Origin of the sequence: Natrinema salaciae, assembly GCF_900110865.1 — an archaeon.
Lineage (GTDB): Archaea > Halobacteriota > Halobacteria > Halobacteriales > Natrialbaceae > Natrinema > Natrinema salaciae.
On record NZ_FOFD01000004.1, the window covers coordinates 509,378 to 566,218 of the forward strand.

The window sequence follows — 56,841 nt, forward strand, 5'->3', positions numbered from 1 at the left end:
GCGGCCGCGGAAGAGCAGACGTCCGCCCTCTCGGAGGTCTCCGAGAGCGCGAGTTCGCTCGCGGATCAGGCGGCTCACCTGAGCGAGACGCTCGACCACTTCGAGACCGAGGCGAGAGACGACGCGGACGACGACGCTGACGAGGGCACGCTCGAGCAAACCGACGAGAGTGCCGTCGTCGAGTTCGGTGATGACGGAGACGAACAGGGCGACGCGGACGCGTCGGCGTCCGACGCCGAGACGGTAGACGAGGAATCAACGGACAACGGGTTCACCTTCAGTCAGTTCGACGACGAGTAGGGCGGTGAACTGGGACGGACGTTTTGTTTTGTCCCGTTCTGTGCGCGTGTGATCGATGAACGAGAACGCGCGAGATAAACTGGAGATGTCGCGTAGCGAGTCAGTGGTCCTCGCCGCGACAATCGTTCAAAGCAGTACACATGTATTTTCAATTACTATTGGAACACGCTGGCTATGTCATATTACAAATTAAAATAGCAGTCCAAAAATTGTGATTTCCGGAAGCCATCACTACTGTCGGCTCTTTCGGGTATGATTCCACGAAGTATAGTAGAGAAATCTGTTAGATCGCACCCATATGTCAGATCAGAATATGATACCGAAAAGACTTGTTGTTGTAATTGAACAGTGAAGTTATGTGGTATGAGTTGAATGCGAAGGTATGCCTGTACGATCGAACCGTCGGAAATTCATTACCGGTCTCGGCGCCGCTGGTCTCGGCGGGCTCGCCGGTTGTCTCGGCTCGGTTCCCGGACTCGGATCGAGCGACGTCGAGGACGGGAGCGACGTAGGTGGTACCGACAGAACGCTCAAGCTCGGCGTTATGCAGCCGCTGAGCGGCGATCTCGGCTCGGTTGGCAAACCGATCCGGGACGCGGCGCTCCTCCCAGTCCAACAAGTCCAAGACAGCGTCTCGCTCGAGATCGAGTACGACGTCGTGGACACGGAGACATCGCCGTCCGCGGGCGTGCAGGGTGCCGCCGACCTCGTCGCGGCCGAGTACCCGATGGTCAACGGGCCGGCCGCGTCCGACGTCACGTTACAGGCGACCCAGCAGGTTCTCATCCCGTACCGGACCGTCTCTTGCTCACCGAGTGCGACCTCGCCGACGATCACGTCGCTCAACGACGCCGGACTCGTCTTTCGGACCGCACTTTCGGACTCGTTGCAGGCCGTCGTCCTGGCTGACAGGGCGGTGACCGATCTCGGCCACGATCGCGCAGCGACCCTCTACGTGAACAACGACTACGGCTGGCAGTTGAGCCAGGCGTTCAGCCGATCGTTTCAGGCCCGCCACGGGGGCACGGTCACGGCTCAGGTTCCGCTCAAGGAGGGCCGAAGCTCCTACGACGACGCCATCGAGCGCGTTCGAACCGACGATCCGGAGCTGCTCGTCATAATCGGCTACCCCAAGACGGGGAGCCAGGTGTTCACCGATCTGGGCGCGGACGCCGAGGAGGACATTCTCGTCACCGACGGCTTGCAGGACGGCGAACTACAACAGGAGGTCGACTACTCGCTCGACGGCATCCGCGGAACGGCACCGCTGGTCGGCGGGCCCGGCAACGTGACGTTTACGGAGCTGTACGAGGACGAGTACGACGCCGAACCCAGCATCTTCACGTCCCACGCGTACGATGCGACCGCCGTCCTGTTGCTCGCGAACGCCTACGCCGGCCAGAACGACGGTACCGCGATCAGAAACGCAATGCAGGCGGTCACCACCGGTAACGGACAGTCCGTCGATCCGTCGTCCCTCGCCGACGGGCTCGAGCTGGCGGCCGAAGGTGAGCCGGTCACGTACGAGGGGGCCTCGAGTTCGGTCGGGTTCGACGAGAACGGCGACGTGGTCGACGCGACCTTCGAGTACTGGGAGTTCGATCAGAGTGCTGACGGCGGAATCGCCGAAATAGACCGGGTGAACGCGTGATGTCGTCGCTCGCGAAACTCGTTCCGTCGTTCGTCAGGCGGCGCTACCTCGTGAAGTTCGTGATTTCGATCCTGGTCGTCGTGCTGGTGATCGGCTCCGTCGGCTTCGTCAGCTACGCCCAGATCGACCAGACGGTCCGCGCGGACTCGAACGAGCAACTCGAGTCGACCGCCGAAATGCAGGCCGACGCGATCAGCAACTGGGTCGAGTCGATGCGGGTGCAGACGCGAACGGCGTCCGCATCGCCGACCCTCCAGGACGGTGATCCGCAAGAAGTCCAGGCGCACCTCGTCGAAGAGCAAGCCCGGATGGACGTCGACGTGCGGGCGATCCACTACGTCGATACCGAGAACGACGAGATCATCACGAGTACGAACGCGGACTACCGCGGGGAGTCGTTCTCGTCGCTCGAGGAGCCCTGGGCGGACGGCGAGTTCACCGACGAGTTCGTCCTCGACGAGTCGGTCTGGAACTCGCCGGAGGCCTACGAGTCGCCCACGCTCGACGACCAAGTGATGGCCTTCGCCAGCCCGGTCACCGAGCGAGACGATCGCGCCGTCATCATCATCGGCACGCTCGAGTACCAGGTCGGGCAGTTACAGGACGAGAACGCGTCCACGTCGACGATCATCCTCGACGAGAACGGATCGGCCATCTTCCAGGCCGAATCGGCGACGATCGACGCCGACGCCGTCGACGACGACGCGATGGAAGCCGCCCTCGGCGGGCGACTGACGCGCGTTCAGGACGGCGACATCGTGCGGGCGTACGTCCCGGTCGGCAACACGCAGTGGGTCGCGGTCACCAGCGTTCCGACCGAGCAGGCATACGGCGTCGCGAGCGACGTCGGGACCAACGTCATCACGATGTTGCTCACGAGCCTCGTCACACTTGGGATCGTCGGCGTCGTCCTCGGACGGCAGACCGTCGTCCCGCTCGCCCGCCTGCGCGACCGGACGACGGAGATGGAAGAGGGGAACCTCGACGTCGATCTCGAGACGGACCGCGTCGACGAGATCGGCCGGCTCTACGACGGGTTCGACAGCATGCGCAACTCGCTGCGAAACCAGATCCAGGCCGCCGAGGACGCGCGCGAGGAGGCCGAAGCGGCCCGCGCCGAGACCGAGTCGATGAACCGGCATCTCGAGGCCAAAGCCGAGGAGTTCAGTGCGGTCATGGACGAGTGTGCCGACGGCGACCTGACGCGGCGGCTCGATCCCGAGAGCGAGAGCGACGCAATGAGCGATATCGCGGTCGCGTTCAACGAAATGGTCGAGGAACTCGAGGGGACGACCGCCGACGTCAAGTCCTTCGCCAACGAGGTCGCGGCGGCCAGCGAACAGGTGACAGCCAGCTCCGAGGAGGTCCGGTCGGCATCCCAACAGGTCTCCGAGTCGATCCAGTCGATTTCGGACGGCGCTGACCAGCAGAACCAGAACCTGCAGTCGGTCAACCAGGAGATGAGCGGCCTCTCGACGACGACCGAGGAGATCGCGGCCTCCTCGAACAACGTCGCCGACATCGCCGAGCGGACGGCCGAAACCGGTCGCCTCGGTCGCGAGGCGGCACAGGAGGCCATCGACGGGATGCACGAGATCGAAGCGGAATCGATGGAAGCGGTCGACGCGATCGAAGAACTCGAGAGGGAGATGGAGCAGGTCGACGAACTGGTCGAGTTCATCTCCGAGGTCGCCCGCGAGACGAACATGCTCGCGCTCAACGCCAACATCGAGGCATCCCGGGGAGCCAGCGGCGAGGACGGCTCCGGCTTCGGCGCGGTCGCGAAACAGGTCAAAGAGCTGGCTGCGGACACGAAATCGACCGCCGAAGACATCGAACAGCGGTTAGAGCGAGTCAACGAACAGACGAGCGAGACGACGATCGAGGTCCAGCGGACGGCGGATCGGATCGCGGAGCACGTCGACTCCGTCGAGAACGCCGCCGAGGCGCTCGACGAGATCGCCGATTACGCCGAGCAGACCAACGACGGCGTCCAGGAGATTTCGGCGGCGACCGAGGAGCAGGCGGCCTCGACCCAGGAGGTCGTCGCGATGGTCTCGACGGCGACCAACATTTCCGAATCGACGGCGGCTGAATCCCAGCGCGTCGCGGCGGCCGCGGAAGAGCAGACGTCCGCCCTCTCGGAGGTCTCCGAGAGCGCGAGTTCGCTCGCGGATCAGGCGGCTCACCTGAGCGAGACGCTCGACCACTTCGAGACCGAGGCGAACGACGACGAGGACGGCGACCGCGAGACGTCGCTGACGTTCGACGGGGTGAACGTCGACGGCAGCGAGGACGGACGCGAGCGAACGGACGGCGCGGACGCGACCGATGAAACTGACGACGCACCGTTCCGACCTGACTCGGACGCGACCGATGAAACTGACGACGCACCGTCCCGACCTGACTCGGACGCGAACGACGACGAGGACGGCGGGCAGTTCGACGACTCGTTCACGTTCAACCAGCTCGACGGCGAGTAGGCGGATCGCCGATCGCCCGTCCCCGCAACCAACGGCCGCTTCTCGTGGCGGTATTCTGACAAACTATCAGTAAAATCCAAGTGGTTTCGGGTTAATTATGCTGAAGATGTTAATCGGAACCGACGGGGAGTTACCGATATTCGCCGTGGATGGGGGTGGCAGCGATGGGCTGCGGGCGGTCGTCGCGGGTCCGTCGGGGACGACGACCACCGCGACCGGGAGCTCGCCCAGGGACGACAAGTGGGGATGCGACCGGTCGCGACCGGACGGCGGCACCGCGGCGACGAGCGCCACTGGTTCGCGACGGGTGATGACCGACGGGGGAACCGTCTCGGACGCCGTGGAGGACCGCCGGACCGGAGACCGGATCGACGACCTCGAAGCCGAGATCGCGAGGATCGAGCAGACGCTCGAATCGCTCGAGAATCGGGTCTCCGAACGGGCGAAGCGGGAGTACGTCGACGCCCAGTTGGACGCGCTCACGGCCGTGATCGACGACGTCGATCGCTCGGTCGCGGAGCTCGAGACGGTGATCGAGGAGACCGACGAAGCGGCGGCCGGCGTCGACGCCGCGACCGTCGAGTCGCTCGAAGCCGACGTCGAGTCGCTATCGGCGGAGCTCGAATCGTTCGCGGCCGATTCGGCGGGGAGAGCGGCCCGGGAACCGTCGGCCGACGACGAACTGGGCCGCCTCGAGGAACGCCTCGAGACGCTGGCCGACTCGGTCGAGCGGCTCGAAGATCGGGTCGCCGAACGAGCGACGCGGGAGTCGGTCCACACCGCGCTCGACGGGCTGACGGCAGAGATCGACGCGGTCGAGGGCTCCGTCGACGAACTCGAGACCGAACTCCGATCGCTCTCCGCGACCGTGTCGGCGATCGAGGCGTCGTCGGGCCCGCCGACCGCCGAGGGCGGACCGTCCCTCACCGACCTCGAACACGACCTCGAGTCGCTGGCGAGCGACGTCGAATCGCTATCGGACGAACTCGGCTCAGTCTCCGAGACAGCGATCGACGAATCGGACCTGGATGCGGCGACGGAAGGGCTGGCCGACGCGGACCGACTTCGGGAGCTCGAAGAGGCCGTCCCGATGATCACCAAGACGGTCGACAACCTCGAAACGGCAGTTACCGACCGCCTCGAGCGACTCGATGCGTACGACGAGCGGGCGTCGGACGAGACCCTCGTCGCGCTCGAAAACCGCGTCCAGACGCACCTCGGTGAGATCCACGCCGAGCTGTCGACGCTCGGCGCGGCGCTGGAAGAGGTTCACGGAACCGTCCCCGAGCTGGAGCGGGCGGTCGAATCGACGGACGAGACCGTCGAAACCGTGCGGACGGAGCTCCGGGAGGAAGTCGGGGCGGTCCACGACGAGTTCGAGGCGGTGCGGGACCGGATCGACGCGGTCGAAACGCAGGTCACCGAGGATCCCGACGACGCGGCGGACTCGGATCGACTGGACGACCTCGAAGCGACGATCACCGAACTCGAGACGGCTCTCGAAACGCTCGAAGGGGAGACCGTCACCGCGGAGGCGGTGACGCAGTTGCAGGCGGAGCTGGCCCGGACTCGCCGACAGGTCGACGCCGTCGAAGCGACGGTCGAGGATATCGAAGCCGCCGCCGAAGACGCCGCAGCGACGGTCGACACGCTGGAGCCGACCGTCACCGAACTCCGGACGGACGTCGACGCCAACCACGGGCGGTTGGAAACGCTCTCGACGGATCTCGAGACGCTCGAGGCGTCGGTCGAGTCGGACACCGACCTCGAGTCGGCCGTCGACGACGTCGAATCGAGCGTCGACGAGATGGAAGCGCGAGTCGACGCGATCAACGGGAAACTCGAGTCGGACCTCAAGACCCTCCACCTGGAGCTCGCGGAGGTCCGCGAGCGGGTCGATACCGACGAGCGGAGCCTCCTCGAGCGGATGGTGAAAGACGACGTTTTCGGACTGGTGACGGTCTCGTTCGTCGCGATCAGTGCGATCGGCGCGTCGATGGCGTTCTTCGACGGCCAGCACGCCGTTGCCGCCGTGTTCGCCGCCGTCCCGATCGTGACCGTGGTGGGCGCTCACCTGCTCTCCCAGCAATCGTAAACCAGGTTCGGGTGCGATCGAAACGGGCCGTCTCGGGCCGTCGAATACGGCCCGTCGCGCCGTCCTTTCTCGGCCGTGTTCGATCCGTTACGTACTTTTCGCCCCTCTCCTAAACGTCCCCAATGGAACTGCTGGAGCGTCGACGGGCGCTGATCGAGCAACGTCTCGTCGAAGTCGTCGATGGGGTCGAACCTGAGACGCTCAGCGAAGAGGTTCGCCACGTCGCGCTCTCGGGGGGGAAGCGCGTCCGCCCGATGGTAACGCTGTTGGCCTGCGAGACGGTCGGCGGACGGGCTGAGGATGCGGTCGAGTTCGGCGTCGGCATCGAACTCGTTCACAGCGCTTCCCTGGTCGTCGACGACATCATCGACCGCTCGGAACTGCGACGCGGGACGACCAGCGCGTGGGCCGAGTTCGGCCACGGCCCGGCGATCATCACCAGCGACGGCCTGCTGGGCGAGGCCTTCGCCCTCTTTTCGGCCGATCCGAACGCGACTCGAGTCGTCGCCGAGGCGATGGTCGAGCTCGGCATCGGCGAGGCGACCGAACTCTCGGCCGAGCCCACGAACGAAGCCGAGTACATGACCCTGGCACGCCGCAAGACCGGCGCGCTGTTCCGAGCCGCAGCCGAACTCGGCGCTATCGCCGCCGACTCGGACCCCGTCACCGTCGAGGCCCTCGGCGAGTACGCCGAACGGGTCGGCGTCGCCTTCCAGATCAGGGACGACGTGCTAGACGCCGTCGCCGACCCCGAGGCACTCGGTAAACCGACTGGCCACGACGCCGCCCTCGAGCGCCCGTCGGTCGTCCAGGTGACCGAACTCACGCCCGACGAAGCGAACGCCCACGCCCGGCGAGAAGCCGACCGTGCGATCGACGCGCTGGATCGGGTCGACGTCGTGGACGCCGAGGCGCGGCAGTACCTGCTCGAGTTGGCGGAGTTCGTCGTCGAACGCGAACGATAAGCGAAGCGGCGATCGCGGACGGTGGCCGGTCAGACCCGCTCCGCCTGCCGGGTCCCCTCCTCCCGATCCGAATCGGCGAACCGCGATTCCGCGACGGCGAAGGTGAGCGTGCTCACGATTCCCAGTAGCGTGCCCGCCGTCAGCGCGGCCGCGAGGTAGGTGATCCCGACTTCGCCGAGGAAAAAGGCACTCCCGGCCTCGCCGAGGAAAAATGCGCTCACGGCGTGGAGGACGATTGCGATCGAGAGCACGTAGAACGGCGCGTTGAGGTAGCGCCACTCGAGCGTGCCGGCGATGTACTCGTCGGTGATCTGCCCGAGACTCGTCGTCAGTCCCGCGGCGGCAAACCAGAGGATCGAGCCGTTGACGAGCGCGGCGAGCATGACCGGCGCCTCGACGGGACCGGCGGTCGATTGCTGGACGGCCTCGAGCCGCTCGCTCCCACTGACGCCGCCGAGGACGAACAGCGCGGCGGCGACGACGTACGCCAGCAGGGTCGTCCGCCCGGCGTACAGCGATCGGCGGGCGCGTTCGACGGCGACGTCGAGCCGATCGCCCAGCCGCAGTCCGCGGGAGATGAGATAGAAGCCGAGGAGCGCCGACGTCATCCCCAGGACGAATCCCGGCATGTCCAGGGCGGTCCCGATCAGGGCGAGCGGATAGATCAACAGGAGAATGCCGAGCGGGATCAGCACGGTCCCGCGCGTCTCGGGGTCGTCCAGCACTTGCTTGATCGTGTAGTACATCGACTCGAGGTCCTGTGCCTGCCGAACGACGACCCGCCGGACGCCGTCGATGGGGACGCGTGAGCGGATGATCGGAATGACGGATTCGTCCTGTGCCCCGTCCGTCACGACGAGAACGGTGACGTCTTCCGCAGTCGAGAGGCTCGCGAGGACGGTATCGACTTCGTCGCCGACTTCGCGATTGGCGCTGACGTCGCCCTGGTCGTTCCCGGTGACGACGGCGACTTCGACGCTCTCGTCGCGCTCGTCGAGGTCGTCGTAGACGTGCAGCCCCTGAAAGATGACGTTCACGTCCGAATCCTCCGGGTCCGCGGTCGCGAGGGCGACGGCCGCCTCCTCGACGGGGTCGCGACCGATGACCGGCGTCGAGAAGCCGGTCTTCCGGCCGAGATCGTCGTCGAGATCGACGCACAGGACCAACAGCATCGCTCGAACGTTCGACCGCGAGGTATTTGCATCTTCTGGGGTCGACAGCCGGCCTCGAGCGCGCTCGAAGACGGCATGAGACGGAGCCGCCGCTCGGCACGTCGCCGACGGACCGCTCGTCTCACGCCGACCGCAGCGAGTTGGACGAATCGGCGGGAACGGTTACGTTCCGGATCTCGAATCGAGCACCGCCCTCGTCACCGTCGCGTGCGGTGACGGTCCAGTTCCAGTCGTGGGCCTCGGCGATCTGTTCGACGATCGCCAGCCCGAACCCGGTGCCGTCCGCGGCAGTCGTGTATCCGAGTTCGAACAGCGATTCGCGGTCGGCCGGCAGTCCTGGCCCCGTATCCGCGACATAAAAGCCGTCCGAACGAACCACGTCTCCGGTCGATCGGTGGTCCTAGTCCTGCGCTCGGTCGAGCGAGCCGACGGTGACGACCAGCTGCCCGAGCCGTCTCGTACTGCGAGCATTCGCGCTCCTCGTCTCACGTCCGCTCCCGAACGACGCCGGCCGAGCCCGCGAACTCGCCGTCGCCGGTACGTAGCGGTGCGACGGTCGTCTGACTGACCCGGCGGCGACCGTCGCTCGCTTCGAACGTCCATTCGAAACACGCAGGTGCCGGCGTCTCCGCTTCGGTCATCCGTCGCAGCGCGTCGGTCGCGCACTCGACCGTGTCGTCGGTGAGAACGGTCTCGATGGCCGACCCGACGAGGCGGTCTCGGTCGTACCCGATCCAGTCGACCATCGCGTCGTTCACCATCGTGACCGTCCCGTTCTCGTCGAGCGTGTACATCGGATCGGCGGCGTTCTCGACCAGTACTCGGTAGCGCTCGAGCTGCCGGTCGATTTCGTCTCGGGCGCGTTCTAGGCGACGTTTCTCGACGGCGTGTTCGATCCGGTTCGCGAGTACCGTACACTGGGCCGTCCCGGTGACCGCTCCCTTTCGCAGATAGTCCGTAACGCCGGCGTCGATGGCCTCGCTCGCGATTTCCGACGGGCGAGTACCGGTGACCAGGAGAAACGGCACGTCCGGATCGCGATCCCGGACCGCGTCGAAGAACTCGAGCCCGTCCAGTTCGAGCATCTGGTAGTCGCTGACGATACAGTCGACACCGAGACCGTCGTCGAGAAGTGCCAGCCCCTCGCGACCGGACCCGGCGGTCGTCACGTCGAACTCGTCGCTCGTTCGCTCGAGGACGGTCGCCGATAACTCGCGGATGTCCGGGTCGTCGTCGACGTACAGGACGTGGATCCCGGGTGACATCAGATACCCTACCTTTCGACTCCACCGTATAATAGTATGCGACTTCAGCACGGACGACTGCTATCACCACACATCCCGTATCGGTTCCGGACGGCTTTTGAGGCTCGGGTGGGTACGTACCTTCGAATGATCTCGAAGGGCTGTGAGCAGTGCGCGAAAGGCGGCAAGATGGTGCTGTTCGTCTACGGTTACTGCGACCAGCGCGACTGCTTTTACTGCCCGCTCGGCGAGAACCGCAAGAACGTCACCGACGTCTACGCCAACGAGCGCCTCGTCGAAAGCGACGACGACGTCCTCACGGAAGCCCACCGGATGGACGCCCTCGGCACGTCGATCACCGGCGGCGAACCCCAGGAGGCGTTGGGTCGAACCTGTCACTACCTCGAGCTCCTGAAAGCGGAGTTCGGCGAGGACCACCACACCCACCTCTACACCGGTATCACCGGCGGCCGCGAGAACATGCGCCGCCTCTCGGCGGCCGGCCTCGACGAGATTCGATTCCATCCGCCATACGAACAGTGGGGCGATCTCCACGGCACCGAGTGGGAGGACATCCTCTACGTCGCCCGCGAGGAAGGCCTCACTCCCGCGTTCGAGATTCCCGGCATCCGCGCCGAACCGGAGTTCCTCGAGTTCCTCGACGAAGGTGCAGCGGAGTTCTGCAACGTCAACGAGTTCGAGATGTCACAGGGCAACTACCGCCGGATGCAAGCCGAAGGGTTCGAACTCAAGGAAGATCACATGAGCGCCGTCGACGGCTCCCGCGAGGACATCCTCGAGACGATGGGCGACCACGAGAAGGTCTACTTCTGTACGTCCGTCTTCAAAGACGCAGCCCAGCACCGCCGCCGCCTGAAGCGCATGGCTCGTAACGTCCGCCGCGAGTTCGACGACATCACCGACGACGGGACGCTCGTCTACGGCAAGACGTACGCCGATCCCGAGCGGTTCGAGGCCCTCGGCGTCCCCGACGAGTTCTACACCGTCAAAAGCGATCACGTCGAGGTCGCCTGGTGGCTCCTCGAGGAGATGATCGAGGACGGCGACCTCGAGAAGGGCGAAATCGTCGAGCAGTATCCGACCTACGACGGACAGGTCGTCGAGCGAACGCCGCTGGCGTGAGTCCCGCGACGGACGGGAGTGAGCGGATCGGTAGCGACAGGCGAGACGCTTCGCGTCTCACGGTGCAGTCGGACGCGGAGCGTTCGCGCGACAACGTGTTCCAGGTGAGTGGCGACGCGGTCATCGCATGCTGGTCGGAGCGGACTGCGAGAAGCGAGCAGTTGCGCGATCTTGGATACTATTAACAATCGTTTTGCGACGGCCAACACTGCGGAAACGCCGTCCTCGGGCGCTTTCGTCCGGTCTATCGACGAACGGACCGCAGGCGGTTTATCGAGATTGTAATAATGGGGTCTGGCTCGGTAGGAGCGGATACGATGCAGGCCAGAACACTCGCTGTCGTTGCAGTTGCACTGCTCGTGGCCTTCTCGGGCTGCAGTGCTCTCGGAGGATCGCAAGCGGATACACCGTCGGACGAGACGGACGAGAACGATACCGGCGGACAGACGGAAGATCTCGGGGACGGCGACGATCCGAACGGAACCGAGGACGGGTCGGACACGGAACCCGGAAACGAAACGGACGGCGGGGACGGGACGACGGACAACACGGCTGACGCGGAGTGGTATCCGCCCGAAGAGCCGAACCGACCCCTGGAACGCAAAGACGAAGAGCGAATCGAGAACGTGAGCTTCGTCGACAAAGAACTCGCCGAGAACGGCGAGGGGTATTCGAACTTCAACCTCGAGGTGGTCGCCAACACCAGCATGGAGAACGTCGATCCGCCGGAACACGGTGACGTGATCGGCGAACCGTACTTCTTCGTCAAGATCAACGAGGGGCCGGGCGAGCGAAAGATCGTCGAGCGGACGCGAGAAGTCCGCATGGAAGAAAACGGGACGTTCCACATCGACGTTCGACCCGCCGGGATCGAGGAGTTCGGTTCCGGGCCGCTGACCGTCGAGGTGTTCTTGATGGACGAGGACAAAGACTGGGACGACGTCTACGATGCCGTCGGACAAACGATCGAGTTCAATCCGGAGACGGGCGAAGATACCAACGACTCGGAGACGGACGGAGATACCAACGACTCGGAGACGGGCGAAGATACCGACGACCCGGAGACGGGCGATACCGGAGCCGAAAACAAGTCGGAGACCGGCGAGACCAACGAATCGGACTCGATCGAGAACTGAGCGCCACGCGGATCGGCTAACGGCCCGTGACGATTAGTCGAGTTCGGTCGGATCGACGCCCGGCAGCGTAATGAGATTCTCCCGGCCGATTCGGAGCTTTTCTATCTCGTCGTCGTCGTCCATCTTCGAGAGCAGCTGCGATACTTTGGCGTTCGACCAGCCTGTCTCCGAGACGATCGACGCCTGTTTCATCCGGCCGCCGTTTCGTTTGAGCAGGCGAAGGACGCGTTCCTCGTCACTCAGTAACTCGGGATCGACGCCGTCGTACCCGGGCTCCTCGAACTCGAGTTGAGTTCCTGATTTCGTCTCGGATGATACGGACGGATCAGTCGTCGTGGTCGGAACTGGTTCGGAGTTACTGTTCCCGTTCACTGCAACGGGTCCGCGATCGTCCTCGGTACTTCCGTGGCGCTCGAGCAGTTCGGACGCCCGAAGCGACTCACTGATCGAGAGCGATTGGAGTCGATCCAAGGAGATCGATGGGAGCGAGTCCCGTTGCGCGAGAATGTACCCAGCAGAACCGGCAACGATTACGAGTCCGACGAGTGCGATGAGTACGACGAGCTGCCAACTCAGTCCTGAGACGGACGGGCCATTCGGCCCCGCTCCCCGGAGGATCGTGATCTGTAGGTCGTTCGGGCCGAACTCGTGAGGGCCGTCCCAAATGAGAGCACCGTCCACCGTACTCGTCGGCGTGTTAACAAAACCGTAGTTATCCGGTGATTCAATAACAAGGCGCTGCCCGTCGTTCAGTTGGCGGAAGAGGGGCGTCGCCTCGAACGTGTCACCCACGTGGATTCGATCACCGTCGACGGTGGCGAAGTTCGTCCAGGTAAACGAGTAGGTGATAATACCGACCCGAACGTTTTCATTGGTCTCCCCGTCGGTCTCGAGTTTTTCGATTCGATAGCCGGCCCATCCCGCGTTCTCGATGGACATCTCGCGGCCGGTCGACTCACTCGCACGATCGGCGTACTCTTGAAATGTTTGCCGATCGTAGGGTTCGTCTTCTCGGTCAGTGACGACCGTTTCGGCGTAGTTCCGGAAGGATTCGGCCTCGCTCTCGTTGGTCACGAGAAATCGGCTTTCGATCATCCACTGTGTATCACCAGTATCGGTAACACGAAGCCGAATTACCTGTCTCGTCTCAGGGTCTTCGAGCGCTGGTTCAGTGATCAATTCGGACGAGACGGATTGCGACTGTGCGAAAGCCGGCGAGATGGGGGACGCTGCAGGAGATCGATCAGCAGTCGTTGATTCAGGAACAGACGGTGTAGCGGCCACCGCCCCCAACGTCGAAGTTATTAGGAGGATTGTGAGGGCGAATGTGGCGGCAGTGGGAATCCGCATGCGTACCAACAGGTGGTTTCTCGGGGGAAAAAACCCTTTCCATCGGAAAATAAAATATTACTGGCGGCTGTGAACGGTCTAATAAGATGTGAAGCCGCCTATAACAGTCTGTTTATTCCCTCATCAGCAGCCGACCGGTTTTTGTATCAGGAGCCGGTACGTTAGTGTAATGAAGAGATCGACATCAGTCTTCCTTGCGGTCCTTCTTGTCTTCTCCCTGCCCACAACAACCGGTATTGCAGCGAATCCGAGCGGTGGAATAGACGGCGAATCCGACGCGATTCAGCAACGGCAATTCCAACCCCAGGTAACGGCACCAACAGAGCTCGAGAACACGACGAATCGCCTCACGGTCACCGGCGATGTCAGAAACGGATACAGCAAATACAAGCCGGATCTGGCGGTGGAACTCGCGAGCGGCGACGATGAGCTACGGATCGACCACGACCAGTACGCGATCGTCGACAGCAAGTTCGAAAGCGCAACGACCGAGGAGCAACGGGAGATGATTCGGGCGGCATACGACCGGCTGCAGAACCGGACCGACGCGCTCGAACAACGCGAGCGGAAGGCCGTTCGTGCGCACGCCGCTGGCGAGCTCTCGTCGGAAGCCCTCCTCCAGACGTTGTTGCGAAACCACAACGCTGCAGGGGAGCTCAGCGAGAGCCTCCGGCAGTTAGAAGCCCAAGCAAAGGGAGTCCCGGGAGCGCTGTCGAGTACGCGCGCCGATTACAAAACGTTCGACTACCATCGAACACCGCTCCGAGCGAGCCTCGAGCGGATGGCGGCGAACCCGGACAACGATTATCACAACGTGGTCGTCACGACATCACAGAACGGGTACAATATATCCGTGATGGACGGTAACAGATACATTCTCGAGACGGCTCGATTCGACAACCGTGACACGACACAAGTGGATCAGTTCGAAGAGGGAGAAGCATATGATTACTCGAAGGAACTCTATCCGTGGGCGAGCGATCGGCCGTACTTCCAGGATAACAGTCCGGACCACTACTGGGCAGAAATGGATCACGAACAGGGACGACTCGAGTTTTACTTCGACAGCGGAACTGGTGACGTTTACCGCGAAGTACAGGAAATCTCTGCACCGTCACTTCCCTCGACGGAACTCGGTCCCTGGAACGGCGACGGCCTGAACATGACTATGAACAGAACGCCAACGAACGGACCCGTCAAGGTAACCATCACCGATCAGGAGACAGGCGAGCCAGTGAGTGCAACCGTCACGTACGATGGTTTCGAAGTCGGTGAGACCGGTGAAGACGGAACGCTATGGGTGGTTCCGATGCTCGGAACGAACGTTCTCGAGGCAAAAACGGAAACTGGCGTCGTCAACGGGACAGTCACGCGGTAAGAGAGGTTCAGGTCGATTTCGAAGGAGAGGGAGTGCGATACGAGACAGCTGACGGGTTTTGCGTCACGGATCATCTCTCATTTTATACGGAAAAAAGCGGGCAGTACGGTTATGACCTCGGAGGGCTACGTCCAGCAACGGAACACCCGTCTACAGGAAGCGCGAGCTATCAGTTCGATCGTTGGCGTCCTCGTTCTACTTGTCCTCACCGTCTGTTTGACAACCGTCGTTGCCATCGCCCTCGGTACGTGGTCGCTCGGAGCACCGCAGCCGACGGCGAGGTTCGAACTCGCGGCCGACAGTGCGGACTCCTCGATTACGATCGAACATACGGCCGGCGACGCGATCGACGTCGAGACGCTGTCGGTGACGATCACGGTGAACGGGACACCGCTATCGGACCAACCGCCGGTCCCGTTCGTCGGCGCGAGCGGGTTCGAAGGGACTCCGGACGGGCCGTTCAACGCGAGAGCCGATCCGAAGTGGACGGCCGGAGAGCAAGCCGGCGTGTCCGTCGCCGAGACGAATACGCCGGCGCTTGCAGCGGGCGACGCCGTCTCCGTAACGCTCGCCGTCGACGGCCAGCGGGTGGCCGAACTCGAGACGACGGCGGTTTAGTCGGGTGGGCCCGCTCAGTCTCGGCCCAACGGGGACCACCGGCCTCTTGCAACGAGTCTCCACTCGAATTTCCCGTCCATTTCTACGATCATAGAAACATATTGACAGTCGAGCTCGCTCATTTCCATTGTCAATCACACCTGCGTACAAGAGGCCGCGGTAGCGTCGTTCGCTGAATGTCGGCTAGCGACTCGTGGTCCAGAAAGGAACAGCCCATGCCCCGGAAAACAGCTGTTACTTGGGTGCGCGTCCGATCGTCGTGATCGCAACGTCTGGATCGTACGAGGGACCCATGAACGCGTGTTTCACATCGTCGAACCCGGCGGTTTTGAACATCTTGTCGGCCTCGTACTCGTCGTAAAAGAGCATGATCGAGTCGGCCAGGAGTTGACTGACGACGTTGTCGGGATAGTTCGGACCGACGACGAGCACCTGTCCGCCGGGTTTGAGAACGCGGCGAAACTCCCGGAGCGCGAGGATCGGCTCGGGCCAGTACTCGATCGATCCGGACGACCAGACGACGTCGAACGTGTCCGTCGCGAACGGGAGGCGTTCGGCATCGCCACGGTGGAAGTGGACCGGTGGTGCACGTTTGCCGAACTTCTCGTACGCCTGTTCGAGCTGGTGTTCGCTCTGGTCGAGGGCGTAGACCTCGTCGACGTGCTCGAGCAGTCCCTCGGTCGCGAAACCGGTGCCACAGCCGACGTCCAGCACCGTCATCTCCGCCTCGAAGTCGAGCAGGGAGAGCGCTTCGGTGCGCATTTCCTCGGTCCAGATGAAGGGGTTTACCTGGTCGTAGACCCGTGAGAGGTACTTGTAGAACAGTCGAGCACGGGCTTTGTTCTCGAGAAGTCCCATTGGCGAAGAGTTTCGGACCGACCGGCATATGTCTGCCGTTCCCGGCGCTATGAAAGCGAAGTAACAGCGAATTACTGACGCTTGGACACCGCTCGCGCTGAGCCACTTTCGCAACTACCATATACGCGCTCTGGCAAACGTCCGACTGCTTAGAGTATGCCGAGGCCAGAGGTTCTCGAACGAATTAAGTCGGCGGAGGACGAGGCCGACGAGATCGTCGCATTGGCAGAGAACGACCGCGACGAGCGAATAGCCGAGGCCCGGAAACGTGCCGAGGAGATTCGCACGGAAGCGGAACAGGAGGCGCAGGAGGTCAGAGAGCGCCGTCTGGAGGAAGCTCGCGAAGCGGTCGATGCGGAGTGTGAGCAGGTCCTCGAAGAAGGAGAACAGGAGCGCGAGGAACTCGCCGAGCGCGCCCGAGATCGGGTCGACGAAGTGACCGCGCACGTCGTCGAACTGTTCCAGGAGGACGTCCATGCTCAGACCTGAGAAGATGAGCAAGGTCTCGGTGACCGGTTCCAGGGGCGTCATGCCCACGGTCATCGAGACGGTTCACGAACTGAGTCTGGTACACCTCTCGGACTACGACGGCTCCTGGGAGGGGTTCGACAACGGCGACCCGATGGCGGGTGCCGACCACGCTTCCGAGCGGCTGGTGACCGTCCGCGCCCTCGAGAGTGCCCTCGAGCTGTCCGAGACCGACGTCGAGCCCGAATCGGGACGGCTCGGCGACGACTGGGAAGACCGTCTCGAGGAGATCCAGGCCCGCGTCAACGAACTCGACGACCGTCGCAGCGAGGTCACCGACGAACTCCGGCAGGTCAAGGAGCGAATCGACCGCGTGGCCCCCTTCGCCGAACTGGGGATCGACCTCGATCTTCTGGCGGGGTACGAGACGGTCGACGTCGTCGTCGGCGAGGGGCCGGTTGACGATATCGAGGCGGCCGTCGCCGCGTCCGACGATATCCGGGCCTTCGAGACGTTTACCGGTGGCGACGTCGTGGCCGTCGTGGCCGCGCCCACCGAGGACGCCGACGAGGACCCGCTCGACGACGCGCTCGTCGGCGTCGAGTTCACCCGTCACGAGGTACCCGACACCGACAAGAGTCCGAGCGCGTACGTCACCGACCTCGAGGAGCGCGAGGAGGAACTCGAGGACGAGCGTGAGGAGATCGACACCGAACTCGAGGAGATCGCCCACGAGGACGGCGGCTTCCTGCTGAAGGTCGAGCGGGAGCTGACCGTCGAGGTTCAGCGAGCGGAGGCACCCCTGCAGTTCGCGACGAGCGAGCACGCGTTCATCGCGGAGGGGTGGATTCCGGTTACCGAGTACGAGCGGCTCGTCGCCGCGCTGAACGACGCCGTCGGCGACAGCGTCGAGATCGAACAGCTCGAGGTGGCGGACTACGACGAACACGAACACGGCGCGGAAGCCCACACCGGCTCCGGCGGTGACGGCCACGGTGGTGACGACCGCGAGGACGAACCCGCAGACGCGGAGCCGGCACAGGCCAAGCAACAGCGGACCGCCACGGACGGCGGGACGACGGCCGGCCACGGCGGCGGTGCCGTCACGATGGACGAGCAGCCACCGGTCATTCTCGACAACATCACGCCCGCGAAGCCGTTCGAGTTGCTGGTGAAGATGGTCGGCCAGCCCAAGTACAGCGAGCTCGATCCGACGGTACTCGTCTTCCTCACCTACCCGTTCGCGTTCGGGTACATGATCGGCGACATCGGCTACGGGCTACTGTACATGCTGATGGGGTACGGCGCCTGGCGGGCGTTCGACTCCGACGCCGGGAAGGCGGTCGGAACCATCGGCATCTGGGCCGGTGCGTTCACGATGATCTTCGGCTGGCTGTACGACGAGATGTTCGGCGTTCACATCGAGTACTGGATGCCCGAGGGGATCCACCACGCTTTGTCGTCGTATCTGTTCATGGATTCGCTCGACAAGGGGCTGCAGTCGACCGACTGGGCGATGCTGTGGATCGTCTTCAGCCTCGTCTTCGGCCTGATTCACCTGAATCTGGGACTTATCCTCGGATTCATCAACGAGCTGAAACACGGGCTCAAGACCGCGGTCTACGAACGGCTCTCGTGGATCCTCACGATGAACGGACTGTTCGTCTGGATCTTCAGCGGCCACGTGGTCTCCCGGAAGCCAGGGTTCATCGCCGACTACGCTGTGGTTCCGGAGGTCGTCGGGCTCGTCGCGATCGCGGCCTTCTTCGTCGGCGCCGTAATGGTCGGCATCGGTGAGGGAGTCGCGGGCGTCTTCGAGATTCCGGCGTGGGCGTTCGGCCACGTCCTCTCGTATCTTCGATTGGTCGCCGTCCTGCTTGCGAAGGCCGGGATGGCGTTCGCGGTGAACCTGCTCGTGTTCGGGGGCTACACCGACCACGGCCACACCGTATTCAACCTGCCAACCTACGACGTCGCCGGCTACGAGCAGAACTTCGTCGGCTTGCTCTGGATGGATCCAGTCTGGATCGGGATTCCGCTCGCGATCCTCGTCTTCGTCTTCGGGCACGTCCTGGTGCTCCTGCTGGGGATCACCGCGGCAGGGATCCAGATGCTCCGCCTCGAGTACGTGGAGTTCTTCCAGAAGTTCTACGAGGGCGGCGGCGAGGAGTACGAGCCGTTCGGACACGGGGACACCGGCGCGCAGCCCGCCGACTGACCCGCTCGTCTGCCGACTGATCGTTCGATCCGCCGCGTGTGGCTCGCGGTGGTCTCGTTTCTCCTGCTGGTCACGGACACGATAGCGACGCCGACGGGACACCGCCGGTCGTGACTGTGTCGCCTCGGGCTCGTCGACGTCGGATTCGTACAGTCCTGTAGCCCCAGCAACTATTTACAAACAGTTGATGTATAAGGTTGTTTTATTGACTAGGCTGGAAAAGTACCGCCGTGCAGGCTACTATCGTTTATCCATACCGGAGTTTTTTCGAGAGTTTTATGGGGAGGGCAGGGCCAGATACGTCTGTTCGGAGCAATCGAACTCACAACACAACACGTCTTAACCATGATCGAAGCTCTACCAGAAGTGGCCGACGTTGTACTGCAGAACGGACAAACCGTCGAAGAATCGCCCTTCCTTACGGACATCGGTGCTGCTGCGCTGGCGGTCGGTCTTTCCGCTCTCGCCGCAGGATATGCTGAGCGGGGTATCGGTGCCGCGGCAGTCGGCGCGATCGCCGAAGACGATGACATGTTCGTTCCGGGTATCGTTATGACAGTCCTCCCGGAAACGCTCGTCATTTTCGCGATCGTCGCCATTTTCCTGGTCCAATAAGCGACCACCCCTTTCTCTCACAATGAGTTTGGACACAGTCGTAGAAGACATTCGAGAAGAGGCCCACGCGCGTGCGGAGGACACCCGCACCGAGGGCGAAGCGCGCGCCGACGAGATCGAATCGGCCGCCGAGGAGGACGCCGACGAGATCCTCGAGAACGCCGAGCGGGACGTCGAGCGCGAGATCGAGCAGCTTCGCGAACAGCGCCTCTCCAGTGCGAAACTGGAGGCGAAACAGAAGCGCCTGGAGGCCCGTCGCGACGTGCTCGGTGAGGTCCGCGAGCAGGTCGAGGACGAACTCGCCGCCCTCGAGGGCGACACCCGCGAGGAACTCACCCGCGACCTGCTCGAGGCCGCGAGCGGCGAGTTCGACGAAGGAGACGACGTCAACGTCTACGGCCGCGCGGGCGACGAGGAACTGATCGAGTCGATCCTCGCCGACTACGACGGCTACGAGTACGCCGGCGAGCACGACTGTCTCGGCGGCGTCGTCGTCGAGAGCGACCAGTCTCGGGTTCGGGTCAACAACACGTTCGACTCGGTGCTCGAGGACGTCTGGGAAGACAACCTCCGGGAGATCAGCAACCGACTCTTCGAGCAATGAGCGCAGGCGCCTCGAATCCGGAATACGTGAACGCTCGCGTGCGGTCGCGCCGAGCCTCGCTGTTCTCGGACGAAGACTATCGCAAGCTGATCCGGATGGGGCCGAGCGAGATCGCGCGGTTCATGGAGGAGACGGAGTACGAACGCGAGATCAACGCGCTCGGTACGCGGTTCTCGGGCGTCGACCTGATCGAGTACGCCTTAAACCGCAACCTCGCCAAACACTTCCAGGACCTGCTCGACTGGTCGAAGGGACGCCTCTACGACCTCATCGCCCGGTATCTCCGGAAGTTCGACGTCTGGAACCTGAAGACGATCTTCCGAGGGATCTACACCGATTCCAGTCCCGAGGAGATCCGGACCGACCTGATCCAGGCCGGCGAACTCGACGACGCGACGATCGAACGTCTGTTCGAGGTCGATACCATCGACGATGCGATCGAGGTCCTGCGCCGGACAGTCTACTACGAGCCACTGACCGAGGCCTACGAGGAGTTCGAGGAGACGGGCGCGCTCGTCCCCCTCGAGAACGCCCTCGACCGGGAATTCTACGAGAACCTGCTCGCGGACGTCTCGAGGGGCCCGGGCGACGAACCCCAGGAGGGTCCGGAGGCGAAGTACATCGAGTTCCTCCAGGCCGAGATCGACTTCCGGAACGCCCGGAACGCGCTGCGACTCGCTCGCAGCGGGGCGGACCTCGATCCCGCCAGCTACTACATCGAGGGTGGCGTCCTGTTCGATCGGTCGGAGCTGAGCCGTCTCGTCGCCGACTACGACGCGCTCGTCGATCACATCGCCGACAACAAACGCTACGGCGACCGACTCTCGGGGGCGATGGACCGGCTGCGCGATGCTGACAGCCTTATCCAGTTCGAGCACGCACTAGATGCTGCGTTGCTCGAGTACGCGGACACGCTCTCGAGCATCTACCCGACCTCCGTTTCGGCCGTGCTGTCGTACATCCTCGCGAAGGAGCGCGAGATCGAGAACATCCGTGCGATCGCGCGCGGCCGCGAGGTCGGCCTCGACGAGAACGAGATCGAAGAGGAGCTGGTGATCCTATGAGCCAGGAAATCGCAGTCGTCGGCAGTCCGGAGTTTACGACCGGCTTCCGCCTCGCAGGCGTCAGTCGCTTCGAGAACGTCCCGGACGACGAAAAGGACGACCGGTTAGACGACGCGGCGACGACGGCCCTCGAGGACGAGGGCGTCGGGATCGTCATCATGCACGACGACGATCTCGAGTACCTGTCGCGCAACGTTCGGCAGGAAGTCGAGACGAGCGTCGAGCCGGTCGTCGTCACGATCGGCAGCGGCACCGGTGGCGGCGGGCTGCGCGACCAGATCAAACGCGCGATCGGTATCGACCTGATGGACGAGGACGAAGACAGCTAAACTATGAGCCAGGCAGAAGACATCGAATCCGTCGACGAAGACGGTGTAATCGAAAGCGTGAGCGGTCCCGTCGTGACCGCCACGGACCTCGACGCCCGGATGAACGACGTCGTCTACGTCGGCGACGAAGGGCTGATGGGCGAGGTCATCGAAATCGAAGGGAACCTGACCACCATTCAGGTGTACGAGGAAACCTCCGGCGTCGGCCCGGGCGAACCCGTCCAGAACACGGGCGAACCCCTGAGCGTCGACCTCGGACCCGGTATGCTGGACTCCATCTACGACGGCGTCCAGCGGCCGCTCGACGTCTTGGAGGAGAAGATGGGGACGGCGTTCCTCGACCGCGGGGTCGACGCCCCCGGGATCGACCTCGAGAAGCAGTGGGAGTTCGTCCCCGAGGTCGAGACGGGCGATACGGTCGAACCCGGCGACGTCGTCGGGACGGTCGAGGAGACCGTCACCATCGACCACAAGGTCATGGTGCCGCCGGACTACGAGGGCGGCGAGGTCACCAGCGTCGGGAGCGGCGAGTTCACCGTCGAAGAGACCGTCGTCGAACTCGACAACGGCGAAGCGATTCAGATGCACCAGGAGTGGCCGGTCCGCGAAGCCCGGCCCGCCGGTGACAAGGAGACGCCGACCGAACCGCTGGTGACGGGCCAGCGCGTTCAGGACGGCCTGTTCCCGCTCGCGAAGGGCGGGACGGCGGCGATTCCCGGCCCGTTCGGCTCCGGGAAGACCGTCACCCAGCAGCAACTCGCCAAGTGGTCCGACGCGGACATCGTCGTCTACATCGGCTGTGGCGAGCGCGGCAACGAGATGACCGAGGTCATCGAGGACTTCCCGGAACTGCCCGACCCGCAGACCGGGAACCCGCTGATGGCCCGGACGTGCCTCATCGCCAACACGTCGAACATGCCCGTCGCGGCCCGCGAATCCTGTATCTACACGGGGATTACGATCGCGGAGTACTACCGCGACATGGGGTACGACGTGGCGCTGATGGCCGACTCCACCTCGCGGTGGGCCGAGGCCATGCGGGAGATTTCGAGCCGACTCGAGGAGATGCCCGGCGAAGAGGGCTACCCCGCGTATCTGGCGGCCGCGCTCTCGGAGTTCTACGAGCGCGCCGGCAAGTTCCAGCTGATCAACGGCGGCGAAGGATCGATCTCGGTCGTCGGGGCGGTCTCGCCGCCGGGCGGTGACTTCTCCGAACCCGTGACTCAGAACACCCTGCGTATCGTCAAGACGTTCTGGGCACTGGACGCCGACCTCGCGGAACGGCGGCACTTCCCCTCGATCAACTGGAACGAGTCCTACTCGCTGTACAAGGACCAGCTCGACCCGTGGTGGGAGAGCAACGTCGCCGGCGACTGGGCGGAGACTCGACAGTGGGCGGTCGACGTGTTAGACGAGGAGGACGAACTGCAGGAGATCGTCCAGCTCGTCGGCAAGGACGCGCTGCCGGAGGACCAGCAGCTCACGCTCGAGGTCGCACGCTACCTGCGTGAGGCGTGGCTCCAGCAGAACGCCCTGCACGACGTCGACACCTACTGCGAACCGGAGAAGACCTACCGGATGCTAACGGCGATCAAGACGTTCAACGACGAGGCCTTCGAGGCACTCGACGCCGGTGTGCCACCCGAAGAGATCACCGACGTCGACGCTGCGCCACAGCTCAACCGGATGGGCACGGCCGAGGAGTGGGAGGAGTTCATCGACGAGATCGAGAACGACCTCAAAGAGCAACTACGAGCACTGTACTAACGATGAAAGAGTACCAGACTATCACGGAAATCAGCGGTCCGCTGGTGTTCGCCGAGGTCGACGAGCCGGTCGGTTACGACGAGATCGTCGAGATCGAGACCGAGGACGGGCGGACGCTGCGCGGCCAGGTGCTGGAATCGAGCGAGGGTATCGTCTCGATCCAGGTGTTCGAGGGGACGGGCGGAATCGACCGCAACGCGTCCGTTCGATTCCTGGGCGAGACGATGAAGATGCCCGTCACCGAGGACCTCCTCGGGCGGGTGCTGGACGGTTCCGGAAACCCGATCGACGGCGGCCCGGAGATCGTCCCCGAGGAACGGCACAACATCGTCGGCGAAGCGATCAACCCCTACTCTCGAGAGTACCCCGAGGAGTTCATTCAGACCGGCATTTCCGCCATCGACGGCATGAACACGCTGGTCCGGGGCCAGAAGCTTCCGATCTTCTCCGGATCGGGGCTGCCCCACAACGAACTCGCGCTGCAGATCGCCCGCCAAGCGACGGTGCCGGAGGAAGAGGAAGGCGAAGACGACGACGGCTCCGAGTTCGCCGTCATCTTCGGTGCGATGGGGATCACCGCCGAAGAGGCAAACGAGTTCATGGACGACTTCGAGCGCACCGGCGCGCTCGAGCGCTCGGTCGTCTTCATGAACCTCGCGGACGACCCCGCGGTCGAACGGCAGGTCACGCCGCGACTCGCGCTCACCACGGCCGAGTACCTCGCCTTCGAGAAGGGGTACCACGTGCTGGTCATCCTGACGGACATGACCAACTACTGTGAGGCGCTGCGCGAGATCGGTGCCGCACGCGAGGAGGTCCCGGGTCGACGTGGCTACCCCGGGTACATGTACACCGACCTAGCACAGCTCTACGAGCGTGCGGGTCGAATCGAAGGACAGGAGGGATCGGTCACGCAGATTCCGATCCTGACGATGCCCGGCGACGACGACACGCACCCGATTCCGGACCTGACCGGCTACATTACCGAGGGCCAGATCATGATGGATCGGGACCTCAACAGTCAGGGGATCGAGCCGCCGGTCAACGTCCTGCCGAGCCTCTCGCGGCTGATGGACGACGGGATCGGCGAGGGGCTCACTCGCGAGGACCACGGCGACGTCTCCGACCAGATGTACGCCGCCTACGCGGAGGGTGAGGACCTGCGCGACCTCGTGAACATCGTCGGTCGCGAAGCGCTCTCCGAGCGGGACAACAAGTTCCTCGACTTCGCCGACCGCTTCGAGGCGGAGTTCGTCCAGCAGGGGTACGACACCAACCGCTCGATCGACGAAACGCTCGAGGTCGGCTGGGATCTCCTGTCGGACCTGCCGAAGGAGGCGCTCAACCGTATCGACGAGGACCTCATCGAAGAGCACTACCGCGAAGACGAGTCCGAAGCCGCCGAAGTTACGGCCGACGACTAACTCGACTCCTGCTTTCGTTCGTCACGCGTTTCTCGATCGGCTATCGGCCAGCATGCGATCTCTCGGGTCACGTCGAGCGAGCCGTCTTCGGCCGTCGAGTTCGCGCCGAGAACTATCAGCAAATACGACAAATCGAAACAACCGTATGCTCCGCCAGTGAACCGCGGTATGCATGCACAAACCACTACTCGTGCCGGAGTTCCTCGACCGGGCGCGAACGCACTACGGCGACGACGAGGCGGTCGTCGCCACCACGGGGGAGCGGTTCACGTACGACGAACTGGGCGAGCGAGCCGACCGATTTTCCGCGGCACTGCAAGCGCGCGGGATCGAGAAGGGGGACCGCGTCGCCGTCCTCGACCCGAACACCCACTACCACCTCGAGGCGGCCTACGGGACCATGCAGATCGGGGCGATCCACACGCCGCTGAATTACCGGCTCACGCCCGACGACTTCGAGTACATCCTGTCGGACGCGGGCGTCGACGCAATCTACGCCGACTACGACTTCGCCGACAAGATCGAGGCGATCCGCGACGAGGTGCCGACGGAGACGTTCGTGACGAACGACGCGGACGCCGTCGATGGTGACTGGGAGGAGTTCGACGCGGTGCTCGAGGAGGCGGGCACCGAGTACGATCGCCCCGAGATGAGCGAGGACGAACTCATCACGATCAACTACACGTCGGGGACGACGGGCGATCCGAAGGGTGTCTGTCGCACCCATCGCTGCGAGACGATCCACGCGTACCTGCTGGTCGCCCATCAGGAGATCACCGACGACGACGTCTACCTGTGGACGCTGCCGATGTTCCACGCGAACGGCTGGGGACACATCTTCGCGATCACGGGGATCGGCGCGAAACACGTCTGTACGCGCGGGGTCGACGCCGGGGACATCTTCGAGGCCGTGCGATCGGAGGACGTGTCGTACATGTGCGGCGCGCCGACGGTGCTGAACATGCTGGTCGGTTACTACGAGGAGACCGACCCCGAAACGACCGGCGAGAGGGACGTTCGGCTCGCGACCGCGGGCAGCGCACCGCCGGAGGCGACCATCCGGACCGTGGAAGACGAGTTCGGCTGGTACCTGAAACACGTCTACGGCGCGACCGAGACGGGGCCACTGATCACGACCTCCGACGCCCGCCGACACTTCGACGAGGACAGCGACGACCGGTTCCGGATCAAGAAACGGCAGGGGCTGGCCTACCTCGGGACCGAGATCCGGGTCGTCGACGAGCACGGCGAGGACGTCCCACGGGACGACGAGACCCTCGGCGAGGTCGTCGTCCGCGGCAACCAGATCATGGAGAAGTACTGGCAGAAACCCGAGGCGACCGCGGACGCGTTCACCGACCGCGTCGAGGGCTACTACCACACCGGCGACCTCGCGACGATCGACGAACACGGGATGATCGCGATTCAGGACCGGAAGAAGGACATCATCATTTCGGGCGGCGAGAACATCTCGAGCATCGAACTCGAGGACACCCTGTTCGATCACCCGGAAGTGTCGGACGTCGCCGTGATTCCGTCACCGAGCGACGAGTGGGGCGAGACGCCGAAGGCGTTCGTCGTCCCCGCGAGCGACGATCCCGACGACCCCGGCGTGACGGCGGACGACCTCGAGACCTTTACTCGAGAGCACCTCGCGGGCTACAAGACCGTCCACCGGATCGAGTTCGTCGAAGAGCTCCCGACGACGGCGACGGGGAAGGTCCAGAAGTACGAACTCCGACAGGAGGAGTGGGGCGACGAAGATCGAATGGTCGGGCGGGGGTGAGTCGGCGACCGCCGGGCCGCTCGAGCGTTACGCGCGTCGATCCCCCCACTCGTCGTCCCGATCGGTGTCTTCGCGTCGATTCCGACGGCCGACGGCCGCGTGATCGTCGCTGGCGGCGGCCCGATCCGGGCCGTCCGTCGAGCGCGAGCGGTTGCGACCGCCGTGCGCTTTGGCGATTCGTTCCGCTTCCGCGCGGTCGACCACGGTCGGGTCCGCCGTCTCCTGACTGATCGCCAGCCAGAGAAGCAGCGGAATCGCGAGGGAGACTACCAGGAGGATACCGAGCACGACGGACATGGCTCGGCGGATACTCGAGCGGCCGAACACAAAAGTTTTGTGTGGTGACAGGAAGTTTCGTGCATGAAAGACGCCGATCGCGGCTGTCCGAAGTGCGACCACACGGAGACGGAGATCGACGAAATTTCGACGACCGGAAGCGGTCTGTCGAAGATGTTCGATATTCAGAATCGGAGCTTCATGGTAGTGAGCTGTCGAAACTGCGGCTACTCGGAACTCTATAAGGGCCAGTCGTCGGGTGACATGGTCGATCTGTTCCTCGGCTAGGTCGCGGCGGGGGCGAACCGACGGCGTCGATTCGCCTCGAATCGGGCGCGTGGGGAGCGCGGAAACTGTAAACAGTTATCCGACTGGGGGCGCTATCCACCCACAAGATGGCCAACGACGTCAAGCCCACCCGCAAGAACTTGATGGCGATCGAGGATCGCATCGAGCTCTCCGAGCGGGGGCACGGCACGCTCGAAAAGAAACGCGACGGGCTGATCATGGAGTTCATGGACATTCTGGACAAGGCCCAGGACGTCCGCGGCGACCTCGCCGACGACTACGAGGCCGCCCAGAAGAAGATCAACATGGCCCGCGCGATGGAGGGTGACGTCGCGGTCCGCGGTGCCGCAGCGGCGCTGCAGGAACACCCCGAGATCACCACCGAATCGAAGAACATCATGGGCGTCGTCGTCCCGCAGATCGAGTCCTCCCGGGTCTCCAAGAGCCTCGATCAGCGCGGCTACGGGATCATGGGCACCTCCGCCCGCATCGACGAGGCCGCCGAAGCCTACGAGGACCTGCTGGAGAGCATCATCCTCGCCGCCGAGGTCGAGACGGCGATGAAGAAGATGCTCCGGGAAATCGAGACCACGAAGCGCCGCGTCAACGCACTCGAGTTCAAGCTCCTGCCGGAACTCTACGAGAACCAGGAGTACATCGAGCAGAAGCTCGAGGAACAGGAGCGCGAGGAGACGTTCCGGCTGAAGAAGATCAAGGAGAAGAAGGAGGCCGAAGAGAAGGCAGAGCGGGAGGCCGAGAAAGCGGCCGAAGCCGAGGAAGCGGAAGCGAAACAGGACGAACTCGACGACGTCCAGCCGGATACCGCCGCACAGTCCCCCGCGGCCAACCAGTAAGACGCGGCCCCGCTCGCTGCGGGACGCGACTCGACGGCGACGCACGACATTCCGATGGCCTGTTCCGAATGCGGCTCGTCCCCGATCTCGTTTTCCGTCCCGGAGGAGTACCGCTCGGACGCGCCGGCGGAGGCCGCGGTCGTCTCCCTCTGCCCGCACTGTTTGACCGTCGAGCCGGTGACGGACGAGCAGCACCGGGCCGATACGGCCCCCGATTTCTCGCGAGTCGGCGACGGGTTCCCGACGCGGCCCGAGCGGGCGGTTCCGCTCGCGCTGGCGCTCGGCCTGTGCTCGTCGCTCGCGACGAACCGTACTGCGATCGAGTTGCTGCTCAGAGAGGTCGAGCGAACCGGTGCCGACCCCCTCCTGATCCTCGAGCGACTCGGTACCGATCCGTCGGTCGATCCGGTGATCGACCTCGAACGGCGACGACATCAGCTGGAGCAACTGCTCTACTGACGCGGTCGGGCTCGCGAGATCGGCGACGAGTACGGCGTCGCGAGGAGTGGCCGCCAGTCGCGCGACCGACGGAACGGAAGCACTGTCAGATCGGACGGCAGCGGGTTCGGGTTACTTTCCGGTCGGCCGCACGCTGTCGCTGACGGCCTGTTTCACCTGCAGCGCGGCGCTCGCGGCCAGCCCGCGGGCGACTTCGTCGCGTTCGTCGGCGGTGATGACCTCTTCGGCGGCCGCCGCCTCCTCGAGGTCGGGCGTGAAGCCGGCGCTGACGGCGTGTCCGACGGGGGGACGGACGGCGACGGTGACCTGCGGGCCGGTCATGCCGCTCGAGACGTCGGCGTCGACGACGTATTCGTTGGGGAGGAACTCGCGCGTGCGGGCGGCGATCCGCGAGACGTCGCGGTGAAGCAGTCGTTTTTGCGCGCTCGAGAGGTCCGGAACGTCCGCCGCGGCACGTTGCCCAGCCCCAGTCTCGCCCGGTAGCCCTGCGTACGGCGTATTTCCGTTCATGAGAAGTGTGTGCCCGTAGCAATGCGCTGCCCGGTGAAAAGGGTTCGCTTTGAGACAATCCTAGATGATCGGCTCGCTCTCGCCGTAGACGGCGAGGACGAGTGCCGTCGTGTACGCCCCTGCCTCGGCCTGGCGGCTCTCGACGGCGACCCGCGGGTCGGTGAACTCCCAGTCGCGGAGCCCCTGTCCCGCGGCCAGTCCCTCGCGGACCCGGCGTTCGACGCCCTCACGGTCCGCCTCGCCCGCGGCCTCGTAGAACAGTCCCGGTCCGTCGTCGACGGACTGCGCCCACGCGAGGGCGGCGCTCGCGCGGCCGGGACCGGCAGTCGTCGCTCGCGCTTCGACGACGGTCAGTCGCTCGCCGGCGGGGCCGAGGTCGGGTGCGGTGCCGACGGCTTCGACGGTCGTCTCCGCCGGGATCACGGAGGAGACCGAGACGAGATTATAGTTCTCGACGCCGGCCTCGGCGAGGGCGGCGTCGTAGGAGGCCATCGCCGTGGGTGCCGACGCCGACCCCCAGACGACTCGAATCGTTCGCATAGTCGCTCTCGGGGACGAGCGGCGTAAGGGCTTGCGATCCGGAATCAAGTGGAGAGACGGAACTGTTCGATGGCCGTGAGCGGGGCTCGAAGAGCTGAGGGCTCCGCGAGCCGGGGGAGGGCAGGCTGTTCACCGTCACTCACCGCGAGCGAGCGGGCCGACGACCGACTCGGAGTGAGAGGTTGCGCGGCGCTTCGCGCCGCGAATAGACGAGCAGTGAAACCGCGAGCAGCGAACGGAGAGGAACGTTCGTTACTGGTAGAAGTAGCCGGCCGACGAGATCACGTCGCTCGAGTCGTCCTCTTCGATCTTCTCTAAGGCGTCGGCGAAGTCCTGGTGGGAAACCTCGTCGCGGTCGTTGCGGATAGCGAACATCCCGGCCTCGGTGGCGAGGCTCTCGATTTCGGCACCGGAGTAGCCGTCGGTGTCGTCGGCGAGCGCCGCGAAGTCGACACCGTCGGCGATGTTCATGTTCCGGGTGTGGATCTCGAGGATCTGTTCGCGGCCCGCCGTGTCGGGTTCGGGGACTTCGATCAGGCGGTCGAACCGGCCGGGACGGAGGATGGCGCGGTCGAGCATGTCGAAGCGGTTGGTGGCGGCGATAATGCGGACTTCGCCGCGGGCCTCGAAGCCGTCCATCTCGGAGAGCAGCTGCATCATCGTCCGCTGGACCTCGGCGTCGCCGGAGGTCTTGGATTCGGTGCGGCGGGTGGCGATGGCGTCGATCTCGTCGATGAAGATGATCGCGGGCTGGCGCTCGCGAGCCATCTCGAAGAGGTCGCGGACGAGCCGCGAGCCCTCGCCGATGAACTTGCGGACGAGCTCCGAGCCGGCCATCTTGATGAAGGTGGCGTCGGTCTCGTTGGCGACGGCCTTGGCGAGCATCGTCTTCCCCGTCCCCGGCGGCCCGTACAGCAGGACGCCGCTCGGCGGATCGATACCGACCTCGGCGAAGAGTTCGGGCTCGGCGAGGGGCTGCTCGACGGCCTCGCGGACCTCGCGGACCTGCTCGTCGATGCCGCCGATATCGGCGTAGCTGACCTCGGGCTTCTCGGTGATCTCCATCGACTGCGCGCGCGCGTCGGTCTCGGCGTCCAGCACCGACTGGATCGCGAACGAATCGTTGACCGCGACCCGGTCGCCGGGCTCGACGCGGTCGACGATCCGCGAGGAGACGTCCGTGAGCACTTCCTGGTTGTTCCCGTGTTGCTTGACGATGACCTGCTCGTCGTCGAGGACGTCCTCGACGGTGGCGATGTACAGCGACGAGCTCTTGAGCGTCTCGTTTTCGCGTTCGACGCGATCGACTTTCTCCCGGAGGCGCTGGCGGCGGTCCTCGGCGTCGTCCAGCTGGGCGGACAGCTGCTCGTTGACGTCGACGAGATCCTCGTAGTGCCCGCGGAGCGCCTCGAGCCGTTCGTCGTCGGGGAGATCTGAGTCGATATCGCGGTGAGGTCGGTCGGGAATAGACGGGCTTCGAGACATCCTGATGTACGCCGATAGGATTCCGACAGTAAATGTGCCTTTGGGTCCCGGAGGGATTTCTCGACGATTCAACTACACTCCCCTTGCACAGACAGGGTCGATCGGCCGGGGACGGCGACCCCGGCCGAGCCGGCCGAGCGGGGCGTCGCTCGGTGACGGTTAGTCGAGCAGCGATTCGAACTCGTCGAGGCGCTGTCCGTAGGTCTCGAGCGCGCGGTCGATCGGCTCCGAGGAGTTCATGTCGACGCCGGCGATCCGCAGCAGTTCGAGGGGGTACTCGCGGGAGCCGTGGCGGAGGAACTCGAGGTAGTCGTCGGCGGCGGGTTGGCCGCGTTCCAGCACGTCGTCGACGATGGCGAGCGCGGCGGAGATACCGGTCGCGTACTGGTAGACGTAGAAGGCCCGGTAGAAGTGGGGGATGCGCATCCACTCGCGGGCGATGCGGTCGTCGATCGCGGCGGGTGCGTAGTAGTCCGCTTTGAGCCCGCGGTAGAGGTCGTCCAGCCGATCGGCGGTGAGCGGTTCGCCGTCCTCCTCGAGTCGGTGGGCCTCGTGTTCGAACTCCGCGAACAGCGTCTGTCGGTACAGCGTCGATCGGACGCGCTCCAGGAACTCGTTGAGGACGTGTCGCCGGAACTCGGTGTCGTCGACGGTCTCGAGCAGGTGGTTGGTCAGCAGGGCCTCGTTGACCGTGCTGGCGACCTCGGCGACGAAGATCTCGTAGCTCGAGTAGATGAAGGGCTGTTCGTCCTTCGTGAGCTGGGAGTGCATCGAGTGGCCGAGTTCGTGGGCCAGCGTGTACATCGAGGAGATGTCGTGCTGGTAGTTCAGGAGGATGAAGGGCTGGGTGTCGTAGGTCCCGCCGGAGTAGGCACCGGACTGTTTCCCCTCGTTCTCGTAGACGTCGATCCACCGGGAGTCGAGTCCCTCGGCGACGCGGGACTGGTACTCCTCGCCCAGCGGTTCGAGCGCGTCGACGACGTACTCGGTCGCCTGCTCGTACTCGAGGTCGGGCCCCTCGTCGCCGGTCAGTGGCATGTAGAGGTCCCACATCTGCAGCTCGTCGACATCCAGCGCCCGCTGTTTGAGCGCAGCGTGGTGGTGGAGCTTGTCGATGTTGTCGTGGACGGTATCGACGAGGGTGTCGTAGACAGCGACGGGAACGTTCGGCCCGTCGAGCGCGGCCTCGCGCGCGGTGTCGTAGTTGCGCGCTCGAGCGGTTTTCACGTCGGCTTTGACGCTGTTCTTGTAGCTCGCCGCGACCGTGTTGCGGACCGACTCCCACTCGTCGAAGTACGACTCGTAGACGCGCTGCCGAAAGTCGCGATCGGGTCGCTTGAGCAGGTTCGTGAAGTTGCTCTGGGTGATCTCGACCGCGTCACCGTCCGGGTCCTCGACGGTCGGGAACGACATGTCCGCGTTCGAGAGCATGTTGTACACTTCGCCCGTCGCGCCGGTCACCTCGCTCAGATCCGCGAGCAGGGCTTCGACCTCGGTCGAGCGCGTGTGCGGTTTCATCCGGAGCACGTCGTCGACGTAGTGGTCGTAGGTCTCGAGGGCCGGCTCCTCGTCGACCATCGCGTCGAACTCCTCGCGGGTCAGCTCCTGCAGCTCGGGTTCGATGAAGGAGGCTTCGGACTGGGCATCGGCCGCCAGCGACTGCGATCGAGCCGTCAGCGCCTGATACTCCTGGTTCGTCGTGTCCTCGTCGCGGCGCATCCGGGCGTAGGCCGCGACCGTCGACACCTCGCGCATGATCTCGTCGCGCAGCTCGAGCACCGCGAGGAGGGTCTCGGCGTCCTCGATCGCGCGGCCCTCGTAGGCGGCGAGTTCGTCCACGCGCTCGGCGACGGCCTCGTAGGCGTCCTCCCAGTCGTCGTCGGTCGCGTAGATGCTCTCGAGGTCCCACTTGTACTCGGTGTCTATCTCCGAGCGCTCGGATACCGAACTCATACTCCGTATGAGTCGATCCCCGGAGGTAAGGTTTATCTTTGTCGCCGGTTCCGACCGCCGGTTCGGCGGTGACGCAGGTCGCTCCTCGTCCGACGGACGAGCGGAAGCGCGAGTCGGCCCTCGTACCCCTGATCGCGCCCCGACCGCTTTTTTCGATCGACGCGGAAGGACGGGTATGGACGACAGCGATCCCGATCCGGCCCTCGAGCGGGCGATCGGTCGGGCCTGGATCGACGATCGACCCTGGGACCTGCTGACTCGACTGGCCGAGCTGCCCGACCGGATGGGCGGCTCCGGCGGCGAGCGCCGGGCGGCCGAACTCGTCCGCGACGCGCTTGCCGACGCCGGACTCGCGGACGTTCGGTTCGACGAGTTTCCGATGCAGCACTGGGAGCGGGGGACGACCGAGTTCGCCGTCTTCGGCGGCGACGGCGCGACCGACGCAGAACGGATCGAGCGGTCGTTCGAGGCGATCGCGCTGCCGTACTCGCCGGCGGACGACATCGAGGGGCCGCTGGTCGACGTCGGATACGGCACCCCAGACGAGATCGACGACGCCAACGTGCGGGACGGCATCGCCGTCGCGAGCACGACGACGCCGCCGAACGAGCGGTTCGTTCACCGGATGGAGACGTTCGGGCACGCCGTGACGGCGGGAGCGGCGGCGTTCGTCTTCGGCAACCACGTACCCGGCCAGTTGCCGCCGACGGGGGCGCTCAAATTCGACACCGAGGCCGCGGTGCCCGGAGTCGGCGTCAGCGCCGAAACCCGCGACTGGCTCACCGACTACGCCGACCGCGGCGCGCGGGCGCGACTTCGCGTCGACGCGACCACGCGAGGCGGCTCGAGTCAGAACGTTCACGGCACGCTCGGCCCGAAGACGGACGAGGAGGTGCTCGTCCTCGCTCACTACGACGCCCACGACATCGGCGAGGGCGCACTGGACAACGGCTGTGGAATGGCGACCGTCGTCGGCGCGACCGCGGTCCTCGCGGCGATCGAAGACCAGCTCGAGCGGTCGGTCCGGATCGCCGGCGTCGGCTGCGAGGAACTCGGGTTGCTCGGTGCGGAGGCGCTGGCCGACGAGCTGGACCGCGAGTCGATCCATGCGGTCGTCAACGTCGACGGCGCGGGGCGCGTTCGGAACCTCCGGGCGCTGTCCCACGGATCCGAGGCCCTCGCGGCGCTGGCCGACGACGTGACCGACGCGGTCGATCGGCCCGTGGTCCACGATTCGGAGCCGCACCCGTTCAGCGACCACTGGCCGTTTCTTCGAGCGGGCGTGCCGGCACTGCAACTCCACAGCGAGCCGCCGGCGGGCGGCGAGCGCGGCCGTGGCTGGGGGCACACGGCGGCGGACACGCGCGACAAGGTCGATTCGCGAGTTCTGCGGGACCACGCGATACTGACGGCGCTGCTCGTCCGCGAACTCGCGGCCCGAGACGTACCGCGGATCGACGGGGAAGCGCTCCGCGAGCGGCTCCGGGACCAGGCGTACGAGCCCGGCATGCGTGCGGCGGGGATCTGGCCCGATTCCTGGCCCTGACCGACCGATCCCCGGCGACGGTGCCGGAGCAGGCTCGAGTTACACGCTCGCCGACGGCTAGGTCTCGGCGTCGACGGCCGTCCGGACGACGCGAGCGACGCCCAGCATCGCGAGGAAGCTCCCGACGAAGACGAGCATGACGAGTAAAACGATGCCGAGCGCGGACGCCCCGACTTCGGGGTGGGTCCGCAACGGCGACGTGAGCCGGAGTCCGAAGAAGATCACGAGGATTCCCGCGGCGACGCGGATCGACGCGCGCCAGTAGGTTCCGTACTCTTCGGGCGACAGTTCCATGCGCCGACGTGTGTCCGCCCTCGTGAAAAGCGCTCGGACGGGGTTCGACGGTCGCCGGCGGTTTGCCGTCGCGCTCGAGCCGGGCCGACCGGTGCTCAGCGCATCCCGTCGGCCACGCGCCCGGCGACGCGCGCCCCCGTCCGTCGGTCGATCCGGCGACGATCGAACACCGCTCGAGCGCTCTCGGCCGCCACCTCGTCGATCTCGAAGCTGAGAGCCGGGTAGCGAACGTCGGTCAGGACGAGCGGCTCCGGCGGTGCAGGGGCGATCCCCTCGTGGCCGGGCAACGGATCGGGCTCGAGGACGCGGTCGACTTTCGCGAGCGGCGACTCGCCGGTCCCGATCGCGCGAGCGAGCGAGACGAGCCGGCGGACGAGTTCCCGTGCGAAGCCGCCCGCGCTGACCGTGACGACGAGATAGTCGCCGTCCCGATCCGTCGCGAGCGTCAGCGAGCGCTCGGTGTTGTGATCGTCGGGCGTCAGGTTGTGGACGTCGTGCGTTCCGGACAGCGCCTCGCAGGCCGCGCGGAACCGGTCGTCGTCGACGGCGGGGGCGATCGGCTCGCGATCCGGGTCGGCCGCCGCGTCTTCGGCCGGTGGCGCGTACAGGTAATAGGTGTACTCTCGGCTGCTCGCGTGGTGGGTCGCGTGGAACCCGTCCGGCGCGTCGGCGGCCGCCCACGCTCGGATGTCCGCGGGGAGTTCGGCGTTCAGCGCTCGCGGCGCGAGCCAGTCCGGGGCCTCGAGCGCGATCGTCTGCGCCAGCGCGGAGACCCCCGCGTCCGTGCGGCCGGCGGCGGCGTAGCCGGCGGGCTTGTCCGCGTCGCGCTCTAAAACGTCGAGCGCGCGGCAGGCGTCGAAGATCGCGTCCTCGACGGTGGGCACGTCGGGTTGGGGCTGGCGCTGGAAACCGTGGTAGTCGGTCCCGTCGTAGGCGATCCGGAACGCGCGGAGGGGCATCGTTCTCGAGTCGATCCAGCGGGGCCAGGGTGTTATACCGTTCGCTGTGCCGTGACACCGACTCGCGACGCTCCGTTCGGCTCTCCCCGGCGCGAAGGTCGGCCGTAACGGCTCCGGTATCGGGCCGACGGGGCTACTGCTCGCGCTCGAGTGCCGTCAGCGATTCGATCCGTTCGTCCGTCGGCGGGTGCGTTTCGAAGAGGAACCGCTCGAGCCGGTGGAGTCGTCTTCGAAGCGACCAGTGCGACGGTTCGACGTCGCCCTCGGGTCCAAGCATGATCTTTTCGGGTTCCGCCGGCTCGAGCGAGAGGATCGATACCGAAGAGACGCCCGACGCGTCACGGAGGTCTCGAGACGGCGTATCGGCGATCTCCCGATCCAATCGCTGGAGCGCACTGGCGAGAGCAGCGGGTGAGCCGGTTACCTCCGCGGCCGCCCGATCCGCCGCTCGTTCCCTGACTCTGGTGAGGCGGGCCGTGATCGTCCGCCCAACGATCCAGACGCCCGTCGAGAGCAATCCCAGCGGGACGGTGACGATCGCGGCCCACCCGGGGTCGTCGATCCGATCGATCCGCGACCGCAGCCCGTCGGCGAGTACGACGGGGAGCGACACGGCCGTCACGACTATCGCGTCGCGGTTTCTGACGTGAGCGAGTTCGTGTGCGATCACCGCCTCTAGCTCGTCTCGCTCGTCGAGCGCGTCGATCACCCCGCGCGAGAGCACCAGATGAACTGACTCCGGTCGGAATCCGACGGCCAACGCTTCGGGCGCGTCCCGCTCCGAGACGGCGATCGTCGGCACGGGGACGTCGAGTTGGGCCGCGACCCGCGTCGTCGTCTCGTACAGCACCGGAGCCGTCTCTCGGTCCACCGGCTGGGCGTCCGCGAGCCGCTCGATCGTCTCGAGGTGTCTGTACTCGAGATAGCCGATCGACAACAGCGTTACGGCGGTGCTGACGAACGCGATCCGGGATGCAAACGCGAGCCCGAAAAAGGAGAGAACGCCGTAGAAAACGGCCCAGACTCCCACGAGCAGCCCGAGTGTGACGACCGCGAGTCCGAGGAGGGCAGCAACCATTCGCGCGCGAAGACCAGTTGGTCTGGCGGTCATGGTCGTCGAATTCGGATGCGCGGATAAAGTGTTATCGAAGAGACGGGTTCGGCGGGGTTCCCGTGACCGGAATTCGATACCGAGCCCGATCACGACGGGACGAACAGCAAGGCTCCGTTGAAATCCAATTGTTCAGAGATATCGTAGCGTGAAACGCACGCTCGCTACACGTGCGAACGCAGCGGTGACGGTTGGATACCTCCCAGAGCTGTTGACGAAGTCGTGCTGAATACGAGGCACGTATCCTGCAGCCCTCTCAAAGATACTGTTGCCTCGATTTCGCGCGCCTGCGCCGTATCGTTACTCGTTCGTTGATGACAGACGGACGACTGCAAGCCAGAACTCCTCGAGCGTTCGGATGCGGTCGGTGAACGCGTCGGGGCTGACCGGCCTGGTGAGGTATGCGTTCGCGTCTTCCACGTAACGGAAATCCAATGCCGCTTGCCCGTCCGTGACGGCCCGAAGGTCGTCGCTGATCCGTTCATCCTCGAACGCCTCCCGTGTTCGTCGAACGTCCCCGAGGGTATCCTCGACGAGCAGAATCTCGGCTGGTTCACGGCGATCAGTCGTCGATTCCCTCCGCTGTCGTGGTCTGTCCGGTGGACTGATCGCCGGGATCACGTGACCGATTCGCATCCGGAATGGTGAAGTAAAATGTCGATCCGTCACCCGGCTCGGACTCGACCCAGATATCACCGCCGTGTCGGTCGATGATCTCCGTACACAGCGCCAGCCCGATACCGGTTCCCGAGTGTTCCTCGGCGGTGTGAAGCCGCTCGAACACGTCGAAAATACGGTCGGTCTGCTCAGGGTCCATCCCGATGCCGTTGTCGGCTACCTGGAACACCCACTTCCCACCGTCACGTTCGGCGCTGATCTCGATCTCCGGGGGATCGTCGCCGTGATACTTGATGGCGTTCGAGACGAGGTTCTGAAACACCTGTTCGAGCTGATTCTGATCGATCGGGACCGTCGGCAAGGATCCGATGTCGATTTTGGCGTCGTTCTCTTCGATCTGTCGCTCGAGGTTTCTGAGCGCGTTCTCGATGACCGCACCACAATCGGTGGGTTCGAGCGGTGCGGCCTCGGTATTGATCCGCGAGTACGCGAGCAGATCCTCGATCATCTCACGCATCCGCTCGGCACCATCAACCGCGAATTCGATGAATTCCTCGGCGTCCTGATCGAGTTCGTCCGCGTATCGACCTTCGAGGAGTTGGAGGTAGCTCGACACCATCCGAAGGGGCTCCTGGAGGTCGTGGGAGGCCACGTAGGCAAACTGTTCGAGTCGCTCGTTGGACTCCTCGAGCTTTCGTTGGTACTCCTTCAGTTCGGTGATGTCGCGGGTGACGCCCACCCGCCCCATCTCGTCATCGATTTCGAGGGGGACGAACCGGTTGTGTACGACGCGGACCTCGACATCCGGCCCGATGATTTCCGTCTCGAACTCGACTGAGTCGCGTTCACCGTCGATGAGTTCGCACCATTCCTCCTCGTCCGTGTCCACGAAACGCTCGCCGAAGAAGACCGAACCGTGAGCGCCCAGCAACTCCTCCCGGGTGTGCTGACTCATCGAGACGAAGGCGTCGTTGACGAAGACGATGTGGCCGTCGCCGTCGGTGGCGTACACCCCGTCGTTGACGGTCTCGACTATCCGCTCAAACCGCTCTAACTGCTGCTCGCGTTTCTTGCGCTCGGTGACGTCGTTCGCGTCGCCGACGATTCGATAGGCGTCGCCGTTCTGGTCGTAGATAGGGGTAGCCCGATCGTGGATCCACCGAACCTCGCCGTCGGGCCGAACGATCCGGTACTCGGCCTCGTGCCTGTCTTGCACCTGTTTGTGGAATTCCTCGAGCACCCGCTCCCGATCGTCCGGATGGATCGTCTCGGCCCAAGCCGTGGCGTTCTCGTAGAGGTCTTCGCGGTCCACTCCCCAGACCTCCTCGTAAGCGGGGTTCACGTAAAGGAGCTCCTGCTGATCGGCAGTCGTCATCCAGACGACCTGGTCGAGGTGCTCGGCGAGCTGTCGGAATCGGCGTTCGCTCTCGCGAAGCTCCTGTTCCATCCGCTTGCGCTCGGTGATGTCGCGGACGACGCCGACACGACCCCACCCGCCCTCGACCGGAAACTGCCTGAGCCGGCTCTCGACGGTGATCGCTTCGTCCTCGGCTGTGTAGATCTCCTCCTCGAACGAGGCGACATCCGTCTCGCCGGACTCGAATTGGTGCCGCGCCTCCGCGTCGATGTCTTCGAAATTTGTCCCGAACACCGCCGAGGCGTAGGTCCCCAGAAGCTCCGAGCGGTCGAAGTGCGTCATCGAGACGAACGCGTCGTTCACCCGCTGGAACCGCCTTGCCTCGTCGAGGACGTAGACGCCGTCGTCGACTGTTTCGACGATCCGCTCGTACTCTTCGAGGTTTTCTCGGGCTCGCCCCAGTTCCGTATTGCGTCGTTCGAGTTCGCTTGCGCGCGTTCTCGCCCGGGAGTCGTGGAAGCCGATAGCGTACCCAGCGATGCCACCGAGTGAAGCCAGGTTGAGGATGACGCGAGGGGGGTCGGTCAAGTTTCCGGCGGCTGGCTGGACGTGATAGAGCCAGAGAGTCGTGGCCGTCACGACAACGCTACCGACACACCAAACACCGATAACCGGATAGTAGCGAGGATCGATGTCGGTATCCGGTAACTGGGACGAGGAGTAGATGAGGATGGCTCCTGAACCAGCGGATAAGCTGAAGGCGATAAATATGTCGAACGGCGGCGCGTTTCTCGAGGTCAACGTATACGCCAACGCGGCGGCGAGGACGATCAGCAGGCCCCCGAGGAGCACGATGGAGTATCGCCCACTAACGGCGCGCATCCACCGATGCCTGTCAATGGCGCGGATCAATCGGCGTACGCCAGTCACCTCCTCACGAAGAGTCGCTTGCTTCCTTGAGGTGTTCTTGGTCTGAGATCGGTCGCTTGTGTCCGATCTTGTATTCTCTCTTGTCATTCCTCGGGAGGTCCTTTACTGCGGAACGCGTGGGGCAGCTACCGCGTTCCCCGCAATCGCCCCTTTCGTCAGTGGGGATCGACGTTGGGCGTGACCTAATTGTCCATCTGGTATCGGGGGGACGGGGATAATCCTGCTGGTTGTCCCTACCTGTTCCTGGGTAGAAACGAAGGCGGTAAGCGGCTCACCGAGTATACGCCGGCCTGTTGTTGATGCGCTGCTGCAGACACACTCCGTATGCAGCAGGGTGTTTTTGTCAGATATTGAATTATCGAAGGGCTGCTCTGGTACCGCCTTCGTCTGTACGTACCGCAGTGAACTCCGAAGCCAGCATCTTCTACGGATTTCAACAGAGCCAACGGCAACCAACGCGACACGATACCGCTTCCGTCCGAACGTCGCTCGAGACCCGCGCCCAGCGGCGAGCGCATCGCGAACCGTCGGAGTGCAGCACCGAAGACGGTCGAACGACCAGTGTCGTACGCGGTTACTGGCGGTCTCACGGCCCGAACCCGTACCGATCGCCGGGAGCCGCTTCGACGGCACTATCGGTGGCGAGTCACAGTTCGTCGCCGCTGTCGAAACCGCGGGAGTCGGATTCGTCGAACCCGAATTCGTCGCCGTCGGTGTCGCCGACTGCTGTCTCGTCGATGTCGAACTCGTCGGTCTCGAGTGCCGAGCCGTCGGCGCTGATGGCCCCGTCCTGGATCTCGATGGTGACCCCGTCCTCGCCGCCGCTCGAGCCGAGGAGCCGGGTGGTCGCCGTCTCGAGTTCCTGGTTGACCGACCAGACGAACCGCAGCACGGACTCGAGTTCGGTGCCGGCCTCGCGGACGCCGCGCTGTGGCGAGAGGTCGCCCAGGCTCCGCGCGCCCTCGGGATGGAGGTACTGGATCGGGTGGTCGGTGGGGACCTCCTGCAGGTCGACGTCGAACGACCAGAGGTACGGCAGGGCCTGAATGGCGTAGCCCTGGGGTTTCGGTGCCCGCCGACCGGCGGCGGTCAGCGCGACGTTGATCGCCGTCGACTCCGCGTCGGTGTCGAAGTAGATGCCGGGAGCGCCGGGAATGGAGACTCGCATACTCGTGGGAGGGGGCCGGCACGGGGAGAGTCCGGCCCCTGCAGTCCCAACCTCGTTTTATACGACGGTAGGCGAAATCGCCGACCGATCGCCGGGCCGTCCGCGGCCGATCGCGGTCCCTTCAGTAGTCCTCGAGGTCGTACAGCTCACCGTACTTCGACGTGACGTACTCGAGGAAGTGGTCCGCGGTCAGCTCCTCGTCGGTGGCCCGTTCGATCAGATCGGGCGTGACGTATCGTTTGCCGTGTTGATGGACGTTCTCGCGGAGCCAGCCGTTGAGTTCGTCGAACTCGCCCTCGCGGATCTCGTCGTCGAACGCACCACGGTCGGCTTCAGCGGCTGCGTACAGCTGCGCCGCGAGCACCGACCCCAGCGAGTACGTCGAGAAGTAGCCGAAGTCGCCGTGGGACCAGTGGATGTCCTGCAGGCAGCCCTCCGCGTCGGTCTCGGGGCGGACGCCGAGGTACTCCTCGTACTTGTCGTTCCAGACGTCGGGGACGTCTTCGACCGCGAGGTCGCCCCGGATCAGATCGCGCTCGATCTCGAAACGGATCACGATGTGGAGGTGGTAGGTGAGTTCGTCCGCCTCGACGCGAATGAGGTTGTCGTCGTGGACCTGGTTCGCCGCCTCGTAGGCCTCCGCGGGCGTGACGTCCGCCAGTTCGGGGAAGCGCTCGCGGGCGATCGGGAGGAAATGCTCCCAGAAGGGGCGAGAGCGGCCGACGTGGTTCTCCCAGAGACGGGACTGGGACTCGTGAACCGAGAGGTCGCGCGCCTCGCCGAGCGGCGTCCCGTAGCCCTCGTCGGGGAGGCCGAGCGTGTAGTTGGCGTGGCCGAACTCGTGGATCGTCGAGGTGATCGATCCCAGGAGGTCGTCCTCCTCGAACCGGGTCGTCACGCGGGCGTCGAACTGCGTGCCCGACGAGAAGGGATGGGGTGCCGTGTCGAGGCGGCCCCGATCCCAGTCGTACCCCAGCGAGTCCAGCACGTCGCGGGCCAGCGCCTCCTGGTCGTCGTCGTCGAACGCGCCCGCGAACGCGTCGGTGGCGAGGTCGGCGTCACTGTCGTCGATCGCGTCGATCAGCGGGACGAGTTCCTCGCGGAGCCGCTCGAGGACCCGTTCGGCCGTCTCGAGGTCGATATATGGCTCGTAGTCCGCGAAGAGCACGGCGTAGGGGTCGGCGTCGGGATCGATGTGCTCGGCGTACTCCCGTTTGAGGTCGACCAGTTGCTCGAGCGTCGGCGCGAAGTGCTCGAAGTCGTCGTCCGCCTTGGCCTGCTTCCACTTGGGGTGGGCGTTCGACGCCGTCGCGGAAATCTCTTCGACGAGGTCCTGCGGGACGCTCGTCTCTCGGTCGTACTGGCGGCGAACCTCGCGGACGACGGCCGCCCGGTCGCCCTCGAGGTCGCTGGACTCGAGTTCGTCGAGCAACGCACCGGTCTCGTCGGCGGTCAGGAGCTCGTGGCTGAGCGAGGAGAGCGTCGAGAGCTGTTGCGCTCGGGCCGGCGTCCCCTCGTCGGGCATCACGACCTCCTGATCCCACCGCAGGATGCCGGCGGCGTTCCCGACGTTCGAGATGCGTCGGACGCGCGCTTCGAACTGGTCGTAGGTGTCGCCCTCGCTCGCGTCGCTCTGGGCCTGATCTGTCGCCATAGACGGATCGTTCGCTCGGCAGCGGTATCAACGTCGTGGTTCCGGACGCCTCGAGTCGGCGGCCGATCGACGGCGAAGAGCGCGTCGCGGACGTATCGGGTTTCGAGACGGTCCGTCCGCCGGCTCGTCGACATCGAGCGTGGCCATCCCGGCGAAATTGCTCGGATATGAGAACGATGTCGAACGTGCAAGCAATGACTTATTCGGCCGATCTGACGTACGTCGGCTCGCTATGGCCCTCGCTTCACCAATCGCGTCAGCCGTCGTGTTCGTCGTGAGCCTGCTCATCGGTGCGCTCGGCATCTACGCCGGAGCGCGCGTCATCGTCGGACGGGGGGACTACGATCACGCCATCGTCACCGCGCTGATCGGGGCGATCGTCTGGGCGGTCGTCGGCTTCCTCGTCGGCTGGATTCCGCTCCTCGGACCGTTGCTCGTCCTGGCCGCGTACATCGGCGTCATCAACTGGCGGTACCCCGGCGACTGGACCGCCGCGGCGATGATCGGCCTCGTCGCGTGGGTCACCGTCCTGATCGCGCTGTACGTCCTCGCCGTGCTCGGGATTACCGGCTTCGGCGCGGTCGGCGTCCCCGGCGTCTGAGAGCGGTCAGTCGCGGCCGAACTGCCCCGACGGCGTCACCCCGCCGTCGGCCACCGCTGTGCGACCCGCCGGTACGTCTCGCGGCACCGCTCGAGGACGCCGATCGAGACGCTCTCGTCGTCGGTGTGGGCCTCGCCGGGTTCGGAGGGGCCGTAGATCACACACTCCGTGCCGGCCGCGGAGAGCCAGCCCGCGTCGGTCGCGTGTGGTTTCGTCACGAGTTCGGGGTCCCCGTCTTGCACACCGTCGGCGGCCTCGAGAACGGCCTCGGCGAACGCCTCGTCCGTACACCGCATCGCCGGCAGGTCCTGATCGACCGTCCACTCGATTCCGTCGAGTGCCGCCACTCGCTCGAGCGCGGCGCGCTCGCCGGGCACCGTCCGCTCGTCGACCGTGAACGTACAGCGGGCGGGGACGACGTTCATCGCGGTCCCGCCCTCGATCTCGGTGACGGTGAGTCGGCCCTCGAGGCGCTCGCCCGCCGCGTCGACCGACGGGCGCTCGAGGTCGCGAACGCGGTCGACGGCCGCGGTCGCGCGGTAGATGGCGTTCTCGCCGGCGTTGGCCTCGCTGGCGTGTGCGGCGGTGCCGTGGGCGGTTATCGTGCTTCCGCGCCGACCCTTGTGGGCGACGGCGACGTCGGTGACGTCTTGCCCCGAGTAGTTCGTCGATCCCTCGCCGACGACGGCGTAGTCCGGGGAGAATCCGCCGTCGATCGCGTACTGCGCGCCGACGCCGCCGATCTCCTCGCCGACGAAACTCGCAACGACGAGTTCGCCGGCCGGGTCGGCGTCCCGAAAGGCGAGCAGCGCGGCCGCGACTGCGCCCTTCATGTCAGCCGTTCCGCGTCCGTAGAGACGGCCGTCTCGCTCCTCGACGGCGTATTCGGTCGCATCGTCGCCGCTCCCGTCCGCCACCTGCGACGCGGCCGGCTCGACGACGTCGTGGTGGCCCACGAACGCGAGCGTCTCCTCGCCCGTCCCCTTTCGAGCGATAACGTTGCCGACCGAATCTCGAGTCACGTCGGCGTCCGTTTCGCGTCGCAGCCACGCCTCGAGGAAGTCGCCGGCTGCGGCCTCGTCCTCGTGGCTGGGGATCGAAACGAGATCGCGTGTCAAGTCGACGAGGGACATAGCCGACGTATCGGGGGCCGCGATATTCAGTCCGTCGGCGGTCGGTCGGCGACGGGGCCGATCAGCCGAGCCGCTCGTAGACCGGGGGGTCGTCGGTGGGCTCGTCGTCGGTCAGCCGCGCGACCGACTCGCGGACCTCGCGGAGACTGGCCGTCTGCTGTTGGCTCGCCGCCGCGACCGACTCCGCAGCGCTCGCGACCGTATCGGCCGACTGCGAGAGATCCTCGAGCGTCTCGGCCGTCACCTCGACGCCGCGGGCCTGCTGGTCGGCGGCGGTCGCCACGTCTTCCATGCCCGACGCGGTCTCTCGAGCCGAGTCGTGAATCGCCTCGAGCGAGTCGACCGTCTCCCGAACGCGGTCCGTCCCGGCATCGACGCGAGCCACCGTCTCCTCGGTCGTTTCGACCGTGGCTGCAGCGTCCTCTCGGACCGCTTCGACGGCGGTTTCGATCTCGGCGAGGTCGGCTTTCGTCTGTCTGGCGAACGAGCGCACTTCGTTCGCGATGACGCTCATCGTCTCGCTGCCGTTGCCGTCCGATCGCGAGGATTCGATCTTGGCGTTCGCTGCCAGCACCGACGTCCGCTCCGCGAGGTCGTCCAGCCGGTCGACGACGTCGTCGATTTCGTCGGTCCGATCGGCCAGGGAGTCGGCGGCGTCGGCGACGCGGTCGGTCGCCGCTTCGATCGCCTCGAGTTCGTCCAGGGCGTCGTCGGCCGCGTCGACGCCCGACGCGGCGAGTCGCTCGGTGCGGTCGCTCTCCTCGCGGACCTCGTCGGCGACGCTCGCGACCTCCTCGACGGCGGCGCTCATGTCGTTGAGTTCGCCCGCAGCCCGCGTGATTCCGGCCGCCTGCGATTCGGTGTGGTCGCTGATCGCCTCGGCGCGTCGCGCGACGACCTCGCTCGAGTCGTGGAGTTCGGCGATCGGCCCCTGCACGTCGTCTTCGACCTCGCGAGCGAGTCGCTTCCGGCGTTCGATGGAATCCTCGAGCCGCTGCGCGTAGGAGTCGACGTACGTGTCGGTCGCGATCTGCATGTCGAGGTTGATGATCCGTAACAGCGAGAGGACGTCCATCATCCCGTCGTCGATGGTGCGGCGAACCGTGGCTTCGAACGACTCCTCGAGACCGTCCTCGTCGCTCTCGGTTCCGCCGCCGATCCCCAGTGCACCGGCGAGCCGCTCGAGGCTGCCGTCTTCCACCTCGGCGTCGCGGTCGTCGACCCACTCCTCGATGGCATCGATGACCCGTTGCTGGATCCGTTCGTTCAGCCGTGACAGGATCAGGTCGTAGTAGACGCCGTACTGTCCGATGTACTGTTTCAGGGGCATGTCCAGTAGCTCGTGGAGCTTCCCGATCCGCGCCCGATTCTCGAAGAACTCCCGATCGTACTCCCCGGCCGCGAGCGAGACGAGATACGCCTGCTGCGTTTGTTTGAGGGCGTCGACGTCTTTCGGCGATCGGTCGACGATCGCCCGGGTCTGTTCGTAGCGCAATACGTTCTCGTAGAAGTCGTCGGCGATCGTCTCCGCGTTGGCCCGGACCAGCGGCTGGAGGTCCGACAGCCGTCGTTCATCCACCTCATCGAAGCCGATGAACTCCTTTCGCCAGGCAATTTCGTCCTCGTCGAGTCCGATGCGGTCGACGAGGTCGTCGACATCGAGAAAGCCGTTGAGGCCCCCGCGACCGAACGTCTGCTGCGGTTGCATGTGGGAAACGTGTTCGGCCGCTCAATTACCTTTCGTGAGTATTCCCGCCGAATAGGAATACAGGAGTCAACACACGGCGTGCGATGTGCGGGCTGCAAACGGCTCCCGTGGCGCTGCTGTGAACACCCTTATAGGCGTACGTGAACCAGTTTACGTATGAACGTCGTGCCGGATACGAGCGTGGTCATCGACGGCCGCGTCTCGGCGACTATCGAAGACGGGCAGTTCGAGGGAGCGACGATCTGCGTGCCCGAGGCGGTCGTCGCGGAACTCGAGGCGCAGGCGAACGACGGGATCGACAGCGGCTGGGATGGCCTCGAAGAGCTCCAGCGGCTGGCCGACCTCGCCGACGACGGGGTCGTCGAGCTCGAGTACGTCGGGGAGCGGCCCAACGCCATCGAGCGGGGCCACGCCTCCGAGGGTGAGATCGACGCCGTGATCCGGGACCTCGCGGAGGAGCTGGACGCGACCTTCATCACCAGCGACGTCGTCCAGTCGGAGGTCGCGCAGGCGAAGGGGCTCGACGTCGAGTACGTCTCCCCGGAGGTCCGCGACATCGGCACGCTGGCCGTCGAGGAGTTCTTCGACGATCAGACGATGAGCGTCCACCTCAAGGCCGACGCCGTGCCGAAGGCCAAACGCGGCGCACTCGGCGAGATGCGTTACGAGACGATCGCCGACGACCCCATCGACGAGGCGACGATGGACGAGTACGCCCGCGAGATCGTCGAGGGTGCCAAGGAGGCCTCCGGCGGCTTCATCGAGCTGTCGGAGCCGGGGATGAACATCGTCCAGTTCCGCGATTATCGGATCGCCATCGGCCGCCCGCCGTTCTCGGACGGCATCGAGATCACCGCCGTCCGGCCGATCGCCCAGACCGACATGGAGGACTACGAGCACGCCGACGAACTGAAAGAGCGGCTGCTCGAACGCCAGCGCGGCGTCCTCATTTCGGGTGCGCCCGGGGCCGGGAAGTCGACCTTCGCGCAGGCGGTCGCCCGCTACATCTCCGATCACGACTACTCGGTCAAGACCATGGAGAAACCGCGAGACCTGCAGGTCGGGCCCGACATCACCCAGTATACGGAGTTGGGCGGCGAGATGGCCAAGACGGCCGACGCCCTGCTGATGGTCCGGCCGGACTACACGATCTACGACGAGGTCCGAAAGACCGACGACTTCGAGGTCTTCGCGGACATGCGGCTGGCCGGCGTCGGCATGATCGGCGTCGTCCACGCGACGCGACCGATCGACGCCCTCCAGCGGCTCGTGGGACGGGTCGAACTCGGGATGATCCCGCAGGTCGTCGACACCGTCGTCTACATCGAAGCCGGCGAGGTCGAGACGGTCTACGACGTCAAGACCGAGGTCAAGGTCCCCGCCGGCCTCACCGAGGAGGACCTCGCTCGGCCGGTCATTCAGGTCACGAACTTCCAGACCGGCGAGCCCGAGTACGAGATCTACACTTTCAACCGACAGGTCGTCACCGTCCCGCTGAAAGACGAGGAGGGTGGCCCGGCCAACGAGTCCGGCGTCGACCGCATCGCCAAACAGGAGATCGAGCGCGAGATCCGCTCGATCGCCCGCGGCTACGTCGACGTCGAACTCAAGAGCCAGGACAAAGCCGTCGTCTACGTCGAAGACGACGACATCTCGAGCGTCATCGGGAAGGGCGGCGGCCGCATCACCGACGTCGAGAACCGGCTGGGGATCGATATCGACGTGCGCACGCACGACGAGAACCCCAACTACGGCGCGGGCGGGGGTGCCGGCGGCGCGAGCGCGAACGGCGGTGGCGGCGGTTCCGGCGGATCGCAAGCCGGCCAGATGGTCCAGCCCGAGATCACCTCACGACACATCGTCATTCCCGTCGACGGCAACCACGGCGAGACCGTCGAGGTCCAGGCCGCTGGCGACTACCTCTTCACCGCGACGGTAAGCCGCGGCGGCGAAATCCAGGTGTCGCGCGGGAGCGCGATCGCGGAGGAACTCGAGCGGGCGATCGACCGCAAGGACCCGGTGACGGTCGTCCCGTCGTAAAGAATCGACCCGCGAACGAACGGAGTGAGTGAGCGGCGTTTTGCGGGTCGTTACGAGTAGTACGAGAGTAGCGGTCTCGCGGACCGGGCGAGCGGCACGGAATCCGCGTGCGCAGACGAAGTGAGTGATGACTCAGCAAGCAAAGCGTTCTCGGAGCGTATTTCGACGAGCATTTACGCAATGCTTTTACATTTAATGTGATACATTTATCGCATGACGCGTTGTCGCCGTCGACGGTTGCTGACAGCAACAAGTTCCCTCCTTCCGCTCGGAATCGCGGGCTGTCTGACGAACGAGACGGACGAATCGGGTCCCGACAAGAAACCGGACAGTGATGAGGAGTCGTTGTCCTCAGCCCTCGCCGATCCCCTGTCACTGCTTCCGGAACGTATCGGCGACGTGGAGAGCGTTCACGCAGTAACACCGAGCGTATTCGATGGTGTCACAGCGGTACAGACAGCCGTGAACTACCAGTACTTCGCACCGGTTGACGAACTCTCGGCCATCGATTGGCTCGTCGAGATCACCCCGGTCGACGGTCTCCCGATCCGAGTAGTGACCGGCGAGATCTCCACCGACTCCTATACGGACGACCAGCACGTCAGCGATCGAAACGGCCTGTCACTGTACGAACTCGACACCGCCGGACCCGGTGTTCGGACCGCTGCATTCACTGACGGGTTCATGATACACAGCAGCAACGAACAGGCCATCGAAACGGTCGTCGACGCTGCCGGCCGTGAGGACACGGACACCCTGCTCGCGACGCATCCCGAACTCGAGCAAGGGCTGGCAAGGCTCGGCGGATACGACAGCCGGTGGGTGGAACCCGCGACACGAGACATAGCCGAACCGCTCGGTATCGACACCGACACCGCCGTGACCATCGGCAAGGGGAAGCGACTACTGGACGACGATCGCCTCGAGCGGCATTATTTCGTGCAGGTAACGGACGAGTCCATCATCACGACCGACTTCAAAGACCGGTTCGAATCGACGATCCGACAGAGCGATGGGATCGAGGGCCGCCCGACCGTTCGCTCCGATGGGGCAGTGGTCTCCGCTGACACCACTATCGATCTCGCTGACCGCCGGCGCGCTCGTACACACGACAGTCCGGATCTCGGTTCAGAGAGCCGATACGATGCCAGCGCCGAACGGTTCGTCATTCCGATCGTTCGCGGCGACCAAACGCCCGTCGAGGAACTCACACTCAAGGTCGACGGCGCTCCGTACGATCCGGAGATTTGGGCTGACGGTGAGGAAACGATCGAGGAAGGCGACGAAATCTTCGTTCGGAAGGCGGACTCCGAGCCGTTGATGGAGATCAGGCTCGTCCACGACCGGGACACGAACGGCAGTCCAGAACGGACCGTGCTAAACGCTCTCACGTTCGAGTACGACTACGACGAGGAGTCACGCTCGCTGCAGATAACGTACGCCGACGAGTTCCCGTTGGACAGCGCACATGTGTACGGTGGCGTCTACATCGCACCGGAGTGGAAACAACGGGAGCGGATCGTCGACGCGGTGGGCTCGAAGCGAGAATCCGGGCCGAAACCGGACCGGACGATACAGCCGTGGAGCGAGACGGAGATCACTGACGGTGCCACAGCGACGATCGAGAACATCAACCCGGGCGACACGGTCGCAATCGGGTGGAGCAGTGTCCAGGAGACGAGTCTCGATGCGTTCACCGTACCGGAATAAAGCGACGCGACGCCGGATTCGGTCAACTATAGTAGCCAGATCAGGTATCGCCTAAGAGCGCGGTCGCGGAGGAACTCGAGTGGGCGATCGACCGCAAGGACCCGGTGACGGTCGTCCCGTCGTAGACGATCGATCCGCGAGCGAACGACGTGAGCGAGCGGCTTTTCCGTGCAGATTTTTCGAGGAGTGGTGCGCGAGCGGCCGCTACCACGACTCAGAGCGACCAGATCCCCGCTTCCCGATCGAGCAGGGAGACCACGACGACGTGCGGAAGCGTCAGCACGGCGATCCCGACCAGATAGACCGCGAGGACGTCGGCGACGGTCGCGGGCGTCCGCGGGACGGCGATCCAGATACCGACGAGGACGACCAGCGCGGCGACGGTCAACGGCGCCGCGTCGTGGGCGAAGCGGGAAACGGCGGTCCGGATCGCCCCGCGCTCGAGGGCCGCGCTGGCGACGGGGTCCACGAGCATCGTTCTGAGGACGTGCCGGAGGGAGTGCCAGAAACAGAAGTAGAGACCGATCGCGAGAATCGGCGGCACGGTGGCGAAGTAGCAGACGAGACCCAGCGTCTCCGCGGCGTCGACGAGCCACGGCCACCGCTCGCCGGGGCTCGTTCGATGGACTCCGAGGAGGACCGAGAGCGCGATCAGGGACCCGAACCCGATCGTCACGGCCGTCCGAACCGCCGGTTCGAAGAGCGGGTCGAGCGCGGTCGCCGCGCCGGGGTCGAACAATCCGACGAGCGTCTCGGCGACGAACGCGTACTGCGCCGGGAAGGCGACCAACGGGACGAGCATCGGGAGGCCGCCCCTGACGAGGAGGGCGAGCAGCCGGCTGGCCCGCGTCTCGAGGTGGTCGGCACCGACGAACTCGAGGAGCGCGTAGACGTCACCCTGCCCCCAGTGGACGAGCGTGACGAGGACGAACAGGACGAACGCGGCGACGGGCGCGAGAAACCAGACGACGGCGTAGGCGCACCCGAGGAGCAGGTAGAGGACGCCGACGAACGCGAGCGATCGCGGCGTCACCGGGTCGTCTCGGACCCGCGGTAACACGAGGTGGTCGACGGCGCCGTGGGGGAGTCCGAGAACGAGGACGCTGAGCGCCAGCGGCACGTACTGGTAGACGAGCGGCGGCGAACCGAACGCGATCGTCGCCACGGCGGCGACGGCGAGCAGCGAGCCGAAGCCGAGGCTCAGCCGAGCGGCCCGCGATCGGCTCTCGGCGCTCGCTCGGCCATCGGCGCGCCGATCGGTCGTATCACCGGTCATCGGAACTCGTCGGGAACTGCGGAGACGCGCTCGTCCACGCCGAAACGCCGTCGATTCGATCGAGCACCCAGATGTACATGGTGATCCCCTGGACGACGAAGAGAGTGGTTACGAGGAAGAACAGCGCCTCTTCGATCGGAAGCCCGAGGAGCGCGTATCCGGTGGTGTGCGCGTCGGAGATGACCCAGACGCCGAGTTCGATCGCAATCCGATCGACCAGCCAGAGGTACAGCGTCGGGACGGCGATCGCGACCAGTAGCGACCGGCGGGCGTCCCACAGGAACGTCGACCCGAACCCCCACTGGACGGCGAGGACCGGCCCGGCCCAGAGGAATAGCCAGCCCAGATAGTACGTCGCGGTGTCGCCGAGGAGCACCAGGCCGACGACGGCGATCGCCAGCCCGCCGGCGACGCCGAGCAGTCGGTGTGTGCGGGGAATCGCCAGCGACCGATCGGCGGTCGGTCTCACCTGAAACAGCCAGAGCGCGGTCAGTATCGGCTGGAGGACGAAGAAGAGGTACTCCTCGATCGGCGTGTGCCAGACGGTCGCGAGGACGGCACCCTCCCCGTACCACCAGACGCCGGCGGGGATGAGGCGGTTCGTAAACGGCGTCGTGTAGACGACGGCGAGGACGATCATGATGCCGAGTCCCGAGAGGGGGCGAACGCCCCACCAGGCGCGATCGCGCCGGAACGCGAGCCACCCCAGAATCAGGATTGGCGGCAGCAGGAAGGCGAGGTGGATGCCGAAGTACGTGAGCGGAACGGTCATGAGCGGGTCGACGGTCGCCGTCGGTACGCCGGCGGGAACCGGAATCGCCGTGAATGGGGGTACGAACGGGAGCCCAATAGCGCCGTGTCCATACTGGTTAGGGATGGTCGGGACGCTCGATCGAAGCCGGACGAAGACGGCCGAGAGACGGAACCCGGACGGGGACACCCTCGTCGGTCACGGATCGCCCGTGCATCGATCGGGGGTCGGGTCGATCAGTCGTCGCCCGGGACGAGTCCGGGCATGCTAGTGCCGTAGTCCGCCCCGCCGGTGATCACGTCGGGTTCGTCGGCGATGTAGAGCATGGCGACGAACGTCACGGCGTACTTCGTGATCATGTCGAGGATGCTGTATCCCCAGGAGGTGACAACGACGTCCAGAATGGCGAAGCCTTCGACGCCGAGCGCCCAGAGGATCGGGTAGCCGAACCAGCCGACGACGGTGAGGAGTTTCAGCGTCCGGAACAGATCGGCCGTTCCCGTCACCGACGCTTCGGCGGTCCAGTCGACGAGGATGATGTAGACGATCACGAAGAAAAAGATCGTTCCCAGGACGAACCACCACCACCGCAGCACCAGCGAGGACGTGGTCAGCGCGGCGGCCAGGCCGGTGACGCACATCGCGATCGTGAACGCGCAGGCCGTGAGGATCTTCGTCCAGTTCGACCCGGCGATCATCCCGAGCGCGATCAGGATGAACGGGGTCGAGAACGTCCACGTGAGGTATCGACCCCACATCGTCAGGACGCCGTCCTGGCCGGCCGTCGTCGCACCCGCGGCCGGGTGGCCCGGCGGCATCTCGACGATCCCCAGAGTCAGCCCCGACGTGAGCCCGCTGTAACTCGAGATCGAAACGACCGAGATCAGCATCAGCGTCATCGCGATCGCCTTCGACCGGGGGTCCGTCAGGTTTCGCCCGAGGTAGGCGATTCCGAGGATGGTGATCCCCGCGAGGGCGATGTTGACGACGAACGACAGCGCGAGCAGGGTGTTGTCACCACCGAAGACGTACTCGAATAGTTCCCGGTCCGTCGCGACGTTCTGCAGGACGGCGTTCTGGGCGCGGAAACCGAGGTCGTGGACTGACTGCATGAACGGGGATCGCTTCACTACCGCGACATATAAACGAGTGTCCGTCTCGTTCCAGATACTCACGAGCAGTGATCGGAATCGCGTCGGGGGCTCCGCTAGCGCGTCGATCGTGGGCGCCGTCCGTCGGGTACTCGCGTTCGGACCGGCAAACGAAATCGATCGCGGATCGGCTGCGAGACGAGCGTCGCGAAGCCGATCGACGGGAGTCGATGCAGCGTCCTCAGGCCGGCGCAGCCGTCGGCGTCGCGACCCGCTCCAGGACGGAGCGGCTCTGGAGCAGGATCACTCCGAATCCGACCTTCGCCGAGAGGTCGAGCACCATGAACGCGGCGGTTTCCCAGTACAGCGGGAGGATGCCGAACGTCCCCTCCGTGCCAAGGATCCAAATCACCGGGTAGAGGAGCCACAGCAGGATGACCAGGTTGCGGAGTCTCCCGAACAGCGACGCGACTTCGGGGGACTGACTGCGCGCGTTCTCGGAGAGCGTCCCGACGAGGACGTACAGCAGGGTGAGCAGAGCGCCGGTGCTGATCGCCCACCAGGCGATCCGGGTGCCCGTGGTGGACGCGAACGCCGCGATCGCGCCGGTCCCGATCATGAAGATGTCGAGTCCGATCAGCGTCGCGATCGTGTTTCGGTTCGCCCCGGCCAGCAGCGCGAGGTCGAGCAGCAGCAGCGGCGTCGTGAACAGCCAGTCGGCGTACCGCGCCCAGTAAACCGTGAGCGCCTCGTCGCCGACCATGACTTCGGTGACGCCGAAGCCGGTCGCCATCGCGAAGTACATCGCAGCGGCGATGGTCGTGATGAAGATCGTGATGATGTAGAACTCCTGCATCTTCTGGTCGCGAACGCCACGTCCGCGCCCGACGAAGTACAGGGTTCCGAGGGTCATGCCGATCGTGCCGATCCACAGCCATATGGATTCCGGGCCAACTGTTGCGGCCATGGTGGTTGCTAGGGAGGGGGGAATACATACTGCTTGAGCCTAACGGAAATAATCTCCATCGTTGCGTGTATGTCCAGTAATTTGACGCGGGGAGTGAAACCGCAGCGTATTTTGGGACGTTCTGTGTCCGGTCGGATACCCCGATCGCCAAGCGCCTCCCACAACCGATGACTTCGACTGATCCGAACGATCCGATCGCGGACGCACTCCTCGGCGAATCGACGTACGAACGACTCAGAGTAGAGCGATACGCGCTGGTCAAGCGCCGAATTCCGCAAAAGCTCGTCTACCAGAGCGGCCTGCTGTTCGCGCTCGCGCTCGTCGTTCCGATCGTCGCCACGTATCCGTCGTCGGTGCAAGCGGCGTTTCCGGGCAGCGATCCGCTGTGGTCGTCACCGCTCGTCCTCTGGGTCGGAGTCTACGCCGGCGGCATTGAATTGGGGACTGCAACCTGTCTCGTCGCGGTGGCGGTCACGCGCCGGCGGTACGAACCCCGCCTATCGGAGTCGCAGGTACACGCGCTACTGAACGTCGAGGACGTCGCGTCGATGTTCGGACTGGCGACCGGCGGCTTCGCGATCCTGATCACGGTCGGGTTCTTCCTGCTCGGCCACGCCGGCGTCGAGACCCTCACCGCCGTCGTCGAATCCGCGCCGCGAAATCCCTACGAACAGACCGGCGTCTCGGTACCCGTGATCGGCGTCGGTGCCGCGGCGGCGATCAGTTCCTGCGTCGTCTACGCCGTCGGCCGATACCTCTCCTCGAGCGAGCGATCGATCGGACGGACCCGGTGACGATCGATCCGGCCGACGGGAAGACTGCAACCGTACGGAAGGAGAGCGCGTGAGGATCGAAAGTGGACATATGATCACTCAACGTCGCAGAGGCCAGACCGTGCGTATCTTCGACACGGATAGAGCAACTAGGTGTTTAAGGATTAGCTTCATATACGAGACAACCGTTCAGATACTACGTGAACAACGGAGTGATACCAACGTATGAGCGTAGATAGGAAGACGTTCGTCTTCTCGGACGTGGCGCGCACGAACGGGGCGTTCGTCACGGATCGTCGCTCGCTCGAGGTCGTCCGCGAGCGGATCGTGGCAGCGATCCGGACCAGCGTCGCCGACGCCGGCGCGGACGGCGTCGTCGTGGCGATGAGCGGCGGCCTCGACTCGACGTTGACGACGGCGCTCGCGGTCGAAGCCGTGGGCAACGAGAACGTGCTCGGACTGGGGCTGCCCTGTCACAAGACGGATGCGGCCCACGTCAACGACGCCCGGACGCTCGCCGAGGGAATGGGGATCGATTACGAAGAGATTCAGTTGCGGCCGCTTCTCGAGGCCTTCGAGGGGACGGTGGCGAGCGAACTCGAGTCGGAATCGACGTCGGACGCGAGCGGCCGACCCGACGAGCGTACCCACGCGGTCGGGAACGCGGTCGCGCGCCTGCGGATGGTCACCGCCTACTACGCGGCGAACCGCCAGTCGCGTCTCGTGATCGGGACCGCGAACCGTTCGGAGCGACTGCTGGGGTACTTCACCAAGTACGGGGACGGCGCGGCCGACGTCTATCCGCTCGGCGACTGCTACAAGACGGAGGTCCGGGCACTCGCGAAACACATCGGGATTCCCCGCCGCATCATCGGCAAAGAGCCGACGGCGGGATTCTGGGCGACCCAGACCGACGCCGACGAACTCGGCGCGCGATACGACGTGATCGACCCACTGTTGTACCGACTCGTGGAAAACGACCTCCCGATCGAGGACGCGGTCGCCGATCTCCGGATCGACCGCGAGACGGCACGCGAAATCGAGTCCCTGTACGAAGCGACCACACACAAGCGATCCACACCGCCGACGCCGGGAATCCCCGATCGGGGCGACGACGGAACGGACTCACTCCGGTGACCTCGGCGACCCACGGCCGCGACAGCTCCGGTCCCCTCGCCTATCGACGGTTCAACGACCGGACTCCGCCGTGTACAGTCCCGGATTTCGCCACCAGAACACCCCCCACGACAGGAGGAAGCCGGCACCCATCGCCACCACGTCCTGTACGAAACTGGGAATTCCAAACCCGACGATCGCCACGAGCGCGATCGCCGACCCCAGCGCAGCCCCCGTCGCGACGAACAGGACATCGCCGACGATTCGCGCCCGCGAGTGGGTCCAGTACTGCTGTCGGTCCTCGTCGTACCAGACGCCGACGTAGATCAGCACCGGTGCCATCGTCGTGATGACCGTGATCGATCGGTACGCGTCGGGAAAGACGGCCGGCACCAGAAACAGGTTGAGTATGTTCGCAGTCAGGGCCGCCAGAAACAGGCCGACCAGCAGCCAGCCCCATCGCGGTAACCGCGTTTTATCCATACCGGAGACGGCCTCCACTGGAAAATAATACTGCCGCTTGTTCGGTTACTCCGCGCAGCAGGCGTCTTTCTTCGGGGACTCCTCGACGCCGCCGTTTCCGTCGGCCGCGACCGGTTCCTCGAGTCGATAGAGGCTCTGCCGAGCGTCCGCAAAGTAGATGTCCTCGTCGACGATCCCGATCTCCTCGAGCCGCTCGAGCGCGTATCGTACCGTCCGGGCCGAGAGCATCGATTCCTCGACGATCTGTTTCTGCGTCAGCGGCCCGTCGTACTCGAGAACCTTGAAGACGAGTTTCGCGCTCGGTGGCAAGTCTTCGATCTCCTCCCCGTCGGTCTCTGCCATATTACGAATCGAAAGGCCCCAGCAGTATAAAAGTTGAGCCTTACCCGGAGTATAATCGTGATAGATTGCGAGCTTATACGGTCGGAAAAGTGGTTGCTGGACCTGCAAACGGAGGCGGTTCGAGTGATTCGGCCGACCGAGGACGACCAGTCGGAACCGACGATAGTCGAGTCGTCGAAT

General features: G+C 64.9%; 51 protein-coding genes and 1 pseudogene. 27 read left to right on the top strand and 25 right to left on the bottom strand.

Translation table 11 applies throughout. The annotated features are described in order from the left end of the window. From BMX07_RS25195 to BMX07_RS16070, 5 genes and pseudogenes are all read left to right on the top strand, one after another. Nucleotides 1–300, top strand: a pseudogene (locus tag BMX07_RS25195) (methyl-accepting chemotaxis protein); the annotation flags it as partial. Nucleotides 301–682: 382 nt separating this feature from the next. Beyond that, entirely contained in the window at nt 683–1,951 is a 1,269-nt protein-coding gene (locus BMX07_RS16055) for an ABC transporter substrate-binding protein (RefSeq protein ID WP_090619483.1), read from the top strand. Next, nucleotides 1,951–4,434, top strand: coding sequence for a methyl-accepting chemotaxis protein (locus BMX07_RS16060; RefSeq protein ID WP_090619486.1), 2,484 nt, complete (start codon nt 1,951–1,953; stop codon nt 4,432–4,434). Before BMX07_RS16055 ends, BMX07_RS16060 begins: the two co-directional genes overlap by 1 nt. Before the next feature lie 106 nt (nt 4,435–4,540). After that, nucleotides 4,541–6,529 (top strand): hypothetical protein, encoded by a 1,989-nt coding sequence (locus tag BMX07_RS16065; protein WP_139210927.1) that lies wholly within the window; start codon nt 4,541–4,543, stop codon nt 6,527–6,529. Between the two features lie 122 nt (nt 6,530–6,651). Next, nucleotides 6,652–7,494: a polyprenyl synthetase family protein gene (locus BMX07_RS16070; protein WP_090619491.1), complete on the top strand. Its 843-nt coding sequence runs from the start codon at nt 6,652–6,654 to the stop codon at nt 7,492–7,494. Between the two features lie 29 nt (nt 7,495–7,523). Here the strand turns inward: BMX07_RS16070 and BMX07_RS16075 are convergent, their stop codons facing one another. The 3 genes from BMX07_RS16075 to BMX07_RS16085 form a co-directional block, all read right to left on the bottom strand. Continuing rightward, on the bottom strand, nt 7,524–8,666 hold the full coding sequence (locus tag BMX07_RS16075) for a DUF373 family protein (RefSeq protein WP_090619493.1): 1,143 nt from the start codon (nt 8,664–8,666) through the stop codon (nt 7,524–7,526). 121 nt (nt 8,667–8,787) lie between these two features. After that, nucleotides 8,788–9,045, bottom strand: a complete 258-nt coding sequence (locus BMX07_RS16080; protein WP_090619496.1) for an ATP-binding protein — start codon at nt 9,043–9,045, stop codon at nt 8,788–8,790. 106 nt (nt 9,046–9,151) lie between these two features. Continuing rightward, nucleotides 9,152–9,931, bottom strand: a complete 780-nt coding sequence (locus tag BMX07_RS16085) for a response regulator (protein ID WP_090619499.1) — start codon at nt 9,929–9,931, stop codon at nt 9,152–9,154. A 126-nt stretch (nt 9,932–10,057) separates the two neighbouring features. On the opposite strand from BMX07_RS16085, the gene BMX07_RS16090 reads away from it, so the two are divergent. Beyond that, nucleotides 10,058–11,053: a radical SAM protein gene (locus BMX07_RS16090; protein WP_090619502.1), complete on the top strand. Its 996-nt coding sequence runs from the start codon at nt 10,058–10,060 to the stop codon at nt 11,051–11,053. A gap of 317 nt (nt 11,054–11,370) precedes the next feature. Then, on the top strand, nt 11,371–12,189 hold the full coding sequence (locus tag BMX07_RS16100; protein ID WP_090619507.1) for a putative sodium/potassium/calcium exchanger: 819 nt from the start codon (nt 11,371–11,373) through the stop codon (nt 12,187–12,189). 33 nt (nt 12,190–12,222) lie between these two features. Here the strand turns inward: BMX07_RS16100 and BMX07_RS16105 are convergent, their stop codons facing one another. Next, on the bottom strand, nt 12,223–13,539 hold the full coding sequence (locus BMX07_RS16105) for a helix-turn-helix transcriptional regulator (protein WP_090619509.1): 1,317 nt from the start codon (nt 13,537–13,539) through the stop codon (nt 12,223–12,225). Nucleotides 13,540–13,627: 88 nt separating this feature from the next. On the opposite strand from BMX07_RS16105, the gene BMX07_RS16110 reads away from it, so the two are divergent. Next, entirely contained in the window at nt 13,628–14,917 is a 1,290-nt protein-coding gene (locus BMX07_RS16110; RefSeq protein WP_245742134.1) for a DUF7096 domain-containing protein, read from the top strand. Nucleotides 14,918–15,028: 111 nt separating this feature from the next. Continuing rightward, nucleotides 15,029–15,535, top strand: a complete 507-nt coding sequence (locus BMX07_RS16115) for a type IV pilin N-terminal domain-containing protein (RefSeq protein ID WP_090619513.1) — start codon at nt 15,029–15,031, stop codon at nt 15,533–15,535. A 234-nt stretch (nt 15,536–15,769) separates the two neighbouring features. On the opposite strand, the gene BMX07_RS16120 is transcribed toward BMX07_RS16115, so the two are convergent. Then, nucleotides 15,770–16,393, bottom strand: a complete 624-nt coding sequence (locus BMX07_RS16120; protein WP_090619516.1) for a methyltransferase domain-containing protein — start codon at nt 16,391–16,393, stop codon at nt 15,770–15,772. 156 nt (nt 16,394–16,549) lie between these two features. Between BMX07_RS16120 and ahaH the strand changes: the two genes are divergently transcribed. The 9 genes from ahaH (at nt 16,550) to BMX07_RS16165 (ending at nt 26,668) form a co-directional block, all read left to right on the top strand. Beyond that, the gene (gene ahaH, locus BMX07_RS16125) at nt 16,550–16,882 is read left to right on the top strand and encodes an ATP synthase archaeal subunit H (protein ID WP_090619518.1); all 333 of its coding nucleotides are present in this window, start codon (nt 16,550–16,552) and stop codon (nt 16,880–16,882) included. Next, on the top strand, nt 16,869–19,079 hold the full coding sequence (locus BMX07_RS16130) for a V-type ATP synthase subunit I (RefSeq protein ID WP_245742135.1): 2,211 nt from the start codon (nt 16,869–16,871) through the stop codon (nt 19,077–19,079). The genes ahaH and BMX07_RS16130 overlap by 14 nt, the downstream gene beginning before the upstream one ends. A 345-nt stretch (nt 19,080–19,424) precedes the next feature. After that, a complete protein-coding gene (locus tag BMX07_RS16135) occupies nt 19,425–19,694 on the top strand; it encodes a hypothetical protein (protein WP_090619522.1) in 270 nt (89 codons plus the stop codon). A 22-nt stretch (nt 19,695–19,716) separates the two neighbouring features. Beyond that, nucleotides 19,717–20,298, top strand: a complete 582-nt coding sequence (locus tag BMX07_RS16140; RefSeq protein ID WP_090619525.1) for a V-type ATP synthase subunit E — start codon at nt 19,717–19,719, stop codon at nt 20,296–20,298. Beyond that, entirely contained in the window at nt 20,295–21,362 is a 1,068-nt protein-coding gene (locus BMX07_RS16145; protein WP_090619528.1) for a V-type ATP synthase subunit C, read from the top strand. The genes BMX07_RS16140 and BMX07_RS16145 overlap by 4 nt, the downstream gene beginning before the upstream one ends. Next, nucleotides 21,359–21,691, top strand: a complete 333-nt coding sequence (locus BMX07_RS16150; protein ID WP_090619530.1) for a V-type ATP synthase subunit F — start codon at nt 21,359–21,361, stop codon at nt 21,689–21,691. The genes BMX07_RS16145 and BMX07_RS16150 overlap by 4 nt, the downstream gene beginning before the upstream one ends. 3 nt (nt 21,692–21,694) lie before the next feature. Further along, on the top strand, nt 21,695–23,458 hold the full coding sequence (locus BMX07_RS16155) for an ATP synthase subunit A (RefSeq protein WP_090619532.1): 1,764 nt from the start codon (nt 21,695–21,697) through the stop codon (nt 23,456–23,458). A gap of 2 nt (nt 23,459–23,460) precedes the next feature. After that, nucleotides 23,461–24,882: an ATP synthase subunit B gene (locus tag BMX07_RS16160; RefSeq protein WP_090619535.1), complete on the top strand. Its 1,422-nt coding sequence runs from the start codon at nt 23,461–23,463 to the stop codon at nt 24,880–24,882. A 172-nt stretch (nt 24,883–25,054) separates the two neighbouring features. After that, complete coding sequence (locus BMX07_RS16165; protein WP_090619537.1) at nt 25,055–26,668, top strand: long-chain-fatty-acid--CoA ligase; 1,614 nt, start codon at nt 25,055–25,057, stop codon at nt 26,666–26,668. A 27-nt stretch (nt 26,669–26,695) separates the two neighbouring features. Here the strand turns inward: BMX07_RS16165 and BMX07_RS16170 are convergent, their stop codons facing one another. Continuing rightward, a complete protein-coding gene (locus BMX07_RS16170; protein ID WP_090619539.1) occupies nt 26,696–26,965 on the bottom strand; it encodes a DUF8143 family protein in 270 nt (89 codons plus the stop codon). A 63-nt stretch (nt 26,966–27,028) separates the two neighbouring features. On the opposite strand from BMX07_RS16170, the gene BMX07_RS16175 reads away from it, so the two are divergent. The 3 genes from BMX07_RS16175 to BMX07_RS16185 all read left to right on the top strand — a co-directional run bounded on the left by BMX07_RS16175 (nt 27,029) and on the right by BMX07_RS16185 (nt 28,545). Further along, nucleotides 27,029–27,232: a zinc ribbon domain-containing protein gene (locus tag BMX07_RS16175; RefSeq protein WP_090619542.1), complete on the top strand. Its 204-nt coding sequence runs from the start codon at nt 27,029–27,031 to the stop codon at nt 27,230–27,232. A 107-nt stretch (nt 27,233–27,339) separates the two neighbouring features. Beyond that, nucleotides 27,340–28,086, top strand: coding sequence for a V-type ATP synthase subunit D (locus BMX07_RS16180; RefSeq protein ID WP_090619544.1), 747 nt, complete (start codon nt 27,340–27,342; stop codon nt 28,084–28,086). Nucleotides 28,087–28,140: 54 nt separating this feature from the next. After that, the gene (locus tag BMX07_RS16185) at nt 28,141–28,545 is read left to right on the top strand and encodes a DUF6276 family protein (RefSeq protein ID WP_090619547.1); all 405 of its coding nucleotides are present in this window, start codon (nt 28,141–28,143) and stop codon (nt 28,543–28,545) included. A gap of 111 nt (nt 28,546–28,656) precedes the next feature. Here the strand turns inward: BMX07_RS16185 and BMX07_RS16190 are convergent, their stop codons facing one another. From BMX07_RS16190 to pepF, 4 genes are all read right to left on the bottom strand, one after another. Then, a complete protein-coding gene (locus BMX07_RS16190; protein ID WP_090619549.1) occupies nt 28,657–29,055 on the bottom strand; it encodes a DUF5811 family protein in 399 nt (132 codons plus the stop codon). A gap of 60 nt (nt 29,056–29,115) precedes the next feature. Further along, on the bottom strand, nt 29,116–29,595 hold the full coding sequence (locus tag BMX07_RS16195; protein WP_090619552.1) for a pyruvoyl-dependent arginine decarboxylase: 480 nt from the start codon (nt 29,593–29,595) through the stop codon (nt 29,116–29,118). A gap of 252 nt (nt 29,596–29,847) precedes the next feature. After that, nucleotides 29,848–31,080 carry a proteasome-activating nucleotidase Pan2 gene (pan2, locus tag BMX07_RS16200; RefSeq protein ID WP_090619555.1) on the bottom strand — a complete coding sequence of 411 codons (1,233 nt, stop codon included), beginning with the start codon at nt 31,078–31,080 and terminating at the stop codon, nt 29,848–29,850. Between the two features lie 159 nt (nt 31,081–31,239). Continuing rightward, complete coding sequence (gene pepF / locus BMX07_RS16205; RefSeq protein ID WP_090619558.1) at nt 31,240–33,033, bottom strand: oligoendopeptidase F; 1,794 nt, start codon at nt 33,031–33,033, stop codon at nt 31,240–31,242. A 175-nt stretch (nt 33,034–33,208) separates the two neighbouring features. Between pepF and BMX07_RS16210 the strand changes: the two genes are divergently transcribed. Then, nucleotides 33,209–34,579 carry a M28 family metallopeptidase gene (locus BMX07_RS16210; RefSeq protein ID WP_090619560.1) on the top strand — a complete coding sequence of 457 codons (1,371 nt, stop codon included), beginning with the start codon at nt 33,209–33,211 and terminating at the stop codon, nt 34,577–34,579. A 57-nt stretch (nt 34,580–34,636) separates the two neighbouring features. Here BMX07_RS16210 and BMX07_RS16215 read toward each other — a convergent pair whose 3' ends face one another. From BMX07_RS16215 to BMX07_RS16245, 7 genes are all read right to left on the bottom strand, one after another. Continuing rightward, nucleotides 34,637–34,873, bottom strand: coding sequence for a hypothetical protein (locus BMX07_RS16215; RefSeq protein ID WP_090619562.1), 237 nt, complete (start codon nt 34,871–34,873; stop codon nt 34,637–34,639). Between the two features lie 95 nt (nt 34,874–34,968). Then, a complete protein-coding gene (gene truA / locus BMX07_RS16220; RefSeq protein WP_090619564.1) occupies nt 34,969–35,832 on the bottom strand; it encodes a tRNA pseudouridine(38-40) synthase TruA in 864 nt (287 codons plus the stop codon). A 133-nt stretch (nt 35,833–35,965) separates the two neighbouring features. Then, nucleotides 35,966–36,943 (bottom strand): M48 family metalloprotease, encoded by a 978-nt coding sequence (locus BMX07_RS16225; protein ID WP_175480174.1) that lies wholly within the window; start codon nt 36,941–36,943, stop codon nt 35,966–35,968. Between the two features lie 300 nt (nt 36,944–37,243). After that, nucleotides 37,244–37,579, bottom strand: a complete 336-nt coding sequence (locus BMX07_RS16230) for a response regulator (protein ID WP_245742136.1) — start codon at nt 37,577–37,579, stop codon at nt 37,244–37,246. Beyond that, entirely contained in the window at nt 37,506–39,935 is a 2,430-nt protein-coding gene (locus tag BMX07_RS16235) for a PAS domain S-box protein (protein WP_090619569.1), read from the bottom strand. The genes BMX07_RS16230 and BMX07_RS16235 overlap by 74 nt, the downstream gene beginning before the upstream one ends. Nucleotides 39,936–40,494: 559 nt before the next feature. Next, nucleotides 40,495–41,016, bottom strand: coding sequence for a hypothetical protein (locus BMX07_RS16240; protein ID WP_090619572.1), 522 nt, complete (start codon nt 41,014–41,016; stop codon nt 40,495–40,497). 121 nt (nt 41,017–41,137) lie between these two features. Continuing rightward, entirely contained in the window at nt 41,138–42,670 is a 1,533-nt protein-coding gene (locus BMX07_RS16245) for a carboxypeptidase M32 (protein ID WP_090619575.1), read from the bottom strand. Between the two features lie 232 nt (nt 42,671–42,902). On the opposite strand from BMX07_RS16245, the gene BMX07_RS16250 reads away from it, so the two are divergent. Next, nucleotides 42,903–43,271, top strand: coding sequence for a hypothetical protein (locus tag BMX07_RS16250; protein WP_090619578.1), 369 nt, complete (start codon nt 42,903–42,905; stop codon nt 43,269–43,271). Nucleotides 43,272–43,306: 35 nt separating this feature from the next. Here BMX07_RS16250 and BMX07_RS16255 read toward each other — a convergent pair whose 3' ends face one another. Then, nucleotides 43,307–44,404 carry a M20 family metallopeptidase gene (locus BMX07_RS16255; protein WP_090619580.1) on the bottom strand — a complete coding sequence of 366 codons (1,098 nt, stop codon included), beginning with the start codon at nt 44,402–44,404 and terminating at the stop codon, nt 43,307–43,309. A gap of 61 nt (nt 44,405–44,465) precedes the next feature. Beyond that, nucleotides 44,466–46,112: a globin-coupled sensor protein gene (locus BMX07_RS16260; RefSeq protein WP_090619583.1), complete on the bottom strand. Its 1,647-nt coding sequence runs from the start codon at nt 46,110–46,112 to the stop codon at nt 44,466–44,468. Between the two features lie 156 nt (nt 46,113–46,268). Here BMX07_RS16260 and BMX07_RS16265 point away from each other — a divergent pair, with 156 nt between their 5' ends. Both BMX07_RS16265 and BMX07_RS16270 read left to right on the top strand, forming a co-directional pair. Continuing rightward, entirely contained in the window at nt 46,269–48,152 is a 1,884-nt protein-coding gene (locus BMX07_RS16265; RefSeq protein WP_090619586.1) for a PINc/VapC family ATPase, read from the top strand. Between the two features lie 213 nt (nt 48,153–48,365). After that, nucleotides 48,366–49,862 carry a hypothetical protein gene (locus BMX07_RS16270; protein WP_090619589.1) on the top strand — a complete coding sequence of 499 codons (1,497 nt, stop codon included), beginning with the start codon at nt 48,366–48,368 and terminating at the stop codon, nt 49,860–49,862. A gap of 214 nt (nt 49,863–50,076) precedes the next feature. Here BMX07_RS16270 and BMX07_RS16275 read toward each other — a convergent pair whose 3' ends face one another. The 4 genes from BMX07_RS16275 to BMX07_RS16290 all read right to left on the bottom strand — a co-directional run bounded on the left by BMX07_RS16275 (nt 50,077) and on the right by BMX07_RS16290 (nt 53,947). Next, nucleotides 50,077–51,138: a Brp/Blh family beta-carotene 15,15'-dioxygenase gene (locus BMX07_RS16275; RefSeq protein WP_090619591.1), complete on the bottom strand. Its 1,062-nt coding sequence runs from the start codon at nt 51,136–51,138 to the stop codon at nt 50,077–50,079. Continuing rightward, nucleotides 51,128–51,910 (bottom strand): lycopene cyclase domain-containing protein, encoded by a 783-nt coding sequence (locus tag BMX07_RS16280; RefSeq protein WP_090619971.1) that lies wholly within the window; start codon nt 51,908–51,910, stop codon nt 51,128–51,130. The genes BMX07_RS16275 and BMX07_RS16280 overlap by 11 nt, the downstream gene beginning before the upstream one ends. Nucleotides 51,911–52,125: 215 nt before the next feature. Next, nucleotides 52,126–53,001, bottom strand: a complete 876-nt coding sequence (locus BMX07_RS16285) for a bacteriorhodopsin (protein WP_090619594.1) — start codon at nt 52,999–53,001, stop codon at nt 52,126–52,128. A gap of 220 nt (nt 53,002–53,221) precedes the next feature. Next, entirely contained in the window at nt 53,222–53,947 is a 726-nt protein-coding gene (locus BMX07_RS16290) for a bacteriorhodopsin (protein ID WP_090619596.1), read from the bottom strand. 167 nt (nt 53,948–54,114) lie between these two features. Between BMX07_RS16290 and BMX07_RS16295 the strand changes: the two genes are divergently transcribed. Next, a complete protein-coding gene (locus tag BMX07_RS16295; protein WP_090619599.1) occupies nt 54,115–54,741 on the top strand; it encodes a hypothetical protein in 627 nt (208 codons plus the stop codon). Between the two features lie 204 nt (nt 54,742–54,945). After that, complete coding sequence (locus tag BMX07_RS16300) at nt 54,946–55,857, top strand: NAD+ synthase (RefSeq protein WP_090619601.1); 912 nt, start codon at nt 54,946–54,948, stop codon at nt 55,855–55,857. 51 nt (nt 55,858–55,908) lie between these two features. Here BMX07_RS16300 and BMX07_RS16305 read toward each other — a convergent pair whose 3' ends face one another. Both BMX07_RS16305 and BMX07_RS16310 read right to left on the bottom strand, forming a co-directional pair. Further along, nucleotides 55,909–56,319 carry a hypothetical protein gene (locus tag BMX07_RS16305; protein ID WP_090619974.1) on the bottom strand — a complete coding sequence of 137 codons (411 nt, stop codon included), beginning with the start codon at nt 56,317–56,319 and terminating at the stop codon, nt 55,909–55,911. Nucleotides 56,320–56,364: 45 nt separating this feature from the next. Beyond that, entirely contained in the window at nt 56,365–56,661 is a 297-nt protein-coding gene (locus tag BMX07_RS16310) for a MarR family transcriptional regulator (RefSeq protein ID WP_006186143.1), read from the bottom strand. Nucleotides 56,662–56,841 lie beyond the last annotated feature (180 nt).

Excerpts from the sequence above, each read along its gene's own strand:
- BMX07_RS16055 (WP_090619483.1), top strand. The coding sequence starts at position 683 with ATGCCTGTACGATCGAACCGTCGGAAATTCATTACCGGTCTCGGCGCC.
- BMX07_RS16060 (WP_090619486.1), top strand. The coding sequence starts at position 1,951 with ATGTCGTCGCTCGCGAAACTCGTTCCGTCGTTCGTCAGGCGGCGCTAC.
- BMX07_RS16065 (WP_139210927.1), top strand. The coding sequence starts at position 4,541 with ATGTTAATCGGAACCGACGGGGAGTTACCGATATTCGCCGTGGATGGG.
- BMX07_RS16070 (WP_090619491.1), top strand. The coding sequence starts at position 6,652 with ATGGAACTGCTGGAGCGTCGACGGGCGCTGATCGAGCAACGTCTCGTC.
- BMX07_RS16075 (WP_090619493.1), bottom strand. The coding sequence starts at position 8,666 with ATGCTGTTGGTCCTGTGCGTCGATCTCGACGACGATCTCGGCCGGAAG.
- BMX07_RS16085 (WP_090619499.1), bottom strand. The coding sequence starts at position 9,931 with ATGTCACCCGGGATCCACGTCCTGTACGTCGACGACGACCCGGACATC.
- BMX07_RS16090 (WP_090619502.1), top strand. The coding sequence starts at position 10,058 with ATGATCTCGAAGGGCTGTGAGCAGTGCGCGAAAGGCGGCAAGATGGTG.
- BMX07_RS16100 (WP_090619507.1), top strand. The coding sequence starts at position 11,371 with ATGCAGGCCAGAACACTCGCTGTCGTTGCAGTTGCACTGCTCGTGGCC.
- BMX07_RS16105 (WP_090619509.1), bottom strand. The coding sequence starts at position 13,539 with ATGCGGATTCCCACTGCCGCCACATTCGCCCTCACAATCCTCCTAATA.
- BMX07_RS16115 (WP_090619513.1), top strand. The coding sequence starts at position 15,029 with ATGACCTCGGAGGGCTACGTCCAGCAACGGAACACCCGTCTACAGGAA.
- BMX07_RS16120 (WP_090619516.1), bottom strand. The coding sequence starts at position 16,393 with ATGGGACTTCTCGAGAACAAAGCCCGTGCTCGACTGTTCTACAAGTAC.
- ahaH (WP_090619518.1), top strand. The coding sequence starts at position 16,550 with ATGCCGAGGCCAGAGGTTCTCGAACGAATTAAGTCGGCGGAGGACGAG.
- BMX07_RS16130 (WP_245742135.1), top strand. The coding sequence starts at position 16,869 with ATGCTCAGACCTGAGAAGATGAGCAAGGTCTCGGTGACCGGTTCCAGG.
- BMX07_RS16135 (WP_090619522.1), top strand. The coding sequence starts at position 19,425 with ATGATCGAAGCTCTACCAGAAGTGGCCGACGTTGTACTGCAGAACGGA.
- BMX07_RS16140 (WP_090619525.1), top strand. The coding sequence starts at position 19,717 with ATGAGTTTGGACACAGTCGTAGAAGACATTCGAGAAGAGGCCCACGCG.
- BMX07_RS16145 (WP_090619528.1), top strand. The coding sequence starts at position 20,295 with ATGAGCGCAGGCGCCTCGAATCCGGAATACGTGAACGCTCGCGTGCGG.
- BMX07_RS16150 (WP_090619530.1), top strand. The coding sequence starts at position 21,359 with ATGAGCCAGGAAATCGCAGTCGTCGGCAGTCCGGAGTTTACGACCGGC.
- BMX07_RS16155 (WP_090619532.1), top strand. The coding sequence starts at position 21,695 with ATGAGCCAGGCAGAAGACATCGAATCCGTCGACGAAGACGGTGTAATC.
- BMX07_RS16160 (WP_090619535.1), top strand. The coding sequence starts at position 23,461 with ATGAAAGAGTACCAGACTATCACGGAAATCAGCGGTCCGCTGGTGTTC.
- BMX07_RS16165 (WP_090619537.1), top strand. The coding sequence starts at position 25,055 with ATGCACAAACCACTACTCGTGCCGGAGTTCCTCGACCGGGCGCGAACG.
- BMX07_RS16170 (WP_090619539.1), bottom strand. The coding sequence starts at position 26,965 with ATGTCCGTCGTGCTCGGTATCCTCCTGGTAGTCTCCCTCGCGATTCCG.
- BMX07_RS16175 (WP_090619542.1), top strand. The coding sequence starts at position 27,029 with ATGAAAGACGCCGATCGCGGCTGTCCGAAGTGCGACCACACGGAGACG.
- BMX07_RS16180 (WP_090619544.1), top strand. The coding sequence starts at position 27,340 with ATGGCCAACGACGTCAAGCCCACCCGCAAGAACTTGATGGCGATCGAG.
- BMX07_RS16185 (WP_090619547.1), top strand. The coding sequence starts at position 28,141 with ATGGCCTGTTCCGAATGCGGCTCGTCCCCGATCTCGTTTTCCGTCCCG.
- BMX07_RS16190 (WP_090619549.1), bottom strand. The coding sequence starts at position 29,055 with ATGAACGGAAATACGCCGTACGCAGGGCTACCGGGCGAGACTGGGGCT.
- BMX07_RS16195 (WP_090619552.1), bottom strand. The coding sequence starts at position 29,595 with ATGCGAACGATTCGAGTCGTCTGGGGGTCGGCGTCGGCACCCACGGCG.
- pan2 (WP_090619555.1), bottom strand. The coding sequence starts at position 31,080 with ATGTCTCGAAGCCCGTCTATTCCCGACCGACCTCACCGCGATATCGAC.
- pepF (WP_090619558.1), bottom strand. The coding sequence starts at position 33,033 with ATGAGTTCGGTATCCGAGCGCTCGGAGATAGACACCGAGTACAAGTGG.
- BMX07_RS16210 (WP_090619560.1), top strand. The coding sequence starts at position 33,209 with ATGGACGACAGCGATCCCGATCCGGCCCTCGAGCGGGCGATCGGTCGG.
- BMX07_RS16215 (WP_090619562.1), bottom strand. The coding sequence starts at position 34,873 with ATGGAACTGTCGCCCGAAGAGTACGGAACCTACTGGCGCGCGTCGATC.
- truA (WP_090619564.1), bottom strand. The coding sequence starts at position 35,832 with ATGCCCCTCCGCGCGTTCCGGATCGCCTACGACGGGACCGACTACCAC.
- BMX07_RS16225 (WP_175480174.1), bottom strand. The coding sequence starts at position 36,943 with ATGACCGCCAGACCAACTGGTCTTCGCGCGCGAATGGTTGCTGCCCTC.
- BMX07_RS16230 (WP_245742136.1), bottom strand. The coding sequence starts at position 37,579 with ATGCGAATCGGTCACGTGATCCCGGCGATCAGTCCACCGGACAGACCA.
- BMX07_RS16235 (WP_090619569.1), bottom strand. The coding sequence starts at position 39,935 with ATGACAAGAGAGAATACAAGATCGGACACAAGCGACCGATCTCAGACC.
- BMX07_RS16240 (WP_090619572.1), bottom strand. The coding sequence starts at position 41,016 with ATGCGAGTCTCCATTCCCGGCGCTCCCGGCATCTACTTCGACACCGAC.
- BMX07_RS16245 (WP_090619575.1), bottom strand. The coding sequence starts at position 42,670 with ATGGCGACAGATCAGGCCCAGAGCGACGCGAGCGAGGGCGACACCTAC.
- BMX07_RS16250 (WP_090619578.1), top strand. The coding sequence starts at position 42,903 with ATGGCCCTCGCTTCACCAATCGCGTCAGCCGTCGTGTTCGTCGTGAGC.
- BMX07_RS16255 (WP_090619580.1), bottom strand. The coding sequence starts at position 44,404 with ATGTCCCTCGTCGACTTGACACGCGATCTCGTTTCGATCCCCAGCCAC.
- BMX07_RS16260 (WP_090619583.1), bottom strand. The coding sequence starts at position 46,112 with ATGCAACCGCAGCAGACGTTCGGTCGCGGGGGCCTCAACGGCTTTCTC.
- BMX07_RS16265 (WP_090619586.1), top strand. The coding sequence starts at position 46,269 with ATGAACGTCGTGCCGGATACGAGCGTGGTCATCGACGGCCGCGTCTCG.
- BMX07_RS16270 (WP_090619589.1), top strand. The coding sequence starts at position 48,366 with ATGACGCGTTGTCGCCGTCGACGGTTGCTGACAGCAACAAGTTCCCTC.
- BMX07_RS16275 (WP_090619591.1), bottom strand. The coding sequence starts at position 51,138 with ATGACCGGTGATACGACCGATCGGCGCGCCGATGGCCGAGCGAGCGCC.
- BMX07_RS16280 (WP_090619971.1), bottom strand. The coding sequence starts at position 51,910 with ATGACCGTTCCGCTCACGTACTTCGGCATCCACCTCGCCTTCCTGCTG.
- BMX07_RS16285 (WP_090619594.1), bottom strand. The coding sequence starts at position 53,001 with ATGCAGTCAGTCCACGACCTCGGTTTCCGCGCCCAGAACGCCGTCCTG.
- BMX07_RS16290 (WP_090619596.1), bottom strand. The coding sequence starts at position 53,947 with ATGGCCGCAACAGTTGGCCCGGAATCCATATGGCTGTGGATCGGCACG.
- BMX07_RS16295 (WP_090619599.1), top strand. The coding sequence starts at position 54,115 with ATGACTTCGACTGATCCGAACGATCCGATCGCGGACGCACTCCTCGGC.
- BMX07_RS16300 (WP_090619601.1), top strand. The coding sequence starts at position 54,946 with ATGAGCGTAGATAGGAAGACGTTCGTCTTCTCGGACGTGGCGCGCACG.
- BMX07_RS16305 (WP_090619974.1), bottom strand. The coding sequence starts at position 56,319 with ATGGATAAAACGCGGTTACCGCGATGGGGCTGGCTGCTGGTCGGCCTG.
- BMX07_RS16310 (WP_006186143.1), bottom strand. The coding sequence starts at position 56,661 with ATGGCAGAGACCGACGGGGAGGAGATCGAAGACTTGCCACCGAGCGCG.